Annotated in this window: 50 protein-coding genes (1 of these 50 running past the window's edge); 20 read left to right on the top strand and 30 right to left on the bottom strand. The window is 38.0% G+C overall.

The genetic code is table 11. The features are described 5' to 3' along the window. The 4 genes in view from BLS35_RS25060 to BLS35_RS25045 are tightly spaced (at most 53 nt apart) and all read left to right on the top strand, a layout consistent with a single transcriptional unit that may run on beyond the window. Positions 1-828 carry the 3' end of a TonB-dependent receptor gene (locus tag BLS35_RS25060; RefSeq protein ID WP_090786569.1) on the top strand. The gene continues 1,404 nt to the left of window position 1, outside the view, so the window shows 828 of its 2,232 coding nt (coding positions 1,405-2,232); its start codon lies off the left edge, out of view; its stop codon occupies positions 826-828. A 53-nt stretch (positions 829-881) separates the two neighbouring features. Further along, positions 882-1,799 carry a DUF4625 domain-containing protein gene (locus tag BLS35_RS25055; RefSeq protein WP_090786691.1) on the top strand — a complete coding sequence of 306 codons (918 nt, stop codon included), beginning with the start codon at positions 882-884 and terminating at the stop codon, positions 1,797-1,799. Between the two features lies 1 nt (position 1,800). Then, positions 1,801-2,277 carry a DUF4625 domain-containing protein gene (locus BLS35_RS25050; protein ID WP_090786567.1) on the top strand — a complete coding sequence of 159 codons (477 nt, stop codon included), beginning with the start codon at positions 1,801-1,803 and terminating at the stop codon, positions 2,275-2,277. Positions 2,278-2,328: 51 nt separating this feature from the next. Further along, positions 2,329-2,748, top strand: a complete 420-nt coding sequence (locus BLS35_RS25045) for a hypothetical protein (protein ID WP_090786565.1) — start codon at positions 2,329-2,331, stop codon at positions 2,746-2,748. A gap of 54 nt (positions 2,749-2,802) precedes the next feature. On the opposite strand, the gene BLS35_RS25040 is transcribed toward BLS35_RS25045, so the two are convergent. The 14 genes from BLS35_RS25040 to hemA form a co-directional block, all read right to left on the bottom strand. Further along, positions 2,803-5,373: a DUF5686 and carboxypeptidase-like regulatory domain-containing protein gene (locus BLS35_RS25040; protein WP_090786563.1), complete on the bottom strand. Its 2,571-nt coding sequence runs from the start codon at positions 5,371-5,373 to the stop codon at positions 2,803-2,805. Positions 5,374-5,533: 160 nt separating this feature from the next. Further along, entirely contained in the window at positions 5,534-6,526 is a 993-nt protein-coding gene (locus tag BLS35_RS25035) for an ABC transporter ATP-binding protein (protein ID WP_090786561.1), read from the bottom strand. A 57-nt stretch (positions 6,527-6,583) separates the two neighbouring features. After that, positions 6,584-7,387, bottom strand: coding sequence for an outer membrane beta-barrel protein (locus BLS35_RS25030; protein ID WP_090786559.1), 804 nt, complete (start codon positions 7,385-7,387; stop codon positions 6,584-6,586). 10 nt (positions 7,388-7,397) lie between these two features. Continuing rightward, complete coding sequence (locus BLS35_RS25025) at positions 7,398-8,084, bottom strand: hypothetical protein (RefSeq protein WP_132226071.1); 687 nt, start codon at positions 8,082-8,084, stop codon at positions 7,398-7,400. Further along, the gene (locus BLS35_RS25020) at positions 8,074-8,640 is read right to left on the bottom strand and encodes an RNA polymerase sigma factor (RefSeq protein ID WP_090786555.1); all 567 of its coding nucleotides are present in this window, start codon (positions 8,638-8,640) and stop codon (positions 8,074-8,076) included. The genes BLS35_RS25025 and BLS35_RS25020 overlap by 11 nt, the downstream gene beginning before the upstream one ends. Positions 8,641-8,755: 115 nt before the next feature. Next, positions 8,756-9,304, bottom strand: a complete 549-nt coding sequence (locus tag BLS35_RS25015) for a CopD family protein (protein ID WP_090786552.1) — start codon at positions 9,302-9,304, stop codon at positions 8,756-8,758. A 7-nt stretch (positions 9,305-9,311) separates the two neighbouring features. After that, positions 9,312-10,334 carry a uroporphyrinogen decarboxylase gene (hemE, locus tag BLS35_RS25010; RefSeq protein WP_090786550.1) on the bottom strand — a complete coding sequence of 341 codons (1,023 nt, stop codon included), beginning with the start codon at positions 10,332-10,334 and terminating at the stop codon, positions 9,312-9,314. A gap of 23 nt (positions 10,335-10,357) precedes the next feature. Further along, positions 10,358-10,873 (bottom strand): tetratricopeptide repeat protein, encoded by a 516-nt coding sequence (locus BLS35_RS25005; RefSeq protein ID WP_090786548.1) that lies wholly within the window; start codon positions 10,871-10,873, stop codon positions 10,358-10,360. Further along, on the bottom strand, positions 10,873-11,577 hold the full coding sequence (locus tag BLS35_RS25000; RefSeq protein WP_015809248.1) for a response regulator transcription factor: 705 nt from the start codon (positions 11,575-11,577) through the stop codon (positions 10,873-10,875). The genes BLS35_RS25005 and BLS35_RS25000 overlap by 1 nt, the downstream gene beginning before the upstream one ends. A gap of 2 nt (positions 11,578-11,579) precedes the next feature. Further along, on the bottom strand, positions 11,580-12,446 hold the full coding sequence (locus BLS35_RS24995) for a sensor histidine kinase (protein ID WP_090786546.1): 867 nt from the start codon (positions 12,444-12,446) through the stop codon (positions 11,580-11,582). Between the two features lie 35 nt (positions 12,447-12,481). After that, on the bottom strand, positions 12,482-13,834 hold the full coding sequence (hemL, locus tag BLS35_RS24990; protein ID WP_371328264.1) for a glutamate-1-semialdehyde 2,1-aminomutase: 1,353 nt from the start codon (positions 13,832-13,834) through the stop codon (positions 12,482-12,484). Positions 13,835-13,902: 68 nt separating this feature from the next. Next, entirely contained in the window at positions 13,903-14,871 is a 969-nt protein-coding gene (gene hemB / locus BLS35_RS24985; RefSeq protein ID WP_090786542.1) for a porphobilinogen synthase, read from the bottom strand. 12 nt (positions 14,872-14,883) lie between these two features. Beyond that, on the bottom strand, positions 14,884-16,461 hold the full coding sequence (gene hemC / locus BLS35_RS24980) for a hydroxymethylbilane synthase (RefSeq protein ID WP_175459632.1): 1,578 nt from the start codon (positions 16,459-16,461) through the stop codon (positions 14,884-14,886). A 25-nt stretch (positions 16,462-16,486) separates the two neighbouring features. Beyond that, positions 16,487-17,713 carry a glutamyl-tRNA reductase gene (gene hemA, locus BLS35_RS24975; RefSeq protein WP_090786539.1) on the bottom strand — a complete coding sequence of 409 codons (1,227 nt, stop codon included), beginning with the start codon at positions 17,711-17,713 and terminating at the stop codon, positions 16,487-16,489. Positions 17,714-17,886: 173 nt separating this feature from the next. Between hemA and BLS35_RS24970 the strand changes: the two genes are divergently transcribed. Continuing rightward, positions 17,887-18,729 (top strand): alpha/beta hydrolase family protein, encoded by an 843-nt coding sequence (locus BLS35_RS24970; protein ID WP_090786537.1) that lies wholly within the window; start codon positions 17,887-17,889, stop codon positions 18,727-18,729. Here the strand turns inward: BLS35_RS24970 and BLS35_RS24965 are convergent. From BLS35_RS24965 to BLS35_RS24950, 4 genes are all read right to left on the bottom strand, one after another. Beyond that, complete coding sequence (locus BLS35_RS24965; RefSeq protein ID WP_090786535.1) at positions 18,704-19,348, bottom strand: DUF4136 domain-containing protein; 645 nt, start codon at positions 19,346-19,348, stop codon at positions 18,704-18,706. The genes BLS35_RS24970 and BLS35_RS24965 overlap by 26 nt on opposite strands. Positions 19,349-19,418: 70 nt before the next feature. Further along, complete coding sequence (locus BLS35_RS24960) at positions 19,419-20,651, bottom strand: MFS transporter (protein WP_090786533.1); 1,233 nt, start codon at positions 20,649-20,651, stop codon at positions 19,419-19,421. Between the two features lie 32 nt (positions 20,652-20,683). Further along, positions 20,684-20,908: a hypothetical protein gene (locus tag BLS35_RS24955; protein ID WP_090786531.1), complete on the bottom strand. Its 225-nt coding sequence runs from the start codon at positions 20,906-20,908 to the stop codon at positions 20,684-20,686. A gap of 40 nt (positions 20,909-20,948) precedes the next feature. Beyond that, a complete protein-coding gene (locus BLS35_RS24950; protein WP_090786529.1) occupies positions 20,949-21,539 on the bottom strand; it encodes a TetR/AcrR family transcriptional regulator in 591 nt (196 codons plus the stop codon). 189 nt (positions 21,540-21,728) lie between these two features. Between BLS35_RS24950 and BLS35_RS24945 the strand changes: the two genes are divergently transcribed. The 3 genes from BLS35_RS24945 to BLS35_RS24935 all read left to right on the top strand — a co-directional run bounded on the left by BLS35_RS24945 (position 21,729) and on the right by BLS35_RS24935 (position 24,150). Next, positions 21,729-22,745 carry a lipid A-modifier LpxR family protein gene (locus tag BLS35_RS24945; protein WP_090786527.1) on the top strand — a complete coding sequence of 339 codons (1,017 nt, stop codon included), beginning with the start codon at positions 21,729-21,731 and terminating at the stop codon, positions 22,743-22,745. A gap of 155 nt (positions 22,746-22,900) precedes the next feature. Next, a complete protein-coding gene (locus BLS35_RS24940) occupies positions 22,901-23,164 on the top strand; it encodes a hypothetical protein (protein WP_132226070.1) in 264 nt (87 codons plus the stop codon). 221 nt (positions 23,165-23,385) lie between these two features. Then, entirely contained in the window at positions 23,386-24,150 is a 765-nt protein-coding gene (locus tag BLS35_RS24935) for a LuxR C-terminal-related transcriptional regulator (RefSeq protein ID WP_090786523.1), read from the top strand. On the opposite strand, the gene ispG is transcribed toward BLS35_RS24935, so the two are convergent. From ispG to BLS35_RS24910, 5 genes are read right to left on the bottom strand one after another with little or no spacing between them, the layout of a single operon-like run. Further along, entirely contained in the window at positions 24,147-26,138 is a 1,992-nt protein-coding gene (gene ispG / locus BLS35_RS24930; RefSeq protein ID WP_090786521.1) for a (E)-4-hydroxy-3-methylbut-2-enyl-diphosphate synthase, read from the bottom strand. The genes BLS35_RS24935 and ispG overlap by 4 nt on opposite strands. Before the next feature lie 49 nt (positions 26,139-26,187). Further along, a complete protein-coding gene (locus BLS35_RS24925) occupies positions 26,188-26,805 on the bottom strand; it encodes an RDD family protein (RefSeq protein WP_090786519.1) in 618 nt (205 codons plus the stop codon). 43 nt (positions 26,806-26,848) lie between these two features. After that, on the bottom strand, positions 26,849-27,790 hold the full coding sequence (locus BLS35_RS24920) for a LiaF transmembrane domain-containing protein (RefSeq protein WP_090786517.1): 942 nt from the start codon (positions 27,788-27,790) through the stop codon (positions 26,849-26,851). Between the two features lie 2 nt (positions 27,791-27,792). Beyond that, complete coding sequence (locus BLS35_RS24915; RefSeq protein ID WP_090786515.1) at positions 27,793-28,527, bottom strand: PspC domain-containing protein; 735 nt, start codon at positions 28,525-28,527, stop codon at positions 27,793-27,795. A gap of 21 nt (positions 28,528-28,548) precedes the next feature. Beyond that, on the bottom strand, positions 28,549-29,238 hold the full coding sequence (locus tag BLS35_RS24910) for an SDR family oxidoreductase (RefSeq protein WP_090786513.1): 690 nt from the start codon (positions 29,236-29,238) through the stop codon (positions 28,549-28,551). A 180-nt stretch (positions 29,239-29,418) separates the two neighbouring features. On the opposite strand from BLS35_RS24910, the gene BLS35_RS24905 reads away from it, so the two are divergent. The 4 genes from BLS35_RS24905 to BLS35_RS24890 all read left to right on the top strand — a co-directional run bounded on the left by BLS35_RS24905 (position 29,419) and on the right by BLS35_RS24890 (position 32,923). After that, the gene (locus BLS35_RS24905; protein WP_090786511.1) at positions 29,419-30,153 is read left to right on the top strand and encodes an MlaE family ABC transporter permease; all 735 of its coding nucleotides are present in this window, start codon (positions 29,419-29,421) and stop codon (positions 30,151-30,153) included. Next, positions 30,150-30,902 (top strand): ABC transporter ATP-binding protein, encoded by a 753-nt coding sequence (locus BLS35_RS24900; RefSeq protein ID WP_090786509.1) that lies wholly within the window; start codon positions 30,150-30,152, stop codon positions 30,900-30,902. The genes BLS35_RS24905 and BLS35_RS24900 overlap by 4 nt, the downstream gene beginning before the upstream one ends. A 12-nt stretch (positions 30,903-30,914) precedes the next feature. Beyond that, a complete protein-coding gene (locus tag BLS35_RS24895; RefSeq protein WP_090786507.1) occupies positions 30,915-31,799 on the top strand; it encodes an RsmD family RNA methyltransferase in 885 nt (294 codons plus the stop codon). A gap of 65 nt (positions 31,800-31,864) precedes the next feature. After that, positions 31,865-32,923 (top strand): hypothetical protein, encoded by a 1,059-nt coding sequence (locus BLS35_RS24890; protein ID WP_090786505.1) that lies wholly within the window; start codon positions 31,865-31,867, stop codon positions 32,921-32,923. Positions 32,924-33,082: 159 nt separating this feature from the next. On the opposite strand, the gene BLS35_RS24885 is transcribed toward BLS35_RS24890, so the two are convergent. Then, on the bottom strand, positions 33,083-33,559 hold the full coding sequence (locus BLS35_RS24885; RefSeq protein ID WP_090786503.1) for a DUF6702 family protein: 477 nt from the start codon (positions 33,557-33,559) through the stop codon (positions 33,083-33,085). 66 nt (positions 33,560-33,625) lie between these two features. Here BLS35_RS24885 and BLS35_RS24880 point away from each other — a divergent pair, with 66 nt between their 5' ends. Beyond that, a complete protein-coding gene (locus BLS35_RS24880; RefSeq protein WP_090786501.1) occupies positions 33,626-34,213 on the top strand; it encodes a HupE/UreJ family protein in 588 nt (195 codons plus the stop codon). A gap of 23 nt (positions 34,214-34,236) precedes the next feature. Beyond that, on the top strand, positions 34,237-36,564 hold the full coding sequence (locus BLS35_RS24875) for a M1 family metallopeptidase (RefSeq protein ID WP_090786498.1): 2,328 nt from the start codon (positions 34,237-34,239) through the stop codon (positions 36,562-36,564). A gap of 6 nt (positions 36,565-36,570) precedes the next feature. Here BLS35_RS24875 and BLS35_RS24870 read toward each other — a convergent pair whose 3' ends face one another. Further along, the gene (locus BLS35_RS24870; protein WP_254779128.1) at positions 36,571-39,762 is read right to left on the bottom strand and encodes a DNA gyrase/topoisomerase IV subunit A; all 3,192 of its coding nucleotides are present in this window, start codon (positions 39,760-39,762) and stop codon (positions 36,571-36,573) included. 265 nt (positions 39,763-40,027) lie between these two features. On the opposite strand from BLS35_RS24870, the gene BLS35_RS24865 reads away from it, so the two are divergent. From BLS35_RS24865 to BLS35_RS24855, 3 genes are read left to right on the top strand one after another with little or no spacing between them, the layout of a single operon-like run. Then, entirely contained in the window at positions 40,028-45,148 is a 5,121-nt protein-coding gene (locus tag BLS35_RS24865) for a translocation/assembly module TamB domain-containing protein (protein WP_090786496.1), read from the top strand. After that, positions 45,132-47,483 carry a translocation and assembly module lipoprotein TamL gene (locus tag BLS35_RS24860; RefSeq protein WP_090786493.1) on the top strand — a complete coding sequence of 784 codons (2,352 nt, stop codon included), beginning with the start codon at positions 45,132-45,134 and terminating at the stop codon, positions 47,481-47,483. The genes BLS35_RS24865 and BLS35_RS24860 overlap by 17 nt, the downstream gene beginning before the upstream one ends. Before the next feature lies 1 nt (position 47,484). Next, a complete protein-coding gene (locus tag BLS35_RS24855; RefSeq protein WP_090786490.1) occupies positions 47,485-48,510 on the top strand; it encodes a YihY/virulence factor BrkB family protein in 1,026 nt (341 codons plus the stop codon). 2 nt (positions 48,511-48,512) lie between these two features. Here the strand turns inward: BLS35_RS24855 and BLS35_RS24850 are convergent, their stop codons facing one another. Next, positions 48,513-50,522: an ATP-binding protein gene (locus BLS35_RS24850; RefSeq protein WP_165973419.1), complete on the bottom strand. Its 2,010-nt coding sequence runs from the start codon at positions 50,520-50,522 to the stop codon at positions 48,513-48,515. Positions 50,523-50,751: 229 nt separating this feature from the next. Then, a complete protein-coding gene (locus BLS35_RS24845; RefSeq protein WP_090786486.1) occupies positions 50,752-52,653 on the bottom strand; it encodes a DNA topoisomerase IV subunit B in 1,902 nt (633 codons plus the stop codon). A 181-nt stretch (positions 52,654-52,834) separates the two neighbouring features. Between BLS35_RS24845 and BLS35_RS24840 the strand changes: the two genes are divergently transcribed. After that, positions 52,835-54,142, top strand: a complete 1,308-nt coding sequence (locus tag BLS35_RS24840) for a DEAD/DEAH box helicase (protein WP_090786484.1) — start codon at positions 52,835-52,837, stop codon at positions 54,140-54,142. Between the two features lie 90 nt (positions 54,143-54,232). On the opposite strand, the gene BLS35_RS24835 is transcribed toward BLS35_RS24840, so the two are convergent. Both BLS35_RS24835 and BLS35_RS24830 read right to left on the bottom strand, forming a co-directional pair. Then, a complete protein-coding gene (locus BLS35_RS24835) occupies positions 54,233-55,090 on the bottom strand; it encodes an OmpA/MotB family protein (protein WP_090786482.1) in 858 nt (285 codons plus the stop codon). A gap of 66 nt (positions 55,091-55,156) precedes the next feature. After that, a complete protein-coding gene (locus BLS35_RS24830) occupies positions 55,157-56,020 on the bottom strand; it encodes a sigma-70 family RNA polymerase sigma factor (protein ID WP_090786479.1) in 864 nt (287 codons plus the stop codon). A gap of 373 nt (positions 56,021-56,393) precedes the next feature. Here BLS35_RS24830 and BLS35_RS24825 point away from each other — a divergent pair, with 373 nt between their 5' ends. Together BLS35_RS24825 and BLS35_RS24820 are read left to right on the top strand one after the other, a co-directional pair. Continuing rightward, entirely contained in the window at positions 56,394-56,897 is a 504-nt protein-coding gene (locus BLS35_RS24825; RefSeq protein ID WP_090786477.1) for a BON domain-containing protein, read from the top strand. A 15-nt stretch (positions 56,898-56,912) separates the two neighbouring features. After that, positions 56,913-57,335: an SH3 domain-containing protein gene (locus BLS35_RS24820; RefSeq protein WP_090786475.1), complete on the top strand. Its 423-nt coding sequence runs from the start codon at positions 56,913-56,915 to the stop codon at positions 57,333-57,335. 188 nt (positions 57,336-57,523) lie between these two features. Here BLS35_RS24820 and BLS35_RS27965 read toward each other — a convergent pair. After that, positions 57,524-57,671, bottom strand: a 148-nt coding sequence (locus tag BLS35_RS27965) for a transposase (protein WP_175459631.1), incomplete at its 5' end; no start/stop codon positions are given.

Here is a 57,671-nt window from a genome sequence, read left to right as displayed (position 1 = left end):
AACCGCAGCTTTAACAGCTTAGTTTGGTCCATTGGAATAAACTATAACCCAGATCAATTCCTAATTAAAGCTAATGTTGGCAAAAGCTTCAGAATGCCCATAGCCAAAGAACTTGGTGCAAATGGGGTGAATTATCACTATTTCAGTTATGAGAAGGGAGATCCTACGCTTTCGCCTGAGCAGTCGTATCAACTTGATCTGAGTTTTGGTTGGAATAAAGACCGCTGGTCTGTTCTGATCAGTCCTTTCTACAATTATTTTCCCAACTACATTTACCTAAACCCTACAGCAAACCATGATTTTTACTATGGTGCCGGCAATCAGATTTTCCAGTATGCTCAAAGCAAAGTGCTTAGATACGGAGGCGAATTCCATCTGAAATATAAGGTCACGAAAAATCTGAGTACTGAGTTATTGGGCGAATACTTATTTGCAAAACAGGTATCGGGAGACAAAAAGGGCTATACACTTCCCTTCTCACCCCCAGCTTCAGCTCTGGTTAACCTAACCTGGTCGCCGGAATCGGTTAAACACTCCTATTTTTCAATAGACTACCGGATCACCGCAAAGCAAAATAACATTGTGCCCCCAGAAAAGAGAACTCCGGGGTATGGGCTAATTAATATTCAGGCAGGGACAAAATTTGGTCTTTGCAGACAGCAACTGATGCTCAGTTTACAGGCTCAAAATCTGCTGAACACCAAATACTTGAACCATACCAGCTTTTACCGGCTCATTGAACTTCCTGAAGCAGGAAGAAATATAATTGTGTCGCTAAAAGTCCCCTTTAACATCCCTTTAAATAAACAAAAAAATAGAAATCAATAATAAATTATCAAATGAATACAATTAAAATTTCAAACAGAAACACATTATCAACTATGAACACAAAGAAAATTATAGTGGCTTTACTACTTTTCGTTACCGCTTTCCAGGCCTGTAAAAAAGATAAAGAAGTTGAACCTGAAAAGGTAACACCCACTGCAACAAATGTAGAAATCGGATCGGGAAACAAACAAGCATTGAGGGGAAGGGATTTCCATTTCAATGCGGATGTGATAGCTGCCGATAAGATAAAAGATGTGCAAGTAAAGATACTCCAGAAAAGCGGCGAAAAGTATACTGCTACCTGGAAATTTGAATTAACCTGGCCAGAATACAATGGTGCCAAAAATACTAATGTACACAAGCACTTTACCATTCCCGCTGAGGCACCTGAAGGCAAATATGATTTCTACTTTGTAGTACTGGATGAAAATGGGACGAAGCTTGAAATTAAGGAAGACCTGACCATCATTGACCCTGTAAATGTTCCTGTTGATCCAAAAATTGGCCGGGATTTCGTCTCGCGTAATGACACTATGATTTATTCCATGGGTACCTATATGGAAACTGAACTGATTGTTAGAAAGGGTGATGAGCTGAAACTTCATGCACAAGTGAATGACATTAAAGGTGATGGCATCCTATACTCTGTACTGATAAAAAAGAAAGCGAATTATTACCCAGAAAGCATCGATAAACTTGACCTTAGTAAAGTGATTGTTGTCTCTAAAATAGAGCACAAGGGCCTTGCAGCCGCTTCAAAAATCACTACCCTAAAACAGATCAATGGTGTATATGGTGGTGAATCTATTGTGATTGGCGCCGACAAAGACAGCAATGAGCCAACAGCAAACCCAATTAATGGGGAGAAAATGTGGGAATCAGGAAAATACAATTGGGTTATCCTTTATAAAAACACTACACATAACATTAGCACTTATAAAGTAATACCCATCACAATAGACTATAAATAAAATGAAAAAACTAAGTTTATTGAGCATATGCCTGGTATTAATGGCAGTATTGAGCAATTGCAGTAAAGATAATACAGGACCAATTGACACAATTTATCCAGAGATCAATACGGCTACAAATGACGCATTTCCAAAACAATGCAGTATAGTTAAACGTGGAGAGAAATTTACATTCAAGGCATTGCTTAGCGATAATGTCCAGTTGGGATCATTAAATCTGGACATCCATCATAATTTTGATCATCATACTCACAGTACTGAATTGGAAGAATGCAGTCTTGCTCCGGTTAAACAACCTGCAAAACCATTTTTGTTAATTAAAAATATCCCTATTCCGACAGGTTTAAAATCCTACCAGGTAAGTACAGAAATTGAAGTCCCAGCAAATATTGATCCTGGTGACTATCATTTTATGATCAGGCTGACAGACAAAGAAGGCTGGCAAACCATAAAAGGGCTAAGTATAAAAATTGAGTAAAAATGTAGCGTTTTATTGAGTTGTTCCGTTTATCACTAAAACCAATAAATTATGAAAAAAATAGGACTTGCACTATTACTGGTCAGCACCTTGCTGTCTTGTAAAGAAAAGACAACTAACACGGAATGCGAGGACAGGATCTGTACTGAGGAATTTCGCTCTTTCGTTATAAAATTCGTAGACAACAAGGCTATGGCTGCCGAGGTTAAAGACTTTAACGTGGTAAACCAAAGAACCGGAGAAAAAGTGTATGCAAGTTCTGCTGCTGCATCCAATCTAATAAAAGGTTCTTTTATAATAGTGGATGACGGGAATACCAAAAGTCTGTCTGAAGCCGGAGATGATTTAAAAATTACTGGTACATCTGTAGAAACTAATCAGACCAAATCTGTTATTGTTAAAGTAAAGGGTGGTAAATGCGCTTGTCATATCGAAAAAGTATCTGGACCAGAACAGATTACTTTCGATTAATCATAAAAAAAGTAGGGTGGCCAAGCTTTATGCTAACCACCCTACTTAAAACAATTAAAAATCAAATTTTACTCTGGCACGGAATCCCCAGCTAGAAACACCAGGGTTATCCAGGTAATTGAAACGCTTTACAGCATCAACCCTCAATACTTTAAAGATATTACCAACCCCAACGCTACCTTCTATATAAGGTTCACTGTTTAAGCCATGAGTAATTGGCACTCCATCCTGATTACGCACAAACTGCATAGCATCAGCATTTTTATCCGGATTGTTCTCGTCACGTAAACCGCCATACAATGCTTTAAACGACATTACCTCTCTTAATTTCAACTTTTGAAGCAATGGGATCTTGTTAAAAAAGAATCCATTGAAATTCTGGTCGATATTGATACTTGCATAATGATCACTCACAAATTCCAAAAAGTTCATCAGGTTATAGGATTGTAACTGATAAGCATAAGTTTGATTGGCACGATGAATAGACAATAGTGGAAAAGGCAACTTACCCACATTATAACCACCCTCTAGCGTCACATCAGTATAGCCCAATTGCGATAAATAAAAACGCTTTTCAGCACTAGCCATAAAGTTATGGTAATTGTATTCGCCACCTAAAACACCTTTCAAACCTGCCGTATAGCGTAGATTAAATATTGGATATTTATCAACGAAAGGCACACGATATATTTTACCTTGGTAAAATTTTTCATGTGGTGCATACCTTAAACCTACTGTAATTTCTGAAGTATTGATTTGGTTAGCCTTTGAGAAAAGAGTTTGAGGCGTGTTGCTAAAGTATAAACCTCCACCAGGGCTCTGATTCCATTTACGCAAACCTACACTGTAAGAGAAATGATTTTCGTATTCATGTACATAATCCAATCTGTAGATATCATTGTACGTCATCATGTTATTATCTCCCCTTTTAAATGATAAAAGGAAATTATCTTCCTGAACGAACTCCAATTCCTGACCCGGAATCTTAGTATCCCTTTGAAAGCTTGCCCTAAGGTAGTTTTGTGGGAAAGAATAAATCGATTTATTATTTAGCGAATAGGTTCCACTTAGGAAATATTTCCATTTCTGATCATCAAAACCATAAGCAGCGTAGGTCTCAAAATAGTACCTTTTACTTAATGCAGGTGTTGTCCTACCGCCTAAACGTAAACGAAAACCTTCTACACTGTTAAAGCTGTAAAAAGTATTTACCGGTCCCATTTCAAAAGGCCCAAAATCTTTATAGCCAGCAAAAAAGAGCGTTACAATATCCATCGTCCGCTTAAAAGATGGAATAGTTTGTAGTGTATCTAAATTCCTATATATTTTGGAACTATTAAGACTCAAGGCTTCAGGTCTGTTATTTATCCAAAACTCGTCAGACTTTTTAGTTGCATCTGGTGCAACAACTAATGCAGCAGAGCCTTTATAAACGTCATCCGCTGGGGGATGATTAATTTCGTAGTCCTTATAAGTGACCGTACGTTCACCCGTAAATCCAGTACCATTTTTTTTAGTGATTCCAAAATCTACAATCAAGTTACTTTTACTCAGATGATATCGCTTGTCAGGGTTCTGATCAAACTCAAGTTTCACTTCAAGTCCTCTAACAAAATTCAGGTTAATATCTTTATTAACGGTAAGATATGCGTTTTGAACAGCATAATTTCCATCCATAGTAACATACAACTTACCTTCAAACAACATATCCATTTTACCTCGTGGTGTAAAAGAAAGCTCTATCAATTGAGGTTGTTGGGTCTTGATCGTATCTGTAATAAAAAACTTATAGAAAGTTGGAGCACCCTCCGCTATCGGACTTAACAACAGGTTACTAATGATAGAAATATTGTTATCGTAAATATCAATATCCTGATACATCCTATCAAAATAAGCAGTCAGACCTTGATTATCAACAAAACGCGGATCAAAATTCACTTGCTTATCAGCAACTACTACAGTTTTCATTTTCTCAGGATTCTTACGGAAATAATTCTCAGAAAGCTTTTCCTGCTGGAAAACTGGCAACATATTTTTACCCCCAATTTTAGTAGAGTCCTGCTCCTGAAACAAGAACTGATAATTGCGGAATATCTTTTTATTTTTAAATTTATCAGAAAGGTTGCTCATAGAGAATAGCATTCTTTCGTATTTTTTATAACTCACATAGTCGTAGCTCTCCATTCGGTTTTTCGACTTGTTAGCAATTACCTTACGAATCAGTTCTACAGCAGGATTCTCTTTATTGCGATACTTTGGCTTTTTTCCACCTTTGATCACCACCTCGTTCATTTGCATCGCCTCGTTTTGCAATTGAATATTAATTGTTTGTGTTGTACCCGGCTTAATTGTCTTTACCTGTGCTTTATACCCCACATAACTAAATTTAAGTTGAGTGTAATTACCATCTATGGTGATGTTGTATTTACCATCGGCATCAGTACGTCCGCCCTTACCACTTCCTACAACGATATAAGAAGCATAAGGAATGGTTTCTTTAGTACTTGCGTCAGTAACAGTTCCCTTTACTGCAGTTTCCTGCGCGAAAGACGTCAAGCTGCCCAAGCTTATAATGAACAAAAAAAAGAATTTTAATATTATGGATTGAGGATGTCCCTTCTGCATCTGCTTTTCTACTTTAATATGTATTGCTTAAAAAATTAAGCCTTGCAAAGTTAATACTCAACTTCTGAATATTTTAGTAAAAAAGTCAGGATAAGCCTACAAACAAATGTTATGACACGAAAATGAAAATTGGAGGTTTACCAGACTGATTTTTATGGGTTTATAAAGTCAGAAAATGTGTGATGTTGGCCTGAACATGATCGTTCTTTTTGTGTTCACCTCGATTGAGTTGAATAGCCCTAATCACTACCCCGTTCCGCTCTAGCAACAACTCTTCATAAAAGCCTTTATAATACACATCTTTCACCTCAAAGCGTTTACTGTTCCATGAGCTCTTCAGCTCCACCCATTCGGGATAGAAAACGGCGTTACCACTTTTTATATCTAAACCTAACTTTCCAGCATCTTCTGCATTTAAAACAACAGCATTACCTAGTAGCTGTGCTGTATAAATGTGATCTGGATGATTGTATACAGAAGCAGGGTTGCCTAATTGCAACAGCTTACCATCTTTTAGAATAAGTAATTCATCAGCTAAAAACAAACCGTCAGCCGGATCATGTGACACCATGACTACTGTGACTCCAGTTTCAGCTGCGACTCTTTTAATATCCGCACGCAACTGGTTTTTCAACAAAGCGTCAACCTGACTGAAGGGTTCATCCAATAGTAATACGGCAGTATCACTTACCATCGCCTTTGCTATGGCTACACGCTGCTGCTCTCCCCCACTTAATTGCGTAATCTTCTTGTCCTTAAGATGTTCGATGTGCAGGTGCTGCATCATCTCCATAGTCTTTTCTTGTTTAGCCTGTATATTGGTGTTTGAAAGCATAGATGCGATATTGTCGTATACTTTCGCGTATATATTTAAGGAAAAGTCCTGCGTAACCATTTTCATTTCCTTATGACCTGGGATCAGCTGCTCATCTGGCCCCAAAATACGTTTACCTTTAAAAGACACCTCGCCACTATCGACCTTCAGCAAGCCATAAATACACTTCAACAATGTGGATTTACCACTTCCACTTTCACCTAGAATAGCGATAACGTTTCCTTTTTTGATGTCGAAACTGACATCACTAACACCGGATGATTGTCCTGCTTGATGTTGCTTTGTTAAGTTCTTAACGGTAATGATCGGTTCTTCCACAGCTACAAAGATAAATATTTTGGCATAGAAAGAGAGGTCGCATAGTGTGTGTGTTTCTTAATTCAGTCCGAATGTAATACCGAACGACATATTTTTCAATCCCTTCTGTTCAGGGCTATCAAACATATCATTAAAGTAATACTTGGTGAACAAACCAATACTGCCATAACCAATACGAGCAGTACCGCCATAACGGAAAGGTTGAAAATGATAATCATCTTTAATTTTAACCTTCCCTTTTTCCTCACTAATCTGTTTTAACTTTCCATTTAACAGAAAACTGACTTCCGGGCCGACTACAAAATAAAAACGCTTGTCCCGACGATTTTCTTTTGTACGGAATTCAAAATTTAAAGGAATATGTACATAACTATTGGAGAATCTATTTTTACTGTAATGAATATCATCATTTACATAAGTTAACTCCGGCTGCCCTCTTTGAATTGTAATATCTTTTCGTAGACGGATCATAGTCCAGTCGAAACCACCTGCTACATACAACTTAAAGTTCGGATTAAATCGATATCCAAATTGAATCACATCAAAAGAAAAAGTACTAGTTTTAGCTCCTTTATAACTCAAAAAATCATTTGTAGGCGACAAAGTGAAACTTCCGTTATCAATCAACCTGGAGAACCCCCAGTCAACCCTCGTAATTGTAATCCCCCCTACAAAACGCCCCTTAGAAGTACCTGGGGTATTTGTCGTATCCTTTTTAACTATACTTACACCGATACCATACTTCATATCAAAACGTTTCATCTTTTTCTTTGACGTGCTGTCTTGCTGAGCCATTACCTTACTGGTCATTGTACTGGTAAGCCCACATACCAAAAGTGCTGCAAAAAGTATTCTATTCATATTGTTTGGTTTATTTGTGTTTCTTCGAATTGAATTTTATGAATCCAATGTTAATGGCAATGAGTGAAGAATCATCGTCATCCGTTTTAAATTTCAAAAGTTTCTCCTCTCTTTTATCCAACTTATCTACCACAAAATTAATCAGGTCACCCATATTTCTAATTCCTCTTTTCTCAACCTGATCACTTTCATTGACCACCTCATTTATTACCGCCGATTGATTAGATGCCAGTAGCAAGGTATCTGAATTGACTACTGGTCGCAACCTTTCTACCATATCATGAAGACGCACATCTTCCTTTATTGGTTGCATGACCATCAGATCTTTTTTAAGATTTGTGGTATCACTTGCCTTAACTAAGGCTATTTTATTTTTTAAACCAGGTATGGTTGCTGCAATTCTATTGGGAGATTGGTTGCCGGATTTTTTCAGAACTGAAATTGGCGCCGTCTTTTCAACTAAAGGGACAATAGAATGATTAACATGCAACTGGATCTTTTCCTCTTTAGTCAGCAATAAGCTCATAACAATAATAGCAACTGCTGCTGAGGCAGCAAACCAATATAAAGGGAATTTCCTTTTAACAGGCTTAATTCCCAGTTGCTGCTCAATACTTATCCAAAGTCCGGCAGAAGGTTCTATTTCTGCATTTTCAAAGTGGTCCTTAAACAACTGGTCCATTTCTTTATCCTTCATATGTTGCATAATTTATGCCCTCCATTCTAATAATTTCTTCCCTCAAAATTGCTCTGGCTCTAGACAACTGAGACTTACTAGCTCCTTCAGAAATACCGAGCGTTGCTGCAATTTCTTTATGTGTATAACCTTCAATTGCATACATATTAAAAACAACACGATAACCATCAGATAACTTTTGAATAATTCGCATGAGATCCTGGAGGCCAAGCCTGCTAAAATCAAAATCGGTAGAAGGTTGTTCGTAAGCTTCTTCAATTTGTACCAGGTTCATGTTTTTCAGATTCTTTCTATAGCTTTCTATTGCCGTATTAACCATAATCCTCCTAACCCATCCTTCAAATGCACCCTCACCGCGATACTCTTTTATCTTTTCGAATACTTTAACATAAGCTAACTGCAATATATCTTCAGCCTCCATTTTATCTTTAGTGTATCGCATACAAACAACCAGCATTTTAGCGGCTGTCTGTTTATAAAGCGCTTCCTGCATCTGCCGGTTACCGGCTCTGCATCCATTTAGCAGTTCGTCTATTCTATATTGCGTCAACTCCATTTCTGTTTGGTATATAGAAGATGAGGAAATTATTGAAAAGGTTGCATGAGATTAAAAAAATAGCTGTAAATAAAAATAGCTCCAATTAAGGAGCTATAATGATATTTTGATCTAATTAACAATCGTGCTTTTTCCGGTAGTGTTTATACCATTTTACCGCCATCATAATGACAACAGCAAAAATAATTAAGCCTATAAGCCCATAAACCCAATCTACAGCACTTTTTAAAACCACTGTAAATACAATGGCAACGAGCAAAATAGTAGCTACCTCATTCCATAAACGAAGCTTAAAAGAGCTGTTCTTAAATTTACCGAGCCTTAGTTGCTTCATAATATTCTGGCAAATAAAATGATAAGCCAATAAAGCAACTACAAAGCCAAGCTTTACATGAAACCAAGGCGCAGTTAACAGGTATGGTCGTATGCAAACCATTCCTACACCTGCAAGCACAGTAAGTACCATAGCAGGAGTAGTAATGATATACCAAAGCTTATGCTCTATTTTTTCGTATTCTTTTTGAAGGATATTGCGTTCAACTTCCGGCCGATCATTGGCCTCAGTATGATAAATAAATAAACGCACACTATAAAACAATCCAGCCATCCAACTTACCACAAAGATGATGTGGACAGACATGATGTAGGAATAGTACTTCTCCATTTTTAACTTAGTATTTGAACTCCTTAATGACCTCTATCGCATATTTCACGTTATCGAAAGGAATATCAGGCATGATACCATGACCAAGGTTACAAATAAAGCCTTTCTCACCGCGCATACGCTCAAACAATCTAAGGATCTCTTTTTTGATCACAGGTTTGTTTGCATATAAAATATGTGGATCCAGATTTCCCTGAACTGCTATTCCAGCAGGCAAGCTATTTTTAATATTTAGAAGATCGGCATTCCAATCTACGGAAATCACATCCGGTTTAGCGGTCGCCATAATTGGAGCAAACACAGAACTACCTTTACAGAAAGAAATTATTGGAACATCCTTTCTATTTAAATTAGCTATAATTTCCTGGATGTAACGGTGAGAGAACTCCTGATAATCGTTCCAAGACAAAGCTAAGGCCCAGCTATCAAAGATTTGGATGGCATTAACACCTGCAGCAATTTGCAAGTTCAAATAATCAGCAGTAACCTTTGCAATTTTAGCAAGTAGTTTATGCGCAATCTCCGGCTCATTATGCATCAACAATTTAGTTAGTTTAAAGTCCTTTGATGAACCTCCCTCGACTAAGTAACTCATTACGGTAAAAGGTGCTCCTGCAAAGCCAATCAGTGGGATACTGCCATTTAAACGTTGCTGTATCACTTTAATCGCATCAGCAACATATTGTAACCTATCCAGGACGTCTACTTCCAAAGCATCCACATCTTTCAGTGTACGCACAGGATTGGCAAACTTTGGTCCAACACCTTGTGTAAAACTCAGGTCTCCACCCATAGCCTCTCCGGTAACGAGAATATCAGAGAATAAAATAGCAGCATCAATGCCTAGCAAATCAACCGGCAACATCGTTACATCAGCAGCAATTTCAGGTGTTTTGCACATTTCAAGAAAGGAGTATTTGTTTTTAATCTCCCAATACTCTGGCATAAAACGACCTGCCTGGCGCATCATCCATACCGGTGGACGTTCTGTTTGCTTTGAAAATGCTGCATCTAAAAATAACGTGTTCATCTTTTCTTTATCCTCTATTTCTTTTATAAACTATTTACTTCTTCCTCTATTTTACTAATTATATCAAGAGCCTTTGGTGTTACCGCCAACTCTTTTGCTTTTTCAAGGTAAGCGCTACTGCGTACCTTGTCTTTCTTCCTTAAGGCTAGATTAGCCAAATGAATCATCACAAAAGCTTTATCATTCTTTCCGCCCAGGGGAAAACGACTTGCTATCTGAAAATGATGTTCAGCAGCTTCGTAATCCTCCTTTTTCAAAGCGATATTTGCCCGCATAAACTCGTAATACCCGCGTCTGTTTCGAGCTAACCGATCAGCATTAGGTACCTCATTTAACAATTGCTCTGCACGTATATGATCACCATTTTTAAAGTGTTTTGAAGCCAGTAATATTGAACTGTGCTTAAAGTGACTCCACAAAACAAAGGCAAACAAAAAGCCGGCAATAGCTGCCAGCTGGTATTGATCATAAAAAAGGCATACCACACTAGCGATAGCAAAAACTGCCATCAGGGCATACCTGCCTTTTGAATTATACATTAATGAATATCAGTGAATTTATAACCTACACCTCTGATGGAATGAAAATAAACCGGATTTTTCTGATCTGGTTCAAAATACTTACGGAAAGTTAAAATGAAGTTATCAATAGTTCTTGTAGACGGATAAACATCATAATTCCAAACAGTTTCCAAAATCTGTTCGCGTGAGACAGCCTCGTTTTTACGCTCTATCAGCAATTTCAAAAGCATAGTTTCCTTTTTAGTTAAAGGCACAATAACCCCGTCGTCTTGTTTCAGTTCAAATGAATTGAAATAGATGGTTTTATCACCAATTTTATAGGAATTGATTTCTTTTAAATCATCAGCTTTCATGCTGCGTTTCACCAGAATGCCTACTCTTAAGATCAGCTCTTCCAGGTTAAAAGGTTTTACCAAATAATCATCGGCTCCTTTTTTAAGTCCCATAACTCTGTCTTCGCTGGTATTTTTAGCAGTTAAGAAAAGAATAGGCACTTCAGTATTTTCTAATCTGATGGTCTCACAAACTTGGAAACCATCCATTTCCGGAAGCATTACATCCAGAATAATCAAGTTAAAACGTTCTTCCTTAAAAACCTTCAAGGCCGTTTTACCGTCTTTTACAGCATGTACTTTATAACCTTCAAGCTCAAGGTTTAATTTTATCGCATCTAATAAATGGTCTTCATCTTCAACCAGCAGTATTCTTAATTTCTGTTGCATAATCAACTAAATGTTATTTCAAAAATAGCACCTTGCGGTACGTTATCTCTAACGCTGATATCAGCGTCGTGGCTTTGTAATACTTCCTTAACAATAAACAGGCCTAAACCTGTTCCTTTTGATTTTCTGACATTCTCATCACCAACACGGTAAAATTTATCGAAAATAAGCATCTTTTCTGCATCAGGAATACCTGGTCCTTTGTCAGATACTCTTAAAAATGCATGACCATCTTTTTCCGTTAATTCAACCGATACATCCGCACAAGGTCCCGAATACTTCACCGCATTTTCAACAAGATTCGTAACTACTGATGAAAGTGCAAATTGGTCACCCATCACTTTAATTCCCGGTTTAATTATTGGTGTAATCAATTGCTCACATCCACATGAGTGTACCTGTAGCCGATCTGTGATCTTAGTTACCAACTCAGAAAAGTCGAATTCTTCTTTAGGGAAGGAATAGGAGCGGTTTTCGATCTTAGTAGCCAACAACATATTCTCCACAAGATCATCCAAACGTTCAATATCTTTTAATGAATTATTCAACAAAGAAGTTTGTCTTGCCTTATCCAGATCGCGCTTCACGATCGTTTGTATAGATAACTTTATAGCCGCCAATGGAGATTTTAACTCATGGGTTACGGACAATAAAAAGTTTTGCTGTTGCTCACGCAGGCGTTCTTCTTTTTGAATAGACTGGTGTAAAAAATAGGCACCTATACACAGTAAAAATAAAAAGACCGACCCTTCTCCCATAACCATTGCCATTCTGGCAGGCTCCAACCTTACCACCAGTGAGCCCCATGAGATCAGTTGCACCATGGCGTAAAGCAACATGAAATAAAATATAATGATCGATTTTTTCAAGATAACCTTATTTTACTTTATAAATATACCATTAATTACTTGTTCCTGAAAACAACGTCAAGGCTATCAAAGATGGCCCTTTTAGCTTTTTCAAGTTCTATTTTTGAATGTGCAGCAGAAACAAAACCTACCTCATACCCAGAAGGACCTAAATAAATACCTCTATTCAGCAACTCTCTGTGCATTATTTTGAATTTCTCCATGCTATTGTGGTCAATATCTTCTGCAGACTGGATCTTGTCCTTATCAGTAAAGGCAATCCAGAAGATAGAACCCACATAGAAAACTTTTACTTTATAATTTCTAGCAGTTGCAAAACGCTGTATGCTCTCTGCAAATTCACTTGTTTTGTTGTTCAGATCTTTATAAAACCCAGAACGCAGCAATTCTGTCAGTTGTGCAATCCCAGCAGCCATAGCTACAGGATTTCCAGAAAGTGTTCCCGCCTGATAAACTCCTCCATCAGGAGAAATATGTCCCATAATTTCAGCTGAAGCGCCATACATACCTACGGGTAGACCACCACCGATAATCTTACCATAAGTAATAATATCAGGTTTCACACCATAATAAGCAGCAGCACCTTCAAAACCTATCCTAAAACCGGTAATCACCTCATCAAATATCAATAAGGCATTATTTTCCTTACAAATACCTTGTAAAAACTCAAGGTAAGCCGCATCCTGCATCAGCAAACCATTATTTGCCGGGATACCTTCAATAATTACTGCCGCCACCTGATCTTTAAATTGATCAAAAGCCTGTTTTAAAGCTTCAGTATCATTTAAAGGCAACACAATAGTTTCTTGTGCAAAAGCTTTTGGTACACCTGCAGATGAAGTTTCACCGAAAGTCACCAGACCAGATCCCGCTTTTACCAATAATGAATCCGTATGACCGTGGTAGCAACCTTCAAATTTGATGATCTTATCTTTACCTGTATATCCACGAGCCAACCTAATAGCCGACATTACCGCCTCAGTACCTGAGCTCGTAAAACGTATTTTTTCAACAAACTTATTGTTTTTAATAATCAGCTCTGCCAATTCATTTTCCAGAGCAGTTGGTGCACCGAAGCTCATGCCATTTTGCATCACCTCGGTAACTTTCTCCCTCACTTTAGCATTATTGTGCCCAAGAATTAATGGCCCCCAGCTAGCACAGAAATCTATAAATTGATTGCCATCTGCATCCCATACAAAACAGCCATCCCCTTTTTGAATAAAAAGCGGAGTACCATAAACCGACTTAAAAGCCCTAACTGGAGAGTTTACACCACCTGGGAAATAGTTTTTCGCCTTTTCGTATAACTCTGCAGATTTTTCTCTGGAAATATCCGGTTTACTCCCTGTGTTTACAGGTACATCGCCTTCATTTCCTGAAAACATTTTTTTTAAAGATTCTAACATATGCTTATTTCAATTCTGTGTGTTCTATTGTTTCCGGCAAACCAAACTTACATCCAATTCTTTTCTAAAATATCCCTAATGTGGTAAGTTGTAATAATGCTTGCCCCAGCACGCGCAAAAGCATGCATAGTTTCCATTACCACTTTTTGTTCGTCTATCCAGCCTCTTTGTGCAGCAGCTTTAACCATCGAGTATTCACCCGATACATTATAGCAGGCAATCGGTAAATCTGTATGCTGTTTTAAGTTATGCATAATATCAAGGTAAGCCAAAGCAGGTTTTACCATTAACACATCTGCACCTTCACTTTCGTCTAGCAAAGCCTCCCTAAGTGCTTCGTTACCATTTCTAAAATCCATTTGGTAAGCCTTTCTGTCACCTTTACTCGGCGCGCAGTCTGCGGCTTCCCTAAATGGGCCATAATAAGCTGACGCAAATTTGGTCGCATGCGACATAATAGCTGCATTTACGTAACCAGCTCCATCCAGCACACTCCTCATCGCAGCTACGCGTCCATCCATCATATCTGATGGGGCCAACATATCTGCTCCAGCCTGTACATGCGTAAGTGCCATTTTTGCAATAACCTCAACAGTTTCATCATTCTGCACGTAATCGTCCTTTAATATACCACAATGCCCATGTGATGTATAAGAACAAACACAAACATCAGTTACAATGTAAAGGTCGTCACCAAAGTTTTTCTTCAATAAACGTACCGCAGAGGGAACTAAAGAATGATCATGATATGCAGATGCAGCATTGTCACTCTTCTCATCTCCCACACCAAAAAGCATAATCTTGTTTACGCCAAGTTTCAATCCCTTTTCTACATCTTTGATCAGCGTATCCTCCGAAAAATGACTGATGCCCGGCATTGCATCCAATGGATGAACAACATGTTGCCCAGGAACAACAAAGTACGGATAAATGAACATGTCTTTAGATAACCGAGTCTCGGCTATCATCTCTCTCACAACAGGATTTTTCCTTAATCTACGTGGACGGTGTAACATAGTAACCTTTTTTTATATATCAATTCCGAAAACGGCTTCAGCTAAACCGATTTCATCAGGAGAATAAGGTAAAATTACCTTCACTCCCATTTCTTCAAACTTTTTAGCGGTAGAATTGCCAATTGCAATTACCTTTTGACCTGGTTCCAATAGGTTATCCACAAAATATGCTTCTACATTTGATGGACTTGTAAATATGAGAACCTCAGCATAAGTCTGATCTATATTTTCTTCAATAACCGTTTCGTAAATCGGCAGATCAACCACTTTTGTATCGGATTTCAACGCTTTTTGAATGCTCAATAGTGAATCTTGCGCCCTCGGAAACAATACTGTTTTTCCAGCAACAGCTTCAGCAAATAATTCAGCAACTTCATCTATATCTCCACCTTCACCAACATAATCAGCGACATGGCCCATTCTTCTCAATGAATCCTCAGAACCACGACCCGCCACACCAAACTTTACGTGTTTAGGCAACATCGGCTTCAGGTTAAAGAAATAATCCACACTATTTCTGCTACTAAAGAAAATCCATTCTATATGTTTTAAATAAAAAGGATCCAATACAGTTACAATTGGAAATGTACGAATCAATGATCTCGCATCTATTTCTATATTGTGTTTTTCAAGGGCTTTTCTAAAGTAATTGTGCTCCCCAACTTCTCTCGAAATGAAGACTTTGGCAGGAAACTTTCTTTCTCCACTAAACTTAGCGACAATTTTTTCGGCCAGTCCATCCAGATTTTTTACACGGAAAAACAAACGATCAGGAAAATCCTCATCAGTTTCAGCCTTTGAAGTCCATACCTCGTATTGTTCATCTTCCCTTTTGCAATAACAACCTAAAGGCATGTGGCAACCACCTTCGAAAAGGTTTAAAACTTTACGTTCCACAGCAATCTCATCAGCAGTTTCCTGGTGATGTATTTTTTGAAGCGTATCAAATAATTCACTATCATTTTCCCTGATCTGGATCGCAAGTGCACCTTGTGCAGGAGCAGGAACCACATCTGTAGGATCTATTACTTCAACATGAAATTCAGAAAGATCAATATTTAAACGGTTCACTCCAGCTTTAGCGATCATGATGGCATCATAATCCTCATCCCTTAGCTTTTGGATACGGGTTGGTACGTTCCCCCTTAAGTCTTCTATATTTAAATCAGGGCGAAGCGCAAGCAGTTGAGCCTTACGTCTGTTTGATGAAGTTCCAACCATCGCTCCCGTTTTTAAAGAAAGCTTGTGGGTAATGTTTACACAATCCTTAAGGATCAGCAACAACTCCGATGGGTCTTCACGCTCGGTTACCGCAGCAATAGTTAGTCCATCAGGATGTACAGTTGGTAAATCTTTATGCGAGTGTACGGCAATATCGATAGTGCCACCTAAAAGCTCTTCTTCCAGTTCTTTGGTAAAAAAGCCTTTGCCCTCAAGTTTATCCAATCTAAGATTTAAAATCTTGTCACCCTGAGTTTTAATAATCTTCAGTTCAGCTTCAACGCCGATAGCTGCTAATTTATCTTTAATGAAATTGGCTTGCCATAAAGCCAGGTCGCTGCCTCTTGTACCTATAATAAGTCTTTTCACGTTGATTGCTAATTTTTTGGCAAATTTAGCTATTCTTTACCAATATCTCCTTTGCCATTACCATTGGAACGCTGATGTATTTTTTTTCCATATAATTCATCACCTTTTCCAATACTAATCTCGAATTTTCATCCAGATTATTGATCTCTTCGGCAAAAATCCCATTGATCGCAGTATGCTTAATTTCCTTGATTTTCTCTGGAACGCAGCTCATAGCAATTTCAATTTTGCGCTGGCGCAATACCAATCCAAAATCCTTGATGTTTTCTTCGATAATGTGCTCGGCATTTACCAGCTCATCATAGCGTTCCTGAATATTTTTACGGGCAGTCTCTTTTAAAGATTCAACCTCGATATAGTGCATTGGGAAATCCCTAACCACTTCGGCAGCGACGTCGTTAGGAATAGCCAAATCAACGATGACCTTTTTACTCGCATCGCCATTCAGCAATTTTTTATAAATCTCCTCTGTAATGATAGGTTCAGTAGCTCCTGTACAAGTGATAATCACATCAAAGCCCTGGTTGTAATTTTCAAGTTCTGAAAGCGGATAAGCAATACCATTCAATTCTTTAGCCAGCACTTCTGCGTTCGCAAGTGTTCTGTTAAAGATGGAGAAGTTGGAATATTTATGTTTTTTAAGATATTGAGCTAAGTTCTTATTTGTTTCGCCTGCACCAATAATCAGTAGCCTTGAGTTGGCACACATCTTAAGATCGCGCAGCTTACGGTAAGCCAAAGAAACAACTGAGACAGGGTTTTTAGAAATATTGGTATGCGTATAAACCTCTTTAGCTGTTTTCACAACCCTGTTCATAATCATACGCATATAATCTCCGGTAAAACCGGCAACGCGACAAGCTTCATAAGCTTTACGAATCTGCGCAAGAATTTCCTTTTCACCTACAACTAAGCTTTCCAATGAGCAAGAAGTACGTAACAAATGATTAAAGGCATCCAACTGTTCATATACTGAAACATTTTCAATGAACTGCTCCATATACTCTGGTGGCAATCCCATATCCAGGACCGTTAAAAAGCGAAGAATAAAATCTTTATCTAAATTATCTGAAGCTGTGAATACAAATTCTACCCTATTGCAAGTTCCTACATAGAATATTTCCTTGACACCTAACTCTGATTGAATGTTTCTCAACCGATCGTCCAATGTCTGCTCACATATTACCAATTTACCTAAGGACTTTAGGTCAATCTGTTTATGCGTGAAAGCAATGATCTTTAAATATTCCAAAATTATAGTATCCTGTTTGTTTTTAGCGTAACAAAAGTAATAACACAAGGCTGTTCCACTGTCATTATGCTGTAATTAAGAGCTATTTAGAAAGATTTTAAATAATCAACAACACTGAAACATCCAGATTTTAATTTTGTTATATAGCCTAAACACCATACAGGTAGCCATATATGATCAAAAAAGAACACTTTACATTAAGCGGTGCAGCAGGAAAAATGATTCTTGGTGATTGGACTTATGACGATAAAAATACAAATCCAGACACCATAATTTTCATCCATGGCTTTAAAGGCTTCAAAGATTGGGGAGCACACAACTTAACCGCAGCATTTTTTGCTTCGAAGGGATACAGATATCTAAAATTCAACCTATCGCACAGTGGGGTTACTTCAGAAAATCAAAATGAGGTAACAGATATGGACGCGTTTGCTAGCAATACAATAAGTATGGAATTGTCAGATGTAAGTACAGCGATTGATTATGTCAACACCACCTTTCCATCTAGGTCCATTTATTTGATTGGCCATAGCAGAGGTGGCGGTTTGGCTATTATTCAAGCCGCAAGAGATAAGCGAATCAGTAAGCTTATTACCTGGTCTGCCATATCAGATTTCTCAAGTCTTTGGAAAAAAGAACAGGAAAAAGAATGGATTCTAACCGGTAAAATTTTTGTAGAAAACGCCCGCACCAAAGAAAAAATGCCTTTAAACAGCACTTTACTAGAGGACTTCAACAAACACAAAGCAGATTTCAATATCCGAAATGCGGCAAAACAAGTTCACGTTCCCTGGTTAATTCTGCATGGCGATGACGACGTCAATGTCAAATTTAGTGTAGCTCAGGAGCTAGCACAAAAGCAATTGAATGCTGAAATTCAAAAAATTGAGGGGGCCAATCATGTATATGGTGCTTACCATCCATATACATCAGATCAATTACCCCCTCAATTAAATCAAGTTGTTGAAAAAAGCCTGGTATTCTTGCAATCTACATCGGCAATAAACCATCCTTAACCATCTGGTCGATCAAGATTTTAGGAAAGGTATTTACAAAAGCATCAATTGATCCAGGATTAACAGTTTCTGTCTGTGCTGACCAAACCAACTTATTATTTGCCATATCATATAAATTTGTTTCCATGAAATAGGTTTTATACGTCACGTAATACCCTGGCTCATAAAACATCGGACGCCAATAATTATAGTAACTATAAAATCCGCCATACCATCCATAATATGGATAAGGTGCATAGCCAGCTGATCCCGGAACATATCTGGTTTCACTTTGCTTGTTAATCAAAGAAATGGTAAGTATATAGTTAGCCCCTGAATTCTGGATTTTCGACATCAAGGTTCTTTCAGTTGGCGAATTTTGATAAAAATCCGGGCTAAAAAATTCCGTACTTTTTACCACTTTAATGTTCTTTAGCGCAGCTTGGGATGCCAATGAATTTTCAAGTTTAGTACGGACTTCCATATTTCTAGTCAGTGAGGCGATAAAAACAGTCTTTCCACTCAGCATTGTTCCTCTTTCAGAAGAATTAACCCATGAGCCGGTTACTCTTGTGGTCGGACTGCAAGACCACAGTATTCCGCTTATCAGCAGAATAGCAAAAAATTTTATTCGTTTCATAATCCAGATTTTTAAACCAATAACATTCGACAACAAAAAATGTTTCTAAATTATTAGGCTTATCTCCTGATTACTTAGCCTTTACAAGCTCACTTACCTTATAAACAAAAAATATACACACCACAATCATTACCGAAACCACTATGCCTAGAATGTCGTAATTCTCCAATGGACTACTCTTTGTCTCCTGGGTCACAATTAAACCAGCGCTTAATGCAGCTATTCCCCCTGCCATTTGTTGCAAAGAAGCATTCACACTCATAAATGCACCACGGTCTTTTATATCAGGCACACTCATTGTAAGCGTGGTAGCTGGAATCATCCGGCTCATGATCCCCATAAACAATACCATATTGACAACAACTACTTGCCACAATGGGATCGGACCAAGATTGGTATAGATTAATATCAGTATGATAGCCAATACTGAACCTCCTGTAAACAGCATAAACTTATCTACTTTATCACTTAATTTCCCAACTAAAGGCATAATAACAATAGAGGCTAAACCGGTAAACATAAATACCATAGGAAGCTCCTGCTGCGTGATGTTAATGTTATTGATGAGGTAAGCACTTCCAAAAGGCATCAACATAAAGCCTCCAACACTCATAAAAGCGGTTGCAATAAAGCCCAATTGATAAGAACGATTAGAAAGTGCATGCCATAAGTGTAAAAACGGGCTCTTGTCTGATTGTAAAGCAAGATGTTTATCAATAGGCTTCATCATAAATAGAATCGTTATGGCAATCATAATCGCCAAAATAACAATCATTAAAAATGACGAATGCCATCCCCAAATATTGGCTAAATAAAGACCAATCGGAATACCTAAAACCTGGCTTGCAGCAAAGCCCATTTGTACAACCCCCATTACCCGCCCACGTTGATGAACCGCAAAAATATCGGTAACAATTGTCATAGATATGGCGCCAATTACCCCCCCAAATAGTCCGGTTACAATCCTAGCTCCTAAAAGCATCTCGTAATTGGTAGAAAGTGCACAGCACAACGTACCCACAATAAATCCAGTATAAAAAAACAAAAGCAGCTTTTTACGATCAAACTTATCCGCAAAACCAGCCGCCAAAATACCTGATGCTCCGGCACTAAAAGCATAGGAAGAAACCACAAGTCCAAATCCCTTAGGTGTCATGGACAAAGATTTCATTAAAAAGTCGCCAAGCGGCGCAAGTACCATAAAATCTAGTACTATAGTAAACTGTAATAAAGCCAATAAAGCAATTACCAGGATCTGGTAAGAACTAAAAGGTTCGGCTATAGGCTTTGTAGATTGTTCCATTATTAAATATGATAATCAGTTCTTACTAATTTTTATGTTAACACCTCGCAGGTGTAACCATTTTTCATTACCAGTGTAATGACTTCTTCATGTGTCAGTATAGGAGATACAATGCGCAATACACAATCTATATCATATAGATCTACTGTCCATTGCTTAATCTCATGCTCCTCCATAATCTTACCTATATACCTTTTATCATCTTCGGTTCGTATATTGGTTTTAAAAAGTAGGATCTCTTTAATATTAATGTCCATAGTTTTAAATTTAGTTTTTATGAGCTCATTAACAGAACTTTTATTTTTTCAATCCCTTCAGCACCACATCAAAAGCACTCCAAAGCACTTCATCGGTTAAAACAAAAGGTTTTCCACTTAGGCTTTTGCCCTCATTATGAAAGCGGAGTAAGCTGTATAAAGGTCCAAAAGCCACACTCCAGTATGATTCCAAAGGCATGTCAACAATCTCCTCTCTTTCAATTGCATTATGCATAAACTTTCCTAGAGGCTCCTTAAAAATCTCCCCAAAAGTTTGAAAAATCTTCTCCTGGTAAGTCGAACTACGCAACTGTTCTATCATCTGGGCAGTTAAAGGGTTTTCGAGTATACATTTAGCGCGGTTTTTCCACTGCTGTCTCAATCCTTCGGAAAAAGAGCTTTCAGGATCAAAATCTTCCAGCATAATTGCGCTCATCCGCTGTACCTCTTCCAGACCAATATTCTGAATTAAATCGTCCTTATCCTTGTAATAAATGTAAAGCGTAGCTACAGATACCCCGCAAGCCTTAGCTAGCTTATTCATCGTAAAACCCTCAAAACCAAGCTCGACCAACAACTCAATAGCCTTTTGTTTTACTAACTCTACTTTGTTTATATCCCTTGCACGCATACCTTTTTTAATTGTCCAGCAAATATAAATGAATATTCATTCACTAATGAAATTAATTAAATAAAAATAATTTTCAACATCAAATATCACCTAATGTTATCCTTATAACATATTAAAAAAATGCTGGGACATTAATAAAACTATTTAAGCCAGCATTGGTTATAGCCTCAGTTTTGAACACTATGGTTTATGAAAAAGCTATTGTACATACTGCTCCTAATTTGGTTCAAGACACTCAACATCTCCTGGGCCCAACAAGAAACTTCTAATCATTTACTACAGGCGTACCTGGATGATGACTATATAAATTTTTACGGAAATGGTACCGATAAAGCTTACACCAATGGAAGCCGTTTCACCTTGTTTTATACTAAATTAAAGCCCTCCCGTTTTCTAGTAGACCGTCTCTTTCCCAAAGCAGGAGGTGAGAGTCGGAATCTATTTGGAATTGGGCTAGCGCAAACGATTTTCACCCCCAACAACATCTCAAACCCAAAATTCCAACCAAATGATTATCCATGGTCTGGCACTTTACACCTCACACATAGTCTATACTCATATAATGAAGAGCGCAAATATAATTTCCAGACAGAATTGGATTTTGGCGTCAGCGGCCCCGCGGCTTTAGCCCGGCAGGTTCAGGAGACCGCCCATCATATTGTTAATTATCAACAACCAGAGGGATGGAGTAATCAATTCGGGAATAGCTTAATCTTAAACCTGAATTTCAGCGCAGAAAAACAATTATTACATTATGGGCATTCCTTGGAAGTTATAGGAGGTGGGCAAGCACAAATTGGAACGGGGATAAATGCTATGGCAACCTATTCACTTATTAGAATTGGAAAAATGAATCCATATTTTCAAGGGCTAATGGCACAGTATAGCCACTCAGGAACAGGCTACAAAACACAGTTCTATTTTATCTTCAAATTCAAACTCCAATGGATGTTGAGTAACGCGATGTTACAAGGTGGAATCAATGCTACCCGACCAGCTCCCCTTCTTACCCCTGATAACAACGGCGCTAGCTCCACTCTTGAATATTATCACCCGATTAAAAATATCATTGCCAGCTATACTTATGGGCCGGTTATAGTGATCAATAGATTTAGTGTCTCTTCAATTATGACCACCACCACCCCATGGATGAAAGACTTGTACGGACTCACCTGGGGCAACTTTACGTTTAGCTATACTTTTTAAAATCCATCACGTCATAACCTCCAAAAACATCAACAACACAGAGACTAACACTCTGAACAGCAGAAATATACCCATTTATAGGTATTGAATGTTAAAAATACAGCAAATACATTTGCTTAAAACAAAATATGAAAAAATTAACTACTATTCTTTTCATGCTACTATTAGGCATGATCATCTTTATTTCTTGTAAGAAAGAGGAAGAATCAACTGAATGTGATCTTACCGCTGAGACTGAAATGTATCAAAAAAAATTAAACGCATTCGTAGAGAATCCTACAGTCGCGAGTTGCAATGCACTTAGACAGTATGGTATAGAAGTAACAAGAAAAGCAGAAAAATGTACAGGTTATAGCAAGGATTCATTCCTTAAGGTCTACGAAGCCTATGAGTCCATCGACTGCACTCCGTTTAAATAAAACAAATTAGAAAAGGGCTTTTCATACTTTATGAATGCCCTATTTGGTTTAAGCTTTGCTTAAACCAAATAAACCATATGTACATTAAAATACATCTTTTGGAGTATTTTTTCATAAAGCCCCGACCAGTACATTTGTTTCAAGTAACGCTACGTGTGTATGTAAAAGTATGCTTATACTCCACAACAGTAGCTCATATTAAAACATTGTAATTACGATCAATGGGATGCTTTGAATACGATAAAGCCATAGAAATATGGCATAAAATAGCAAAATACAATGAAAATGAGCCCCCCTCCTTTGAGATAGAATTGTATAAAAAAATGCTGAATATTTTCCATGTAAGCGACTTTTACTACTTCATTTTCAATTGCCCAATGGCACAGATAGAATGGGCAAGTAATTCAATTACAAAGGTTCTAGGATTGGCCTCACCTAAAGATTTCACCATTGAATTTATCCTTAACCATATACATCCAGATGACCTACCATATTTCATTGACTTTGAAAACAAGGTAACAGCATTTTTCAATCAATTGCCACCGGAGAAAGTATTAAAATATAAAGTGAGCTACGATTATAGAATAAGACGTCTTGATGGAAAATACATACGCATTTTGCAACAAGCCGTAACCATACAAACAAATGAAAACGGGGCCGTTTTAAGGATCATAGATGTGCATACAGACATCAGCCACTTGAAAAAAGAGAATGGCTCTACCCTATCTTTTATTGGTTTGGATGGAGAACCATCTTACAATGATTTCGCCACCAGTAATGCCCCAACAGTAACAAAAGATAAACTAACCAACAAAGAGAAAGAAATACTTAACTTGCTATCAATAGGAAAAACAAGCATTGAGGTTGCTGACACTTTGTTTATAAGCAAACATACCGTAGATACACACCGAAAAAATATGCTCAAAAAAACAAAATGCAGGTCAATGATTGAGTTGATGATGAACCAAATTGGGGATAACTATTAAGCAGTTACTTCAACCCAATTACCATCTTCTTTAATTAGGTCAATCAGATCATCCAATGCTCTTGCAGCATTCACATTTTTCTTTACCACCTCTTTACCGCGATATAGAGTAATTTTATCCGGCCCGGTACCAACATACCCGTAATCGGCATCAGCCATTTCCCCAGGCCCATTTACAATACAACCCATAATGCCTATTTTGATACCTTTCAAATGATCGGTACGAGAGCGGATCAATTGCGTAGTTTCTTGTAAATCAAAAAGCGTACGGCCACAACTTGGGCAAGAGATATACTCTGTCTTAGAAATACGAGTACGTGTAGCTTGCAGAATTCCAAAACTAGTTGCATTCATTAAAGATAAACCAACCGAGGCATCAGCATCCAACCATATACCATCCCCCAGTCCATCTGTAAACAACGCACCGATATCGGTTGCGGCATACAACATCAAGTCGTCGGCTTTTACGTCGGGATACGTCCTTTTGATGATTACAGGTATCTGAAGATTCAATTTCATCAATGAAACGAAAAAGCTCCTTTGCGCAGCCATTCCATGCATAGCCGAGGTTTCCAATACCAACACAACATCCTCTTTTAAAAGAGAAAACTCTTGCTCCGTCAATCCAATAGCGTCTACTTTAACCAGATTCAGCTGCTCATCTTTCAGTGCCGCAGTCTTATATTCATCAAATGATAAAAGTGGATGGCAATTATTCTTATCCTTCAGCAAAAGCCAGGTACTGTAATTATATATTTGCTTTAAATTCCCTGGAAAAGAGAAAGAAGGTAATTGGTCTCCAAGATAAACCAGATCACAAGCCTGATCACCAAGGTTATACTTATCCAATCCAGCGCTATATTTATATCCGACAGCAGTTAAAAAATAGGGATCTTTTAAGTTCTCAGCGCTTACATCTAGCATCACTATAGGATGATTGTGCCCACCAATATGTTGTACTGCAGTAGTATGCCTTCTATTGTATTCGTAAGGGCTATAAGGTAATTTTCCAAAGCTAACTTTCTTCTCTGGATTAAGGCGCTCATTTTTCACTGTAGCAATAGCCCTTTTTTCATATCGCAAAGCCATAGCTTTTGCAACAGGAGCCTCAAATTCAGGATCTTCAGTTAAGGATACTCTAATTGTATCACCCAGACCGTCTTCCAACAAAGTCCCAATACCTACAGCAGATTTAATACGCCCATCTTCGCCATCACCAGCCTCAGTTACACCCAAGTGCAAAGGATAATTCATTCCTTCTTTCACCATGGTTTCAACAAGTAAGCGATAAGCCTGAACCATCACCTGTGTATTACTCGCCTTCATAGAGATCACCAGATTGTAGTAGTTCAAGTCTTCGCACATACGGATAAACTCCATTGCGGATTCAACCATCCCACGTGGGGTATCACCATAATGACTCATGATTCGATCTGACAAAGAACCATGGTTAGTGCCAATGCGCATGGCCGTACCATATTCTTTACAGATTTTTACTAGAGGAGTAAATTTCTTGTATATGCGTTCCAGTTCAGCCTGATAGGCCTGCTGCGTATATTCTATATTTTCAAAACGTTTCTTATCGGCGTAGTTACCCGGATTCACCCTTACCTTTTCAACAATTCTAGCGGCCGCCTCGGCTGCATTTGGTGTAAAATGAATATCAGCAACCAGTGGGACCGTATAACCACGGAACCTGAGTTCCTTTTTAATATTAGCCAGATTTTCTGCCTCCTTCATACTTGGCGCAGTAATACGAACATATTCGCAACCGGAATTTACCATTCTGATGGTTTGTTCAACCGTACCTATGGTATCCATGGTATCAGTAGTTGTCATAGATTGAATACGTATTGGGTTTAAACCACCCATGGGAACATTGCCAATGGCAACCTCCCGGGTCAAAAACCTTGAATATTGTGTTAAACTATTGCAATACCCACCATCTAAAGTGCTCAATAACGCATGTTGACCTATTACTTCTTCCATCTTTTGTAAATCTGACACAAAGATAAAGATTAAGTTTATAACTGTAATGTCAGATCAACCGCTCTTTTACAACGAGTGTATTTGCGATCAAATCGTGCAGGCATTGTTGCTTTTTATTTAAGAATGAAGTCAAATAACCTGTAAATAGGGGAATGATAGATATAACCTTCGCCGCATTACGCGCGAAGGACTTCTCTATACTCAACCGGCGCCCTTCCATATCGGTTACTTTAATCTTCAATAGTTTTTTTCCAATAGTGCCTTGTTGTTCTCCGGCCTCTGCAATACTGCCATAAACAAATTTCGCAACAACGATCAAGGGCATCGACGAAAAAATGAGCATAATACGTTGCTCTTTTTCTTCAACAAAAACAAAGCTAAGTAAAACCAAAACAACAAAAATGAGGGTTAAAAAGAAATAATCGATAACCCATGCAAGCAACCGTTGATCAAAAGAAGCAAAGTATTGCGGCGCTGTAATCTGTTTACCAAAACCAAAAAGCTCACGGAGTTCTGGCAACTCGTGAGCTTCTTTATAATCATCCATCCCCGGTTTTCTTACGAAAGTTTCAGGGTGTATATATTTTGTTTTTAATTCTTCAAGTAAATATGGACCCTCAGGTTTTCCGTTAATAACTATGGTATATTCAACATTTCCATTAGGCATCCTTCAATCATTTATGTTCAACATGCACAAACATTAGGGTAACCTAATACCTGTTCACCTCAAAGCTACTCAATCCGCCATCAAAATTTATAAATATTTTATTTGTTGAAGTTTTAAAATTCGGTGTTTCATAAATATTATCATCCAGTTTGGTAAAGCCCGTAAACTCTTTTGACGAAAGACCTGTTTTAGCTTTAATTCTACATCCGGAGGCCGTAGGAATCTTTATCTGAACATCTGCTATTCCCGTTTTTACATTCACATCCGTAATCGGCAATAAAGCACCTAATTTAACATCCAATGCAGCTGCACCTCCATCGAAATTAAACTCCCTCACCTTATAATCCGATAAGTCAAAGTCAGCTTCTCCAGCCCCCATATTCATATGTACCTCCCAAATAGGATTGGTATTTAGCATAACGTCTACGTTATTGCCCCCAGTGTTCCAATCCCCTTTGCCCCTCATTTTTAGATTCAAAGTAGTAACACTATCCTTACTTACATTTTTTATTAATACAAAAACGTTCCTCCTGGTATTTACATCTGCTGAGATCAAACTATCTGTATGTCCTTTAAGCTCAAACGTTGTTCCCCCACCAGAAATATTCAGAACTGTCCTTTTGGTCAGCGAATCTGCCACATATGGTAAGAAGAGATGCTGATTATTAGCGCTATTCTCACTAGAGTCACGATCTGAATTACGATCCTCCAACTGATCGATAATCGTTATTCTCCGATCAGGACGTTCCTGCCCTTTAAAAAACAACAAAATCAAAGTGGCAATCAAAATAGCAATAGACACCATTCCACCTACCTGCGATTTGTTTTTATTAAAAAGGATATTAACCCCGGCGATGATTAAGAATATTGGCCAAAAACGCCAGATACTCCGCCAATAAAAATCTATTACATTAAAATTTTCTAAAAGAAGTATGCCACCAACAAAGAGCAGCACTATACCCCACATTATTCTATCCAGCCTCATAACTATATATCTTTTTTGGTAAATCGATCATTAGTTTCAGTATCTGTACCGGATTTCTGTTCCGGGCTAACATCGGGAGCAATCGGGTTTACTGGATTAACAGGTTCTTGAGGACTAACCGGAGGATGGTCCGGATCCATCGGATCCTGATTCTGATTCTGATTTTTCCAACTTTCCCAGGCGTTGTGATTTTTTGCTTTAATGATAAAACTTGCACCTATGGCCACAAAAACCAAAGGCCATAGCTTAGTCAATCTAAATCCATAAGGAATCAAGTCAAACTCGTCCATCAAAAAATACATGCCAATTACCAGTAAGAATAATCCAGCAACAGTACGCCCCGTTTCATTATTTTTTTTGTACGGTTTAAATTCAGTTGTTTTCTTCCATGCCTCAAAACTATCTTCCTTTACTGTTGAAGATGTCCAATTTTGAAATGGATCGTTACTTTCCGCACCAGTTTTTGCACCGCCAAACGGGTTTGGAGATTGAAATGCATTATTTTGATCTTTAAAATAGTCGTTAAATTTCGAAAACCGTGCTTTCGGATCATTGTTAACAGGTACAACAATCCACATAATGATATAAACCAATATCCCTGTCCCCACTAAAAAGATAGTTGAAAGTACAAAAAGCAGCCTGATTATCGTTACATCCACCTCCATATATTCAGCAATTCCCGACGATACACCTGCTACCACCTTATCGTGCTCATTTCTAAATAATCTCTTTTCCATGATAATTTCCTTCCTCTAAGTTTAAAATTGCAGTGGCTTTAAAACTACCTCATCAACATTTACACCTTTACTTAAATTTAAAATGGTGTATAAAGTTTTAGCAATATCTTCTGGCTGTACAAAACGTTCAGGTGGAATTTGAGTTCCATCCCATGATGAAGTTAATGTAGATCCCGGCAATATCGCGGTTACCTTTACATTGTGTATCGATAGTTCCTGCCTCAATACATCATTAAGACTAAGCAAGGCTGATTTAGTTACAGAATAACTGCCTCCATTTTCTACGACCTGTTTAGCGGCTATCGAACAAATATTAAAAATATGCCCTGATTGCTGCTCACGCATCATTTTACCTAAATATTTCGACATATAATAGGCGGCATTAAGGTTTAAATTTAGCTGCTTTTCAAGAATATCATCCGCCTCATCCAGCAAACTACCCGGTAAATAGGTCCCCGCATTGTTCACTAAAACATCGACCTTTCCCATTTTTTCCTTAACAGCATCACAAAAGGCATACACCTCATCTTTAATACTGCAATCGGCTTGATAAGTCAATACATCTGCACCGGTATACTTTAGCTCTTCAGCAAAGTTTTCCAGTTCCCTGGCATTTCTGGCACAAATGGCCAGATTATATCCATGTTCTGCCAAGTTAATCGCTATGGCTTTTCCAATACCTTTAGTACCTCCGGTTATGACTACATTCATTGCTATACCTATTAATAAGTCGCAATATTATAAAAAAGGGCTGTCCAGCAAAACTTTGGACCAAAAGATTTAATGAAATGCCAATTAAGCCGCTTTGTAAAAGCAATCTCATGAGGTTTCAACTTTTTATTGTTTCTTTGTAGTAATATTGCGTAAATACTATAGCTAATTTTTCATTGCATGAATTTCACCAATTTTGGCAGATATCTCCTTTTGTTAAAGGCAGTATTTAGAAGACCTGAAAAATTTAAAATATACCTGCAAGCCATCTTTAAACAAATGGATTTCATCGGCGTTGGCTCACTAGGGCTAATCGCGATCATATCTACCTTTATTGGTGCAGTAATGACTTTGCAAATCGCTTTCCAATTGGTTAGTGACTTCATCCCAAAAACGATTATTGGTTCAGTAAACCGCGACTCTACTATATTAGAGTTAAGTCCAACCATCAGTGCTATCGTATTGGCTGGTAAAATTGGCTCAGCTATATCATCAGAAATTGGCACCATGCGCGTAAGTGAGCAAATTGATGCATTAGAAATCATGGGCATCAACTCCCCTGGTTATCTGATTCTTCCCAAAATTATCGCGGGCATTACCATGGTTCCATTATTGGTGATCGTATCTATGTTCTTAAGCATTACCGGTGGCTATCTTGGCGGAACTTTATCAGGTGCTGTTACTCCAGCTGACTATATGCAAGGAATTACAACAGATTTTAACCCTTACACTATTACTGTATCTTTGGTTAAAGCATTTGTATTTGGCTTTATCATTACCTCAGTACCTGCTTATGAAGGCTTTTATGTAAAGGGCGGAGCCTTAGAAGTTGCACAAGCCAGTACAAGAGCAGTTGTAGTAAGCTGTATCTCTATTTTGGCATGTGATTACATTGTAACCCAGTTATTACTATGATCGAAATCAAAGACATTTACAAATCATTTGGTGATAATGAAGTCCTAAAAGGCATATCGGGTAAATTTGAAGCTGGCGTAACCAATTTAATTATTGGCGGTTCAGGTTCGGGAAAAACAACCCTGTTAAAATGTATGATCGGCTTACATCAACCTGAAAAAGGTACTGTAGAGTACGACGACAGAGAGTTTACAACCATGAACTTTGAAGAAAGGATTCAGATTAGAAAAGAAATCGGAATGCTGTTCCAGGGATCTGCCTTATTTGATTCCATGACGGTTGAAGAGAACATCATGTTTCCTTTAAATATGTTTACCGAGCAAAGTCGCAAAGAAAAACTCGAAAGAGTTAACTTTTGTCTGGAACGCGTAAACCTGGAAGGCAAGAACAAGCTTTTCCCTGCAGAACTTTCTGGAGGGATGAAAAAGCGTGTAGGCATTGCCAGGGCAATTGCCATGAACCCGAAATATTTATTCGTTGATGAGCCAAATTCGGGACTTGACCCCAAAACATCAATTGTAATTGATGAGTTAATTAAGGAACTAACTGAAGAATATAATACCACAACCATTGTAGTTACCCACGATATGAACTCAGTAATGGGTATTGGCGACTATATAATTTTCCTTCACGATGGAAAAAAATTCTGGGAAGGTTCCAATAAAGAAATTGCCCACACAGATGTTCAAGAACTAAATGACTTTGTTTTTGCCAGCCGCTTTATGAAGGCAGCAAAAGGAAAATTTTAATATATCCATTTTATGATAAGCCTGTTAACCCCCACTCACTGGAAAGATTATGAGTTAATTGATTGTGGTGATTTTGAAAAATTAGAACGTTTTGGAAATTTAATATTGTCCAGACCAGAGCCTCAGGCTGTATGGAAAAAGACAATATCGGATCAAGAATGGAAAAAGCTAACCCATATCAAATTTAAAGGCCGTTCGGCAACTTCAGGCGAATGGGTAAAAAGCTCCGCACATCTGCCAGACAGATGGAATGTTGAATATACCAACGATGATGTAACCATCAATTTACGTCTTGGACTAACCTCTTTTAAGCATGTTGGGGTATTTCCCGAGCAAGCGGTAAACTGGGATTACATTTCTTCTTCCATCAAAAAGTTTAAAACTCCTGTTCCTAAAGTATTAAATTTATTTGCCTATACCGGTGCTGCCTCTTTAATCGCTAAAGCCGCCGGAGCAGACACAACTCACGTCGATTCCATAAAACAAGTTGTAAACTGGGCTAACGAAAATCAAGAGCTTTCAAAACTGAAAGATGTTCGATGGGTAGTTGAAGATGCCTTAAAATTTGTAAAAAGAGAGTTAAAGCGCGGTAAAAAATACAATGGAATCATCTTAGATCCACCTGCATTTGGACATGGCCCTAATGGAGAAAAGTGGAAACTGGAAGATCATATTCAGGAGATGATGATGGAAGTGGTTCAGCTGCTGGATGAGCAAGAACATTTTTTAATCCTAAACACATATTCATTAGGATTTTCATCAGTAATTGTAGAGAATCTAATTAAAACTTCTTTTCCGCAAGTTAAAAATCTAGAAACGGGAGAGCTTTACCTTCAAGCCACTTCGGGTATTAAATTACCATTAGGTGTTTTCGGCAAGTTCAACTCGTTTAAATAAAATTAAATTTCTACATTAAACACACTAAACGTTTTTATATTCGTTTTCAATCAAACATTATATCTATGAAAATACCTCATCTGGCGGCCATTCTTTTAATCAGCACAGCAACCATGGCTTTATTGACCAGTTGTGCTTCTGATGCGAAAAAAGCAAAAGGACAAATCAAAGTAACCGCTACCGGCGATACTGTATCAATCGACTCAGTAGAAACAGAAGACGTGGATACCCGCAAACCGGTTGACACGGCTAAGTATAATGCCTTATTAACAAAACTAGCTAACGGCGACACCACTGGGAAATGGCCAGTAAAAAAACAGCCTTATCCATTGGCAGGCGCAATTCTACCCTTTAAACGCATTGTTGTTTATTATGGTAATTTACACTCCAAGAAAATGGGGGCTTTAGGTGAATATGCACCTAAAGAAATGTGGAAAAGGCTAAATGTTGAAATTAAACATTGGGAAAAAGTAGATCCATCAACTCCTGTACAGGCAGGGCTACATTATATCGCTGCTGTAGCGAGTGGAACACCAGGTAAAGACGGAAAGTATATCAATAGAATGGCCAACAGTCAGATTGATTCAGTATTAGCTATCGCTAAAATGCGTCCTAATACTATTGTATTCTTAGACTTACAAGTTGCCCTTAGTAATATTAAAGCAGAACTCCCGCACATCGAAAAATACTTACAGTTGCCTTATGTACATTTAGGTATTGATCCAGAGTTCTCTATGAAAGATGGCACCTTGCCAGGTAAAAAAATTGGAACCTATGACGCTGCAGATATTAACTTTGTTTCCCAGCATCTGGCTGACATCGTAAAAAAATACAATCTGCCTCCTAAAGTATTTGTAGTACATCGTTTTACAAAAAAAATGGTCACCAATTACCAAAACATTAAACTTCGTCCAGAAGTTCAGATTGTAATGCACATGGATGGATGGGGTGAACCTGAGCTTAAAAAGGGAACTTATCGTCACTTTATCTACTCTGAACCAGTTCAGTTTACAGGGTTCAAGCTTTTCTATAAAAATGATTTAAAGAAAGCTCCAAACAGATTAATGACACCTGAAGATTTAATGAAATTAAAGCCAGTACCAATATATATCCAGTATCAATAAGTAAAATACTTTACAAAAAGAGCCCGCTGTCAAAATCAATTGACAGCGGGCTCTTTTTTGAATTAGCTTTCGCTATTCTTTCTAGCACATTGCAATTCGTAAAAAGAGACCAGAAATAGCAACAAGGGCTAAAGGATGGTACTTCAACAATAAAGAAAATCAGTAAGTAAAATCGGCCTCGCTTTTCGGATTATCTAACTTGGTGCTTTTTCGCTTTCCATCTACGATTGCATGGATCATATTGCTTTGTGAGCTATGCTGTTCAAATAGAATATCATTTTTAACATGAAGTTGCTTAATGCCCCCAACTTGTGACGTTTCGAAATAACACCAGGCAGCATCCTCCTCTATTTCATAACCCCGGAATTTTAAATCCAAATTTTTATCATTCACACTAACTTTCAAATGATCTTTTATATAGGCAGCAATCATCGCATCAACCTCTTTCTTGTTCACAGGCTTTAAAATATTCACTTTAGTTTTGTTTCTTTTCTCTAATGTTTTTTCAAAATCATCAAAGAAAATCCGCACACTCACCTGTACAGTTCCTGGATTTTTATTGTACACGATTTCGATTACACTAACATAAAAAGGGTGGAATATATTTAACCAAAAAAGGAGTAACAATTGCCACATAGTTGTTTTTCTTAATCTAAATAAGGATATTGCTATAATTAATTAGCTAATTTACGATTTTATTCGATGCAGGACTTCTCCCTTTATTTTCAATTAGGCTGGCAACATATTTTAGACTGGCGGGGATATGACCACATTTTATTTGTAATCGCACTTTGTGGAACTTATACTTTAACCGATTGGAAGAAAGTATTGATCCTCGTTACGGCATTTACGATTGGTCATAGTGTTACCCTCGCTTTAAGTATATTTAAGGTGATTAGTGTAAATACACCTTTAATTGAATTCCTTATTCCTGTTACCATCCTGATCACTGCGATATCAAATATTTTGAGTAAACGACAAAAACCAAAAGGCCAGCGGTTCAAATACACTATGGCGTTGTTTTTTGGACTAATTCATGGATTAGGATTTTCAAATTACCTAAGGAGCTTATTGGGCAAAAGTAGCAGTATAACGGCCGAATTGTTCGCTTTCAATGTCGGGCTGGAATTTGGTCAGCTTATCATCGTTGTCGGAATTTTAATATTATCATTTATCCTGATCTGGATTGTAAAAATAAAGCGATGGGATTATAATTTCTTTCTTTCATCGGCTATATTTGGAATATCGTTCGTAATGGCAGCAGAAAGGTTTCCAGCATTACTTCCGTAAAAAAAACAAATACCAACCTCCCCATGAATAAGAACTTTTTGTTTTTCATTGCCCTTATATTCAGCACAAACGCATTTAGTCAGTATATAAACAACCCAGGTTCCAATCACGGAAATAAGTTTGAACAACTGGGCACCATCATTTCGGACCCAAACATGTACCGTTCTGCATCCGGAGCACCGGGACCAGCTTATTGGCAACAACGTGCCGATTACGAAATTAACGCGGAGCTTGATGAGAAAAACCTTCGATTAAATGGTGCTGAGACCATTACCTATTATAACAACTCTCCCGATCCTTTAAGCTATTTATGGGTGCAGCTAGATGAGAATCAACATAAAGCAACCAGCGACAACAAACTGACTGAAGGTAGCCGAATGTCAGAACAAGTGGGTTACAAAAGATTGTCGGATATCATCAATCCCCCGAATGATCTTGGGGTAAACATATTAAAGGTAACTGACGAGAAAGGAACAGCAATACCTTATACCATCAATAATACGATGATGCGTATCGACCTTCCCTTTGTTTTACAACCTAAACAGAAATACAAACTTAAAATAATCTGGAATTATAAGATAGCAAACCGAATTGCCGATGGTGGCAGAGGTGGTTATGAGTATTTTCCAGAAGATGACAATTACTTGTTTACGATTACACAATGGTTTCCACGTATGGCTGTTTATTCTGATTTTCAGGGATGGCAAAACAAGCAATTTGAAGGTCGCGGGGAATTTGCTCTTGCTTTTGGCAATTACAAAGTAAACATGACTGTTCCGGCCGATCACGTTGTTGGTGCCACTGGCGAGTGTCAGAATTATACCCAGGTACTTAATGCAACCAGCTTAAAAAGATGGAATGCAGCGCAAACAGCAAAAACACCTTTAGAAATTGTAAATCTGGCTGAAGTAAAATCAGCAATGAGCAAAAAATCATCTGCTAAAAAAACCTGGACCTACACCGCAGAAAATGTCAGGGATTTTGCCTGGGTATCATCCCGTAGATTAGTTTGGGATGCCTTGGCAACCCATATCAACGGCAAAAAGATTATGGCTATGTCCTATTACGGTCCAGAGGCTTACCCACTATACAACAAGTACTCCACTAAAGTAGTTGCTCATACTTTAAAAGAATATTCTAAACATACTATACCTTACCCCTACCCAGTAGCTATTTCTGTAGAGGCGGCAAACGGAATGGAGTATCCAATGATTTGTTTCAATTATGGCCGGGCAGAAAAGGATGGCACTTATACTGAAGCCATCAAATATGGTATGATTGGAGTGATCATTCATGAAGTAGGACACAACTTTTTCCCAATGATTGTGAATTCGGACGAACGTCAATGGTCTTGGATGGACGAAGGATTGAATACTTTCTGCCAATATATGGCCGAACAAGCCTGGGACAATAATTATCCCTCTCAACGTGGTCCAGCTCATAAAATCGTAGATTATATGAAGATGCCTAAGGACCAATTGGAACCTATAATGACCAATTCTGAAAACATCATCAACTTTGGTCCCAATGCTTATGCTAAGCCAGCTACAGCTTTAAACATTTTAAGGGAAACCGTAATGGGGAGAGAACTTTTTGATTACGCTTTTAAGGAGTATGCAAAACGCTGGGCCTTTAAGCACCCTACACCCGCTGATCTGTTCAGAACACTGGAAGATGCCTCTGCCGTTGACCTTGACTGGTTCTGGAGAGGCTGGTTCTTTGGAACTGATCCTGTAGACATTTCGCTTAATGATGTTCGCTATTACCGCTTGGATAGTAAAAATCAAATGACTGAAAATATCGAAAACAAAAAAGCATATGACAAGGACTTGTATAATATTGGAAGAGAGCGCAATCGCAAAGAAGGTATTAAATTCGCTGTAGAACAAGATACCAGCCTATTAGATTTTTACAACAAATTCAACCGTTTTGAAGTCAGCAAATCTGCTGATCAGGACTTTCAGAATTACATGAGTAGCCTATCTCCTGATGAACGAAAACTCTATGAAAGCAAAAAGAATTTTTATGAGCTGGACTTCTCCAATGAAGGTGGATTAGTGATGCCTATCATTATAGAATGGACTTTTAAAGACGGCACTAAAGAGGTAGATCGTATTCCTGCATACATCTGGAGAAAAGACGAGAATAAGGTAACTAAGGTTTTTGCTAAAGACAAGGAAGTCGTATCGATACAACTAGATCCTTATCGTGAAACTGCAGACATTGATGAGCAAAATAACTCTTGGCCAAGGAAAAGCCAGCCTTCGCGCTTTGAACTGTTTAAACAACAACAAGCGCCGCGTGGATCATCTACAGGATCAAATCCTATGCAACAATCCAGGCAGCGCTAGTTTTATCTAGAAGAAGCCTAATTGACCTTTATCATCAATCTTGATGTCCTCAGGATTGGTGATTTCGAAATCAATTTTCTTAACAGGTTTTCCTTCTTTTTTAGGTTCCTCCACTGGCTGAGCAGCCGGTTTCTCTTTTGTTTTTAAATCTTCTTCCGATTTTTCTTCAGCAGGCATTACTGTTTCAGTTTTTGTAACCTCAACAGGTTTAGCAGTTTCTTCGGATTTAGTCGCCTCTGCAGGTTTCGTCGGTTTTGCAGCGGAACTTCCCCATGCCTTTTTCGGTTTCTCCGGTGCCGGAGGAGAAATTTCTCCCTCTTCTGCAAGAGCCTCTTTTCCGACTATCGGCTGTTTAGCCTCTTCTATATTTGCTTCTGGCACTGCTGTTTCAACTGGAGCTTTAATTACAGTTTTACTTTCAAAAACTTTCTTAGGTTTCGGTGCAGGTGTCTCGCTAATGGCTGCAGGTGCTTCTTCTGCTACTCCACCTGCTATTTCCACATCGGTCTGAGGCAATGGAACCTCTTCTTCGTCCGCATCTTTACTCAATGCCGGGTCCACAAGTTCCTCCTCATCATTATCCTGAACCAAATCTACTACGTCTCCAACAGGCCCTTCACCTGGCTCATTCATTGAGTCCTCAGCGGCTGAACCGTCTGCAGTTGCAGAAACAGCTTTTACCTCTTCTTCCAATTCGATCTCTTTGTTGTTAGAAATGGTAATGTTTTTAACATCATGGGCAGTAAGCCTGTTTCCATTCGCCTTAATTCCCTTCACGTCAATAAACTCAGACAATACAATCTCTAACGTTTCTGGAATTTGAGTTTTTCCTTTCAATACATCTACCGTAAGTACAGCTGCCGGATTACTGGTTAAGTATAAGAATTTAGACCCGCTCTCCTCACTAATCAGACTTTGTTTTTTACCAACGCCAATCGGTTCAAAAACAAACCTTTTTATAAAGTAGTTCTTCGCCTTACCTTCATACTGTACTAAAGCAAAAGGTTTTTCTGGATCAAACTTCTGAATCAAGATCAAATCGGCATCAAAGTGATTGCTGAGTTCAAATGTACTGAGTTCATACCAACCATCTTTGTGTACCTGTAAGATTTTATCATCCCCATCAAATTCACCAAGATACTTACCTCTACCATCAACATTAAGCCTTCTCAACAAATCATCATACCAGATTTTCAATCCAGATAAAGTAGAAACCCCTTTACTCTTCAGTAAAATCTTTTTAACCGGATATTTGGATACAATATTTCCCTGCGAGCCACGCCCTTTAATTGCTATTTCGGCAAAGTCCAGGTCAAATTGCAATTTCTTCAGTTTAGTATGAGGCTTAAGCTGTACAGTTACAATTTCTGCTTCTCCGTTTGGATTAGCGGTAAAATACAACACTTTGGAGCCTTTGCTACCCTTTGTTAAATCGTACTCTTTATCACGCGTAACTCCAACAACAGCAAAACGCTTGATATAAGAAATCCCACTCGCACCATCTTTATAGATCATGTTGTAAACCGTACGTTCATCACCCTTTTTAAATACCTGGGCATGTAATATACCTTTACCAACAAAGGTTTTATCTGCTACTTTAGTAATGATGCATTTTCCATCTTCCCTAAACACAATCACCTCATCAATATCCGAACAATCTGCAACAAACTCATCCTTTCGCAAGCCTGTGCCAATAAAACCGTCTTCACGATTCAGATATAACTTCACGTTAGCCAAGGCCACTTTAGAAGCCTCAACACGGTCAAACAAGCGGATTTCAGTTTTACGTTCCCTTCCCTTACTATATTTATCTTTCAGTTTTTGAAACCAGGCAATAGCATATTCGGTAAGGTGGCGCAGGTGATTTTTAACCACTTTAATCTCATCCGATAGGGCTTTCATCTGATCATCCGCTTTTTTAACATCGAAGCGGGTAATGCTGCTCATTGGTTTATCAATCAGCTTCTTAAAATCCTCGGGTAGTATTTCTCTGTATAAATCAGGTTTAAATGGTTCAAACAATGAGTTTAAGACCTCAACAACGATATCAAAATTACCTGAGTTTTCGTACTCAGCATTTTTGTACATCCCTTCCTGGATGAAGATCTTTAACAAAGAACTAAAGAATATTTTTTCCTGCAGCTCATGTAATTTAATTTCCAATTCCTTTTTCAACAAGGCCTTGGTGTGCATGGTATTCTGGGTAAGAATATCATTTACACTTAAAAATTGAGGCTTTTCATCTTTAATGATACAGGTATTTGGAGAAATCGAAACTTCGCATGAGGTAAATGCATACAAAGCATCAATGGTCACATCAGGAGAAATACCGGGAGCCAGTTGAATAACAATCTCTACATGAGCAGCAGTATTGTCCTCAATCTTCTTGATCTTAATTTTGCCCTTATCGTTGGCTAATAAAATACTGTCAATAACCGAACCTGTAGTTGTACTGTAAGGGATTTCGGTAATGACCAGGGTCTTTTTATCCTTCTCAGTAATTTTTGCCCTTACCCTGATCCTACCTCCACGCATACCTTCGTTATAGGCAGAAAAATCAGCCATACCGCCGGTAAAGAAATCGGGCAAAATATTAGGTCGCTGTCCTTGTAAAACTTCTATAGAAGCATCCAGCAATTCGATAAAGTTGTGGGGCATTACCTTTGTAGCCAAACCCACTGCAATACCTTCGGCACCTTGTGCCAGCAGTAAAGGAAACTTAACAGGTAAGGTTACTGGTTCATTATTACGCCCATCATAGCTCAGTTGCCAAATGGTTGTATCGCCATTAAATACCACTTCGTTGGCAAATTTAGACAACCTGGCTTCAATATAACGGGGAGCAGCTGCATTATCACCAGTAATTGGATCTCCCCAGTTACCCTGACAATCGATCAATAAATCTTTCTGACCAATTTGCACCATTGCATCACCAATAGAGGCATCACCATGTGGATGATACTTCATCGTATTTCCGATCACGTTGGCAGCCTTATTAAAACGCCCATCATCCATCTCTTTCAGGGAGTGCATAATACGACGCTGTACCGGCTTCAAGCCGTCATTGATGTGTGGTACCGCGCGATCCAGAATTACATAAGAAGCATAATCGAGGAACCAGTTTTCGTAGAGCCCATTGATAGGAATTACGGTATGTTTGTTTTCTTCGTTTATGTTGTTTTCTATTTCTTCGCTCATCAAAAAAGGATTGTTTGCTGTAAATATAAGGGTTGAAAACGGAATTCTAAGAACTGAGTTTTTAACAGTTCTATGTTGGTATATTATTTTTGCTCAAAGAAGAATAATTACCCGTTTTCGGCTGCAAAGTTATAAAACATACAAATTGTTTCTACTTTTGAACAATTAATTCGATAGATTGTAGTATAATAAAACAACACCAAACTCCCCCCGATGGCATGGTTTTGGTGAAGTTGACCATACATAAACTTTCAATCCTGCTCAATTGAATAAATATATACAAATAAGTCTTAAGGTTTTACTCTGGATTGTAGCAAGCATTGTATTACTGCTCGTGCTGATAATGCTCTCCCTAAAAATTCCTGCTGTTCAAAATTTCGTAAAAGATACGGCACTTAACTACCTTAAGGGCAAGACAAAAACTGAAATTAGATTAGAAAGCATCGGACTGGATTTACCCAACGATATAGTTCTTAACAAATTTTACATTGAAGACAAAAAGGGCGACACGTTACTTTATGCTCAAAAACTAGCTGTTAACATTAGTTTGTATGAACTATTGAACAATAAGGTAGAAGTAAACTACATCGGTTTGCAGAAAATACGCGCAAATGTGACGCGTATTCATCCTGATACAACATTTAATTTTTCCTTTTTAGCAGACGCTTTTTTATCCGAACAAACAAAACCAGAAGCCGAAGTTCAGAAAGACTCCACCTCTACCCTAAAGTTTTCGATCAGTAAAATTAATTTAGAAGATATTGCTATTGTCTACCGGGATGATGTTGCCGGTAACAACATGAAGCTGAACCTTGGAGAATTTAAAACAAATATTAAAGATTTTGATCTGGATAATCAACATTATGTAATCAAAACGCTGTCATTAAACAATACTTCCGTTAAATACCTGCAGCAAAAACCCCTCACACAGCTACAGGCCCAAATCGCAAATAGCATTGATACTGCAAAAACTGAATTAGGCAAACTGCCGCTTGTTGAAATACAAGATTTCGCATTCAACAAGGTTAATATAGGCTTTGATGACAAGCTTTCGAAAACAAGCGCCGATCTTGATTTAAATAATCTAAGGTTGACTAAGTTATTTATCGACCTTACCAACAACCAGTATAAAATTGAGGATGCAAAAGTCAATGACAGTAAAGTTGATTTTAAAACTGCCGCCTCGGATATGCGTGCACAAGTTAACTTGAAAGAGTTCTCTCTAACCAAACTGATTGCTGATGTAAACCACAACAAATATCAGTTGGATGAGGCAAAATTAACTCAATCGGACGTAGCGTTTGCGTTTAAACCAGCTCCACCTGCTAAAACGCCTCAAAAAACAGCAGATGTCCCAGCAACACCTGGAATTGCCTTTTTGGCGAAGAACCTAATTCTAGCGGAGAACAATGTAAAGTTTGATAATCTTGCCGAAAAACCAGCGAAAGGAATGGACTTTAACCACCTTAATATAACCAAACTAGGTTTACAGGCAGAAAAACTTGCCTATAGCGACGCTGGTATTTTGGTTAATGTAAAATCAGGCAGTTTTAAAGAAAAGAGTGGTTTCGAATTGTCGAAATTACAGGGTGAGGTTAGCTATACCGAGAAACAAACAAAAGTAAACAACCTGGTATTAAAGACACCAAATACCAGCATTGAGAACAATACCCAGCTGGATTACACAGCCATAAACGACCTGACCAAACACCCAGAAAGAGTGAAAATTTATATGCAGGTAAAAAACACAACTATTGGCTTAAAGGATGCTGGGTATTTTAGCGATGCCGTACCAGATAACTATCGCAATGAAAAGCTAAAAGTAAATGCTCAGGCTCATGGGTATATGAATAACCTTGTAATTCCCAAATTGCAGGTTGAGGGCTTAAAAAGTACGCATATTGATGTCAGTGGAACGGCAAAAGGTCTACCTGATGTAGATAAGATGGTACTTGATTTGAACATCAAACGTTTTTCTTTGACCAAAAACGACTTACTTGTTCTGATTCCTAAAAAAACACTACCGACTAATATAACTTTACCAAATGCAATTAATGCAACCGGTAAGTTTACAGGATCCATGACCAATTTCAATACTGGTTTTAACATCAATACCGATATGGGATCAGCCAAGCTATTGGCCAATATGAAAGGTCCTAAAGGAAAAGAAAGTTATACAGCCAACATTAACCTAAACAATTTTAATGTGGGGCGCCTTTTAAAAATGGAGCCACAACTCGGCCGGATCACTGTAAAAGCAAACGTTAAGGGAACAGGCCTGGATCCAAAAAAAGCTTCAGCCACAGTAAATGGACAAGTATTAAGTGTTTATTACAACAAGTATACTTATAAAAATTTAAACCTAACAGGAACTTACAAGCAACAAAAACTAGATTTAAAAAGTAATATGGCAGATAGCAATGCCAATTTTGAATTAACTGCACGTGTCGATATATCAGGTAAATACCCTGCTGTAAACACCATTGCCAATCTGAAACAAATAGACCTACAAAAACTCAACTTCAGCAATACAGAATTTAAGCTGGCAGGTTTAATTAAAGCCGACATACAAACTGCCGACCCGGATTACCTGAATGGCGACATCACGGTAAATGGCTTACAAGCGGTTAAAGAAGGCCAGCGCTTCAATGTAGATACGATCATTGTGCATTCTGAGGCTTCCGCCAACCACAATCTCCTTACCTTGAAATCAGAATTTTTGAGGGCAAAGATTGATGGTAAATACCAGATCACCAATTTGGCAAACGCCGTAATCAATCAGATTAATAAATATTATCAGTTCGGTACAGTCACTAAAATCCCTGATCAAAGGTTTAGGTTTTACGTAAACTTCTATAACCCGAAAGTCTTAAAAAATCTTATCCCAGAATTGAGCAACTTCGCTCCTTCCAGAATGAATGGTTTATTGGATACCAAAAAGGATAGTCTGGTAATGAATGCAGTATTTCCACAAGTGGTTTATGGTACGTATCGAGTAGATAGCACACGATTAAACATTAACAATACTGATCAGAAGCTCAATTATAAACTAACTATTAAAAGTTTACAAAGCCCCTCTTTATCTTTCTTTAACAATGAAATTAGTGGTACCGCTCTTAACAACGATCTGGATTTGAATATTTATTTACGTGATAGCAAGCGCAGAGATAAGTATATATTAGGGGGTGTCTTCAAGTCTTTCAATAAGGATTTCAGATTTAGCTTCGACCCCCAAAAGGTATTGTTGAACTACGAAAAATGGACCGTATCGCCAGAAAACTACTTGCAATTTGGGACATCAGGTATATTGGCGAATCAATTTAACCTGAGTAATGGCGGACAATTACTCAGTATCAATAGCGAAAGTAATACACCAAATGCGCCCCTTAAAGTAGAATTTAAGGATTTCAGAATAGAAACACTAACCCGGTTTGCTGAGGCTGACAGCGCTTTGGCAGGAGGAGCCATTAATGGGACCGTAAATGTAAAAGACCTGACTGGTACACCTAAATTTGAGGCTAACCTAACAATAGATCAACTTCGTTACCAAAAAGATATGCTTGGGACTTTACGCATTTCAGTAAACAACAACACCGAAAATGCTTATGAGACCAATATTGCCTTATCAGGAACACATGAATTAAGAGCTAGTGGTTTTTATTATACGGCTCCACAGAGTGCACTCAACATGACTTTAAATATCGATAAGATAGACTTGAAAGCCATCCAGGGCTTATCAATGGGGCAAATTAAAAATGGAACTGGAACAATAAGCGGGGAACTTTCAATTAAAGGGGTCCTTGATGCACCTAAAGTGCTTGGCGATCTGAAATTTAACCAAGCGGGTTTTAATGTGGCATATGTAAACTCTTACTTCCGTATGCCTAATGAGACCATTAGTTTTACCCAAACAGGTATTGATTTCAAGAAGTTTACGATCCTGGATTCGCTGAACCAAAAAGCTGTCATTACCGGGGGTATCTTAACCACCAACTACCGCGACTTTAAGTTTAACATGGACATCAGGACCAACAATTTTAGGGCCCTAAATTCTACTGCTAAAGATAATGAGATGATCTATGGAACGGTTTATTTAACCAGCACCATTAAAGTGCGTGGTGATTTAAACCAACCCGATGTCAACATGAACGTTAAGGTGGAAGATAAGACCAAATTCTTCTTTGCAATACCACCAGATGACCCCACAATTATAGATCAGGAAGGTATTGTACAATTTGTTGATTTTAACGCTCCCCCTGCCAATGGCAAGAAAGCGCTTTCGGTAGCGGATTCAATTAGTAAAGCGCCAATCAAAGGAATTAACCTTAGTGCAACAATTACTATAGATCCGGATGCAGAATTAAATGTAGTGGTTGATCCTGCAAATGGCGACAACCTAAAGGTTAAAGGTGATGCAACCCTTGCCGCTACAATGGACCCCAGCGGAAAAACAAGTTTAACAGGCAGGTACAATGTATCAAGTGGAAGCTATAATCTATCAGTAGGTCCAGTAAAAAGAGAATTTAAACTGCAACAAGGAAGCAGCATTGTGTGGACAGGTGAACCAACAAGTGCCAATGTAGATTTAACTGCCTTGATTGAAGTAAATGCAGCACCAATCGATCTGCTGGGCGATCCTTCAAGGGCACAAGCAAAAACAAAACTGCCCTTTCAGGTATACCTAATCATGACAGGTGAACTGCTAAAACCAATCATTAATTTCAAAATCGACCTACCTGAAAATGAAAGAGGGGCATTGAGCGGTGATGTTTATGGTAGGCTTCAATCAGTAAACACTGATGAAGGAGAACTTAACAAGCAGGTATTTGCTTTACTGGTTTTAGGCAGATTTATTGCCGAAAACCCATTCCAAAGTCTGGCGGGTAGTGGCAATGGAATGGTTACTAATTTTGCCCGATCAAGTGTAAGTAACCTACTTGCGGATCAGTTAAACAAACTGGCTTCCGACTTAGTTAAAGGGGTAGACATTAACTTCGGAATCAATTCATCAGAGGACTATTCAAGCAATCAGCTTCAGAATAAAACAGATCTGGAAATCGGTTTATCCAAAAAACTATTGAGTGATAGACTGATTGTAACCGTAGGTAGCTCGTTTGGATTAGAAGGCCAAACTGCGGGACAGAACGCAGCCAATATTGCCAGCAATATAAATATTGAATACCTGATTTCTAAAGATGGGAAGTATAGATTAAGAGCATACAGACGTAACCAAAACGAGGGTTTAATTGAAGGGGAGATTATAGAAACAGGTATCGGATTTGCCCTGGTAGTGGATTACAATAAATTTAGAGAGGTATTCCAGAATTTCTCTAAAAAGAAAAGATTGAGACAAGAACAAAAGCCTAAAGATGACAAGACTAATTAAACCCAGCTTACTTATACTTGCCTGTTTAATTTGGGCCGCTTGCAGCACAACAAAAAGGTTGAAGCCAGGGCAAATTCTATATACGGGTGCAGAAATAAAAATCAATCCTGATTCGACAGGAAAAATTGATCATCAAAGTGATGTAAAAGAAATTCTACTAGATAAAACAAGACCTCAGCCAAATAAATCACTTTTTGGTATTAAATACAAACTCGGTTTTTACAATCTTGCAGGAGAATCAACCAAAGAAAAAGGATTTAGTCACTGGTTACGCACAAAGATGGGCGAACCGCCAGTATTACTAAGTGAAGTAAAAATTCCATACAATAATGCTATACTAAAAAGCTACCTGATCAGTCAGGGCTACTTACAGTCTGAAGTGATCGGCGACACCTTGGTTAAAGGAAAAAAGGGAAAAGCGATTTATACAGCCGAAACAGGACCTAGATATAAAATCAAAAGCATTTCTTTTCCTAAAGATAGTAGCGGAATTGCAGTTATTATCAATAAAAACAAAGGCAATAGCTTGTTAAAAGTTGGCGATAATTACGATCTGGATGTTTTTAAAAACGAACGTATACGTATTGACAATGACCTGAAGGAAGAGGGATATTTCTATTTTAGTCCAGATTATCTGATTTTACAGGTAGATAGTACAAGCGGTAAAAACAGAGTTGACATTCGTTTACTGGTTAAAGATATTGCGCCTGATGCAAGCCTCAAGCCGTATACCATTAACAACATTAACATTTTCCCGAATTACACCATACGAAGAGACAGTGCCTTAAGAAAATCGACACCTGAGATTTATAATGATTTCAAAATTTACGACCCAAGGCATACTTTTAAATCTCCCCTGTTCAATCGGCTTGTATTTTTTAAAAAAGATGAATTATATAATAGAAAAGACCATAACCAATCCTTAAACCGAATGGTTAACATCGGCGCCTTTCAAGCTGTAAAAGCCGAATTCATTCCGCTTGACAGCTTTAAAAACAATCAACTAAATCTGAATATTTACTTAACACCTTTGAAGAAAAATTCCCTTACATTTTCTGTAACAGGTACTAGTAAATCAACCAATTTTGTGGGTTCCGAATTAAAACTTACCCAAACTACCCGCAATTTATTCAGAGGGGCCGAGCAATTGGATGTAAGTGCCAGTGGAGGCTTTGAAAGTCAGGTGGGTGGACAATCTAAAGCTTTAAACTCTTACTCTTTCACACTAGAGGGAAAACTCACCTTTCCAAGGTTTATCACTCCATTTAAAAGGATCAACACTACCAATGCTTTTATTCCTAAAACGGTAGCTTCAATTTCTTACCAATTGCTCCACAGAGGTTCTTTATACGACATCAACTCCTTCAAAACTCAATATGGTTACAAGTGGAACGAAAACAAGTATAAGGAACATGCTTTTAATCCAATATCGGTAAACTATGTCACCTCTTCACTGCTAACATCCGACTCCTCAACCAGGGATAGCCTTTTAAAAGTAACTCCAGGCTTAAAGAATGTACTGGAGAAACAATTTATCATTGGAAGTACTTACAGCTTTACCTATACCAATCAATTTGAAGACTTCAGAAGAAATAACATCTATTTTAATGGTACGCTGGAAACCGGTGGAAATCTATGGGGCTTGTTTGCAAGTAAAAATGATGCTGGGGCCAAAACTGTTGCAGGCTTGGCGTTAAACCAGTTTGTGAGGTTAGAGGCCGATTTCAGGAACTATTATAAAATCACAAAAAATGTGATTTGGGCCAACCGGATAGATCTAGGTTATGGCTACGCTTATGGCAGTCAAACGACACTACCTTTTGTACGCCAGTTTTATGCTGGAGGAACCAATGATATCAGAGCATGGGCAGCAAGATCCATTGGTCCAGGAACTTATTATTATAAAAATGATCCAAGGGTTGTTAATAGCACCTACATTGACCAAAGCGGAGACATTAAAGCTTTGATCAGTTCGGAACTAAGGTTTAAACTATATGGTCGTTTATATGGCGCTACATTTATCGACGCTGGGAATATATGGCTAAGAAAAGAAGATAAAGGGAGCCCAGCTATTGATAATCTTCCTGCAACCCTTGGACGCCCTGGATCGGGCTTCGAACTTAAAAATGCATTAAAAGAATTTGCTGTAGGTACAGGGGCTGGACTCCGTGTAGATGCAACTATATTTGTTATTCGTCTTGATGTAGCCTTCCCTATCCGCAAACCATACAATGAGGAAGGTAAACGTTGGGTACTTGACCAAATTGATTTCGGAAACAATACCTGGCGTAAAGACAATTTAATTTATAACATTGGTATAGGATATCCTTTTTAATATGACATTTTTAAAAAAAGTTAAACACGTGATTAAAGCAACTGCCCATTTATTCATTGCCGCTGGAAAAGGATTTATGGAAGACCGCGTAATGAAATTGAGTGCAGCCCTTGCTTATTATACCATTTTCTCACTCACACCACTCATCATTATTGTTATTTCCGCAGCCAGTTTGTTTTTAGGCGACGTTCCTGATTCTGATACTACAAAACTCAACCCAAAGAAAGAACTCTTCTCTGAAATCACTGAGTTAGTTGGTCCAGAAGCCACAGCTCAGATCCAAACTTTTGTAACTAATGCCAACACCACAGGAAAAAGTACCATCGGACTAATCATTGGTATTATTACACTGGTAGTTGGTGCCACAGCTATCTTTATTGAAATTCAGGATAGTATAAACCTGATTTGGAAGGTAAAGGCAGTTCCCAAAAAGGGCTGGATAAAATTACTCATTAATAGGCTTGTATCTTTCTCCTTAATTGTTTCTTTAGGTTTTCTACTTCTAGTCTCTCTTGTCATCAACAGTATTGTAGTTGCTATCGGGGATAGACTGGGCTACCTCGTTTCATCCAGTAAAATTGCCAAATACCTGCCCGTTGTTGATGATACAACTACCTTATTAATTAACATATTAAACAATGCAATCACGTTAGCAGCAGTAACGGCTGTATTTACCATTATTTTTAAAGTTTTACCCGATGTAAAACTAAAGTGGAAACCTGCAATTGTAGGTGCCTTATTTACAGCGCTAATGTTTAGCTTGGGTAAATATTTAATAGGTATTTATATCCAGGAAGGTAACCCCGGCTCCGCATTTGGCGCGGCAAGCTCATTGATAGTAATCTTACTTTGGGTTTATTATACAGCCATTATTCTTTATTTCGGTGCCGAATTTACTCAAGCTTATGCGGAACGTTATGCAAAGGGAATTCCACCAAGTAAATACGCAGTACATACCAAGATTGTCGTAGTAGAAACAGATGTTAATACCTTACCCCCACAACATCCCGAAGACACTAAAATATAAGCTTATATATACTTACTGATCTTATCAATAAGTTCCTGTTCAAGGAAGGGCTTTAACACCAGATCGTTCATTCCAGCTTTTAAATAAGCATCTCTATCTTCCTGGAGCACATGTGCGGTTATCCCTAAAATTGGAATTCTAGATTTTGTAAAGTCGCCATTATACCTTACCTCATGGGTAAGCTCTACCCCACCCATTACTGGCATTTGAATATCAGTAAGAATAAGGTCATAACTGTTCCTTTTAAACAGTTCCAATGCTTCTTTACCGTCGTAAGCACAATCAAAGCCCATCTCCCATTTTTTCAATACCGTCTGAGCGAGAAAAACATTCATCTTATTATCATCTACCAATAAAATGTGCTTTCCGGTTAACTTCTTCGTAATTGGAACCTCTTCAGGCCTCACAACTATCTTTTCCTTCATCTTGGCGATCTCATAAGGAATTTCAAAACTGAATATAGAGCCTTTTCCAAGAACACTACTTACATCGATTTTACCCCCTTGCAGCTCTACTATTTTCTTACAAATAGCCAAACCCAAGCCTGTGCCCTGCTTGGTGGCGGAGTATACCTGTGCAAACTCATCAAAAATAAACTCCAAATCTTCTGCCGCTATACCAATCCCAGTATCTTCAACATGGACTTTTAATATTCCATGCTTTTTGCCATGAACAACCATATTAACTTTTAACGTCACCTTACCACTTGCAGTAAACTTAATGGCATTCGTCAACAAATTCATAACCAATTGTTTCAAGCGCAAACGATCACCTAGAACGCAAATATCTTTTTCTAAAGACACTTTATTCTCTAATAAAAGATTCTTATTAACAGCTAGTACATTCATACTGTTAAACACTTCCATGATTTCACTTTCTGGATGGAAAGGCTCCTTTTCAAGATTTATTTTTCCAACTTCATATTTCGAAAAGTCAAGAATCTCATTTACTAGCGCCAATAACATCTCAGATGAATTACGGATGGCATCCACCTGATCAATTTGTTCATTGGTCAGTTCGCTCTTACCCAGTTGTTCTGAGAAACCAACCACCGAATTGAGTGGTGTTCGAATTTCATGACTCATATTGGCTAGAAAACGGCTTTTTGAATGGGAATCTTGCGAGGCGCGCTTACCCAACATAATGAGCACCTTTTCGTTTTTATAAAGTTTGATAATGTTATACAGAATGATGATCACTAAGCTAACCAATAACAACACATTGATCATCGTGATCCAATCGAGTTCCTTAATGTCTACAAGCAGTTGATCACTTAGCAACATTCTGGTATCCACAATGTAACCAACCTCATCCTTCTTAAAGTTCTGTAATATGGAAATGATCTCCGACACCAATTTACTATTTAGCATCAGAATCGCCTTCTCATCACTCTTTAGCTTGTTGGCGCTGGCATACAATCGTTTATAATAATCTTCTATTTTTTTTAATTGCTGCTTATTGAAACTTCTTACATCCTGATTTACGACTATATTTTTCTCCGTTTTAATGATAGTCAGTGAAGTATCTCTTTTCTTATTTTTCCCAGCAAAGGCGGCTGCAAGTCGTCCAAAGAATTTTTTTTCAGGAACAGGCTGATGTCGAATGGTATCAAAACTGGTAACGGTTTTAAACTGCTTCTTTGCTACTGGAAGCTGAATTTCGCCTGCAACCTCTCTTTCAACAAGCCCCAACTGTGAAAAACCAATAACCAAACTGTCTGTAAGTTTTCTAAGTTTTAAATAGCTTTCAGTCTTAAGCTTCTTTTGTTTGATCAGTCGTTTAAAATCAGGAGTTAACACATTATCATCAACATTGATATTGAGTTCACTTAAAAAGGTAGATACTTTTTGAATCTGCAAAGAGAATTTCTTGATGTATTCCCTATCGGCCGTAATTGCATACAAACGTGAGTTATTCTCAGCCTGGTAAAGTGTATAGATGCAACTATCTACTTTTGAGTAATCTTCCTTAATCTTAACCAGCTCGGTAATATTGTGTTTCAGCGCATTCATTTTGCTGAACCTCAGATATAAAAAAAAGGCAAAAAGGAATAAAATCAGTATTAAAAATACGGTTAAATAATAACGTATGGGCGATCTTTTTGTGGCGCTAAGAGGCATAAAGTTTTTAATTTACTACAGCTAGGCTGTAGAACTTTTAAACTATTCTATCAAAGGGGATCGATCAGAATACAAGTATAAATCAAAAAATTTACAATTCGCCTATATAAAACGTTAAAAATTAAGCCACATCCGCAGCATCCTCAACTTCATCGGTATCAATAGGATCGGCAATTATTGCCATATCATCCACTTCGTCTTTTTCTATTCTTAGATTTCTGATAATATGTTGTTGTCTATCTGGTGTGTTTTTCCCCATATAGTACTCCAATAAACTTTTAATGGTCTGATCTTTAAGAATCACTGGGTCAAGTCTAATATCTTTACCGATAAACAATCCAAACTCATCTGGAGAGATCTCGCCTAAACCTTTAAATCGCGTAATTTCGGGCTTATTGCCTAGTTTCAGGATGGCTTTTTTACGCTCGTCATCACTATAGCAATAAATGGTTTCTTTCTTATTACGCACCCTAAACAAAGGTGTTTGCAAAATATACACATGTCCTGAACGAACCAAATCTGGGAAAAACTGCAAAAAGAAGGTCATCATTAACAACCTAATGTGCATACCGTCCACATCGGCATCTGTAGCAATTACAATATTGTTATAATGTAACCCGTCTAACCCATCTTCAATATTTAAAGCATGTTGCAAAAGGTTAAACTCTTCATTTTCATATACCACCTTTTTGGTCAGCTCGTAACAATTTAAAGGTTTCCCTTTTAAACTGAATACGGCCTGGCAATCTACATCCCTTGATTTGGTAATAGATCCTGAAGCCGAATCACCCTCAGTAATAAATAAGGTAGTCTCATACCTTTTATCGTGAGTACTGTTAAAGTGAACCTTACAATCCCTTAGTTTTTTATTGTGTAGCGAAGCTTTTTTCGCCCTGTCGTTTGCCAGTTTTTTTATTCCGGCAATATCTTTACGTTCACGTTCAGACTGTAGGATTCTTTTCAGCAACGCATCGGCTACATCAGCATGTTTATGTAGATAATCGTCTAGTTCCTTCTTAACAAAATCGTTAATAAAAGTTCTTACCGATGGTCCATCAGGCCCCATATTTTGTGAACCCAACTTGGTTTTAGTTTGCGACTCAAATACAGGTTCCTGCACACGTACCGAAATGGCTGCAATAATAGAGGACCTAATATCTGAAGCATCATACTCTTTTTTATAAAACTCACGAATGGTTTTTACTACTGCCTCTCTAAAAGCAGCCTGATGTGTTCCACCTTGTGTTGTATGCTGACCATTTACGAAAGAGTGGTAATCTTCACCATATTGCTGACCGTGGGTCATCGCAATCTCAATGTCATTCCCTACCAAGTGAATAATCGGATAACGTATACTTTCCACATCTGCATGTTTATGCAATAGATCGTAAAGACCTCTTTCCGAAAAATATTTTTGCCCATTAAAGTTGATCGTTAAACCAGCATTCAGAAACACATAATTCCAGATCATGCTTTCTACAAAATCTGTAATGTAATGGTAGTTTCTAAAAATAGTCTCATCAGGATAAAAAGTAATGGCCGTACCATTACGTTGAGTCGTATCTATGATGTCATTTTCTAAAACAATCTCACCTTTAGAAAATTCTACTTTTTTTGTTTTGTTATCCCGGTAGGACTGTACCATGAAATTGGTAGACAATGCATTTACAGCCTTGGTACCTACCCCATTCAATCCTACTGATTTTTGAAAGGCCTTACTATCATACTTACCACCGGTATTAATTTTAGAGACGCAATCAATTACTTTACCCAATGGAATACCCCGTCCATAATCACGAACATTTACCTTCTGGTCGGAAACAGTAATTTCTATAGTACGGCCAGATCCCATCACAAACTCATCAATAGAATTGTCGACAATCTCTTTCAGCAATACATATATCCCATCGTCCTGAGCCGATCCATCGCCCAGTTTTCCAATGTACATACCGGGACGTAATCTAATGTGTTCCTTCCAGTCGAGGGAGCGTATACTATCTTCGTTATAATTCGGTTCTGCCATGATGTAATTGAGTAGTTTACAAAAATAAGCGAATATGCGTGTGAATCAACCATAAAGTTTCAACAAATGCACATTTTTGGTGTAAAAGCACCTATAAGTAAAAGCCAAAAGTTATGTGTACCTTTGCAGCGAAACACTAATCTTTTGTTTCTACATATTTTACATTAAAATAAAAAAAACATTGTTATTCAACGAATTAAATCTGATTGAGCCTATTTTAAATGCGCTGCAAACAGAAGGTTATACACAACCTACCCCAATACAAGAACAATCCATTCCATCTATATTACAAGGCAGAGATTTATTAGGCTGCGCGCAAACAGGAACAGGTAAAACTGCTGCTTTTGCCATACCTATGCTGCAGTTGCTAAGTAAACCACACACCAACACGAAGGTTCATAAAGCCATCAAGGCACTAATATTAACCCCAACTCGTGAGCTTGCCATTCAAATCGAAGAAAGTTTTAAAGCCTATGGCAGAAACCTTCCGTTAAAACATTTGGTAATCTTTGGTGGGGTCGGACAAAAAGCGCAAACTGATGCTTTACACAGGGGGATAGATATCCTTGTGGCCACCCCAGGTAGGTTATTAGACCTAATGAACCAGGGCTTTGTAAACTTGAAAGATATCGAAATCTTTGTATTGGATGAAGCAGACAGGATGTTAGACATGGGCTTTATCCATGACGTAAAGAAAGTAATTGCCAAATTGCCTGCAAAGCGTCAGACTCTGTTTTTCTCGGCTACTATGCCTAAAGAAATACAGACATTAGCAAACACCATTCTAACTGATCCGATTAAAGTAGAAGTAACTCCAGTATCCTCTACCGCAGAAAAGATCCAGCAACAGATCTTCTTTGTAGAAAAGAATGATAAAAAAGGATTGTTACTACATATCTTAAAAGATAAAACAATAGAAACGGCTTTGGTATTTGCACGGACTAAACATGGATCAGATCGCATTGTTAAAGATCTGGTTAAAGTTGGTATAAAAGCAGAAGCCATCCATGGAAATAAATCACAAAATGCCAGGCAAAGAGCATTGACTAATTTTAAAGCCAAGACTACCCGAATTTTAGTAGCTACAGATATTGCCGCCCGCGGCATTGATGTGGATGAATTGGCCCATGTAATCAATTACGAATTACCTAACATTCCAGAAACTTATGTGCACCGTATTGGTCGTACTGGCCGTGCAGGATTAAGCGGTACTGCTTTTTCATTCTGCGATCCGGAAGAGAAGGAATTCCTTGATGATATTGAAAAATTGATTGGCTTAAAGATTCCGGTATCGGAAGACCATCCTTATGCGATGAGCTGGCAAAGCTTAATGTCGGGCGCCGCAGCTGCTAAATCTAAAGGAAAAGCAAAACCTTCAAGAGGCGCTCGCCCTGAGAGAGGTGCACGTCCGGAAAGAACTGAACGTCAACCTAATTTAAGTGGCGCCAAAAAAACTCCTAACGGAGGAAACAGAAGGTGGTCAAAGTAATCAGATTCTGAGTTTCTGAATAAAGATATAAAAAGCCGTACACTTCCATGTACGGCTTTTTTATGCCCTTCTTTTTACCTATGAAATTTACTAATGCGTTGTATCTGGAGCTTTCCCAATTAAATCCATAAACTGATCCAGTTTAGGTGTGATAATAATTTGGGTTCTTCTATTTAGTGCTTTTCCCGCATCAGTATTATTACTTGCTACAGGATTATACTCTCCTCGTCCTCCTGCTGTCAAACGCTTTGGATCAACATTATATGTAGTTTGTAAAACCTGAACGACAGAGGAAGCTCTTAAGGTACTCAAATCCCAATTATTACGAATATTCGTTTGAGATATAGGTACATTATCTGTATTTCCCTCAATTAAAACATCGTAGTCATTATAATCTTTAATAATCTTCGCAATTTTACTCAATGTTTCACCGGCTTTTGGTAAAATCTCATAGCTCCCCGATTTATAGAGCATATGATCTGAAAGTGAGATGTAAACCACACCTTTTAAGACCTTAACATCCACGTCGCTCAATTCCTCGCGACTTAAAGAACGAGTAAGATTATTCGTCAGTACCAAATTTAACGAATCACTTTTATTCTTTGTATTTACAAGATGTTGTATGTATTTATTGGAGGAGTTAATCTCATCAACCAGTTTAGAGATATTTACATTCCCCTGGTTTGAAGAGGCCAAACATTTATTTAATGCAGCCTGCAAGGCGACGACATTTTGCCTTTGGGCAGCAATCTGTTCCTCCAGGCTCTTAACTCTTGTTGTTGATCCGGCCAGTTCCTGCTGACTACTCTGATATTTTTGATTTAGATCGCGTCCCTTCTGTTGTAATTCACTATACTTTGTCTGAAGCTCATTATACTTTTTATTACTTACACATCCTTGAAATAACAACAATAAACTCAGGCTGCATATTAAAACTAAATGTTTCATAACTTATTTTTTTAATAAATGACCATGAAAGCTTTCTTTGTATAACAACCCTTAATTCATATAGTTTCACTTAAAGTAGTCTGTCATATTGTTGAGTTTACAAATTGTTTTTAAAGATTCGATGCCTTTACACCTCAATTGTCGTACACGCTCCGCAGTTAAACCCATTTTTGAAGCAATGTCTTCATGAGCCAATTCTGGGAAGTCATCAAGACCATAACAATACTTCAAAACCAGTTTTTGTTTTTCAGGTAAGGCATCTATGGCTCTAATCAGATCTTTTGTCAGAGAATCTTTAAACAACTGCGCACTGGGGCAAGTGGAATTTTGATTGATCAAAGAATCCAGTAGCGTCGATTCAGTATATGGACTTGTCTTCATATCAACAGACACCGATACCCCACTATTATACAAAACATCTGCAATCTTTTCTTCGGATAATTGAAGGGCATCTGCAAGCTCGGTTAGTGTTGGCTCTCGCTCCAACATTTGCTCCAATTTAATTGTAGCTTTCGAAACCCTCCCCATGTCATAAATCTGATTACCGGACAATCTTACAGTCCGCTTTTGCTCCGTTATAGCCTGAAGAATACATTGTCGAATCCAATAAACCGCAAAAGAGATAAATTTAAATCCTTTGGTAGGATCAAACCGCTTTGCAGCCCTCATTAAACCTATATTTCCTTCGCTAATCAGATCAGCAAGATTTAATCCATTATTTTGATATTGTTTCGCTACAGAAACCACAAAACGAAGGTTGGTCTTAATCAATTTTTCCAAGGCAAACGGATCTCCATTTCTAGCCTTCACAGCCAAATTAGCTTCTTCGCCCTTTTGAAGTAAATCAATCTGAGCAATTTCTATCAAATATCGGGAAACACTATCGTCACTACGATTTGTTATACTCTGCGCTATTTTTAATGGTCTCATATCAAATCTGCCAGCTTTTGTTTACGCTTAATCATAGCAAATCTATAAAGCGACTTTAACAATAAAATGACCTCATCAATATTCAGTTGACAACGCATTTTTAACAGAAAAAACGATACAATATTTTGTAGAGAAACTCAAAATCGAGTTCAACAGAATATAATTTTAGGCCATTATTCGTCCAAATTCAATCAATATTCTCATTTCGAATGAAATTGTAGCAGCTTAACTCCTTTTTTGTTTGGCTCGAAGCAGGTCATTTAATTAACATTAGTAAAAACAAAATCAGCCTTAAAACTATTATGAATTTATACGGAGTATACGGTCTAAACCTGAACAACTTCTAAACCACTAAAAACAAATTAATTTAACTATGAAAAACACGATGAACAAACTGATGGCTGCCTTAATGGTAGTATTCGTACTGACGGCCGCCTTAACTGGTTGCAAAAGCAAACCAAAAGATTCAGACCTAAAGGCTGCTATTGAAACCGCATTACAAGCAAATCCAACAGCCTCTGGCGTGACCGTATCAGTTGAAAAAGGCGTTGCCACACTTAGTGGGCAAGTTGCTGATGAAGCAAGCAAACAAACATTAGAAAAAACAACTGCTGGTGTTGTGGGTGTTAAATCTGTTGTGAACGACATTACGGTTGCTGCGCCTACAACAGCAACGGTTCCGGTTGCTACAGACGATGCCTTAACTACTGCAGTTAAAGATGCAACAAAAGATTTCCCCACTGTTACTGCAACCGTTTCTGAGGGCGTAGTTACCTTAAAAGGAGAAATTCAAAAAGCCAATCTTCAAAAACTGATGATGACACTACAAGCTTTAAAACCTAAAAAGGTAGACAACAGTCAATTGGTAATCAAATAATAAAGAAAAACAAAAATGGCCTTACAAGAAAAATATAAAGAACTAATCGACACGGCAAATACTGCTGGTGTAAATGGTTTAAATGTACGCGAACAAGACGGCGTATTGTATATCGATGGTTCGACTAGCGGTGCAGTAAAACAACAATTGTGGGATACCTATGAACGTCTAGATCCAAATTACTCATCCGGGGACCTAGTCATGAACATCAATAGCGTAGCGGGTGTTACCGAAGGGGCTAAGCTTAAAGTAACCACCAATAGCTCCAACCTTAACATCCGTAAAGGACCAAGCACCAATGATGACATCGTAGGAAAAGCTGCCAGAAATGAAGTCATAACACTGGTTAGCAAAGCCAACGATCAATGGTGGCAGGTTAAAACAGATCAGGGTGAGGAAGGATACGCTTATACCCAGTATCTAACTCCTCTCACTTAGTAAAAATATAGCACATAAAAAGTAGCCGTCTCATAAGTCAATTATGAGACGGTTTTTTTATTGTGTTATTTTTTGAGTTATTAGCTACTTTTTTCAGATCAAAGCTACAAGTTTTGGTTGAACGTTGATTTGTGTATGCATCTATGTTCCCCGGTGTACTTTAGCATTAAACAACGATACAAAAAGCTTTACGCTTTCCATTTTTTTAAGTTGTGAGCGATGGAAAGCAACCCGACTTCTACTTCAGCCTTGCTTATCCCTTTCAATAAAAACCGTTTGAAGCCACGATTAGCTTTGATATGTGCAAATACGGGTTCTACATCGACGGGGCGTTGT

It is taken from the genome of Pedobacter sp. ok626 (assembly GCF_900100435.1).
In the GTDB taxonomy this organism is placed as follows: domain Bacteria; phylum Bacteroidota; class Bacteroidia; order Sphingobacteriales; family Sphingobacteriaceae; genus Pedobacter.
Note: the sequence above shows the minus strand (reverse complement) of the source record. Positions and strands in the feature narration are given on the sequence as shown.

Coding starts and splice junctions, on each gene's coding strand:
- BLS35_RS24830 (WP_090786479.1), bottom strand. CDS start 56,020: ATGAGACCATTAAAAATAGCGCAGAGTATAACAAATCGTAGTGACGAT.
- BLS35_RS24860 (WP_090786493.1), top strand. CDS start 45,132: ATGACAAGACTAATTAAACCCAGCTTACTTATACTTGCCTGTTTAATT.
- BLS35_RS24970 (WP_090786537.1), top strand. CDS start 17,887: ATGATCAAAAAAGAACACTTTACATTAAGCGGTGCAGCAGGAAAAATG.
- BLS35_RS24935 (WP_090786523.1), top strand. CDS start 23,386: ATGGGATGCTTTGAATACGATAAAGCCATAGAAATATGGCATAAAATA.
- BLS35_RS25045 (WP_090786565.1), top strand. CDS start 2,329: ATGAAAAAAATAGGACTTGCACTATTACTGGTCAGCACCTTGCTGTCT.
- BLS35_RS24825 (WP_090786477.1), top strand. CDS start 56,394: ATGAAAAACACGATGAACAAACTGATGGCTGCCTTAATGGTAGTATTC.
- BLS35_RS24945 (WP_090786527.1), top strand. CDS start 21,729: ATGAAAAAGCTATTGTACATACTGCTCCTAATTTGGTTCAAGACACTC.
- BLS35_RS24905 (WP_090786511.1), top strand. CDS start 29,419: ATGAATTTCACCAATTTTGGCAGATATCTCCTTTTGTTAAAGGCAGTA.
- BLS35_RS24885 (WP_090786503.1), bottom strand. CDS start 33,559: ATGTGGCAATTGTTACTCCTTTTTTGGTTAAATATATTCCACCCTTTT.
- BLS35_RS24845 (WP_090786486.1), bottom strand. CDS start 52,653: ATGGCAGAACCGAATTATAACGAAGATAGTATACGCTCCCTCGACTGG.
- BLS35_RS24950 (WP_090786529.1), bottom strand. CDS start 21,539: ATGCGTGCAAGGGATATAAACAAAGTAGAGTTAGTAAAACAAAAGGCT.
- BLS35_RS24900 (WP_090786509.1), top strand. CDS start 30,150: ATGATCGAAATCAAAGACATTTACAAATCATTTGGTGATAATGAAGTC.
- BLS35_RS24835 (WP_090786482.1), bottom strand. CDS start 55,090: ATGAAACATTTAGTTTTAATATGCAGCCTGAGTTTATTGTTGTTATTT.
- BLS35_RS24920 (WP_090786517.1), bottom strand. CDS start 27,790: ATGAGGCTGGATAGAATAATGTGGGGTATAGTGCTGCTCTTTGTTGGT.
- hemL (WP_371328264.1), bottom strand. CDS start 13,834: ATGTTTTCAGGAAATGAAGGCGATGTACCTGTAAACACAGGGAGTAAA.
- BLS35_RS24960 (WP_090786533.1), bottom strand. CDS start 20,651: ATGGAACAATCTACAAAGCCTATAGCCGAACCTTTTAGTTCTTACCAG.
- BLS35_RS24855 (WP_090786490.1), top strand. CDS start 47,485: ATGACATTTTTAAAAAAAGTTAAACACGTGATTAAAGCAACTGCCCAT.
- BLS35_RS24895 (WP_090786507.1), top strand. CDS start 30,915: ATGATAAGCCTGTTAACCCCCACTCACTGGAAAGATTATGAGTTAATT.
- BLS35_RS25025 (WP_132226071.1), bottom strand. CDS start 8,084: ATGAAGGATAAAGAAATGGACCAGTTGTTTAAGGACCACTTTGAAAAT.
- BLS35_RS25000 (WP_015809248.1), bottom strand. CDS start 11,577: ATGCAACAGAAATTAAGAATACTGCTGGTTGAAGATGAAGACCATTTA.
- BLS35_RS24910 (WP_090786513.1), bottom strand. CDS start 29,238: ATGAATGTAGTCATAACCGGAGGTACTAAAGGTATTGGAAAAGCCATA.
- BLS35_RS24880 (WP_090786501.1), top strand. CDS start 33,626: ATGCAGGACTTCTCCCTTTATTTTCAATTAGGCTGGCAACATATTTTA.
- BLS35_RS25020 (WP_090786555.1), bottom strand. CDS start 8,640: ATGGAGTTGACGCAATATAGAATAGACGAACTGCTAAATGGATGCAGA.
- BLS35_RS24940 (WP_132226070.1), top strand. CDS start 22,901: ATGCTACTATTAGGCATGATCATCTTTATTTCTTGTAAGAAAGAGGAA.
- BLS35_RS25030 (WP_090786559.1), bottom strand. CDS start 7,387: ATGAATAGAATACTTTTTGCAGCACTTTTGGTATGTGGGCTTACCAGT.
- hemB (WP_090786542.1), bottom strand. CDS start 14,871: ATGTTACACCGTCCACGTAGATTAAGGAAAAATCCTGTTGTGAGAGAG.
- ispG (WP_090786521.1), bottom strand. CDS start 26,138: ATGGAAGAAGTAATAGGTCAACATGCGTTATTGAGCACTTTAGATGGT.
- BLS35_RS25055 (WP_090786691.1), top strand. CDS start 882: ATGAACACAAAGAAAATTATAGTGGCTTTACTACTTTTCGTTACCGCT.
- BLS35_RS24890 (WP_090786505.1), top strand. CDS start 31,865: ATGAAAATACCTCATCTGGCGGCCATTCTTTTAATCAGCACAGCAACC.
- BLS35_RS24850 (WP_165973419.1), bottom strand. CDS start 50,522: ATGAATGCGCTGAAACACAATATTACCGAGCTGGTTAAGATTAAGGAA.
- BLS35_RS25040 (WP_090786563.1), bottom strand. CDS start 5,373: ATGCAGAAGGGACATCCTCAATCCATAATATTAAAATTCTTTTTTTTG.
- BLS35_RS24965 (WP_090786535.1), bottom strand. CDS start 19,348: ATGAAACGAATAAAATTTTTTGCTATTCTGCTGATAAGCGGAATACTG.
- BLS35_RS25015 (WP_090786552.1), bottom strand. CDS start 9,304: ATGGAGAAGTACTATTCCTACATCATGTCTGTCCACATCATCTTTGTG.
- BLS35_RS24925 (WP_090786519.1), bottom strand. CDS start 26,805: ATGCCTAATGGAAATGTTGAATATACCATAGTTATTAACGGAAAACCT.
- BLS35_RS24820 (WP_090786475.1), top strand. CDS start 56,913: ATGGCCTTACAAGAAAAATATAAAGAACTAATCGACACGGCAAATACT.
- hemE (WP_090786550.1), bottom strand. CDS start 10,334: ATGAACACGTTATTTTTAGATGCAGCATTTTCAAAGCAAACAGAACGT.
- BLS35_RS24915 (WP_090786515.1), bottom strand. CDS start 28,527: ATGGAAAAGAGATTATTTAGAAATGAGCACGATAAGGTGGTAGCAGGT.
- BLS35_RS24875 (WP_090786498.1), top strand. CDS start 34,237: ATGAATAAGAACTTTTTGTTTTTCATTGCCCTTATATTCAGCACAAAC.
- BLS35_RS24870 (WP_254779128.1), bottom strand. CDS start 39,762: ATGAGCGAAGAAATAGAAAACAACATAAACGAAGAAAACAAACATACC.
- BLS35_RS25050 (WP_090786567.1), top strand. CDS start 1,801: ATGAAAAAACTAAGTTTATTGAGCATATGCCTGGTATTAATGGCAGTA.
- BLS35_RS24955 (WP_090786531.1), bottom strand. CDS start 20,908: ATGGACATTAATATTAAAGAGATCCTACTTTTTAAAACCAATATACGA.
- BLS35_RS25005 (WP_090786548.1), bottom strand. CDS start 10,873: ATGTATAATTCAAAAGGCAGGTATGCCCTGATGGCAGTTTTTGCTATC.